At 45.5% G+C, this 57,671-nt stretch carries 43 protein-coding genes and 1 other annotated feature (1 of these 44 only partly in view); of the genes, 16 read left to right on the top strand and 27 right to left on the bottom strand.

What is annotated here, in order from left to right; translation table 11 throughout:
- Window positions 1–312: 312 nt before the first annotated feature.
- Window positions 313–690, top strand: coding sequence for an autonomous glycyl radical cofactor GrcA (gene grcA / locus CBX98_RS06420; protein WP_005381814.1), 378 nt, complete (start codon window positions 313–315; stop codon window positions 688–690).
- A gap of 94 nt (window positions 691–784) precedes the next feature.
- Here the strand turns inward: grcA and CBX98_RS06415 are convergent, their stop codons facing one another.
- The 5 genes from CBX98_RS06415 to thrL form a co-directional block, all read right to left on the bottom strand.
- Window positions 785–1,444: an NAD(P)H-dependent oxidoreductase gene (locus CBX98_RS06415; protein ID WP_109168793.1), complete on the bottom strand. Its 660-nt coding sequence runs from the start codon at window positions 1,442–1,444 to the stop codon at window positions 785–787.
- A 114-nt stretch (window positions 1,445–1,558) separates the two neighbouring features.
- Entirely contained in the window at window positions 1,559–2,839 is a 1,281-nt protein-coding gene (gene thrC / locus CBX98_RS06410; RefSeq protein ID WP_109168792.1) for a threonine synthase, read from the bottom strand.
- Window positions 2,836–3,792: a homoserine kinase gene (gene thrB, locus CBX98_RS06405; RefSeq protein WP_109168791.1), complete on the bottom strand. Its 957-nt coding sequence runs from the start codon at window positions 3,790–3,792 to the stop codon at window positions 2,836–2,838. The genes thrC and thrB overlap by 4 nt, the downstream gene beginning before the upstream one ends.
- Before the next feature lie 20 nt (window positions 3,793–3,812).
- Window positions 3,813–6,272 carry a bifunctional aspartate kinase/homoserine dehydrogenase I gene (gene thrA / locus CBX98_RS06400; protein ID WP_109168790.1) on the bottom strand — a complete coding sequence of 820 codons (2,460 nt, stop codon included), beginning with the start codon at window positions 6,270–6,272 and terminating at the stop codon, window positions 3,813–3,815.
- A 53-nt stretch (window positions 6,273–6,325) separates the two neighbouring features.
- Window positions 6,326–6,445 (bottom strand) — a sequence feature (Thr leader region).
- On the bottom strand, window positions 6,381–6,458 hold the full coding sequence (gene thrL, locus CBX98_RS06395; RefSeq protein ID WP_074192076.1) for a thr operon leader peptide: 78 nt from the start codon (window positions 6,456–6,458) through the stop codon (window positions 6,381–6,383). It overlaps the preceding feature by 65 nt.
- 426 nt (window positions 6,459–6,884) lie before the next feature.
- On the opposite strand from thrL, the gene CBX98_RS06390 reads away from it, so the two are divergent.
- Window positions 6,885–7,355 carry a ribonuclease regulator gene (locus CBX98_RS06390; RefSeq protein ID WP_065645163.1) on the top strand — a complete coding sequence of 157 codons (471 nt, stop codon included), beginning with the start codon at window positions 6,885–6,887 and terminating at the stop codon, window positions 7,353–7,355.
- Here the strand turns inward: CBX98_RS06390 and CBX98_RS06385 are convergent.
- Window positions 7,352–7,834: a putative 4-hydroxy-4-methyl-2-oxoglutarate aldolase gene (locus tag CBX98_RS06385; RefSeq protein WP_005396309.1), complete on the bottom strand. Its 483-nt coding sequence runs from the start codon at window positions 7,832–7,834 to the stop codon at window positions 7,352–7,354. The two genes, CBX98_RS06390 and CBX98_RS06385, sit on opposite strands and share 4 nt — an antisense overlap.
- 55 nt (window positions 7,835–7,889) lie before the next feature.
- On the bottom strand, window positions 7,890–8,297 hold the full coding sequence (locus CBX98_RS06380) for a DUF3293 domain-containing protein (RefSeq protein WP_031780532.1): 408 nt from the start codon (window positions 8,295–8,297) through the stop codon (window positions 7,890–7,892).
- A gap of 361 nt (window positions 8,298–8,658) precedes the next feature.
- Here CBX98_RS06380 and arcA point away from each other — a divergent pair, with 361 nt between their 5' ends.
- On the top strand, window positions 8,659–9,375 hold the full coding sequence (gene arcA, locus CBX98_RS06370) for a two-component system response regulator ArcA (RefSeq protein ID WP_005381824.1): 717 nt from the start codon (window positions 8,659–8,661) through the stop codon (window positions 9,373–9,375).
- 83 nt (window positions 9,376–9,458) lie between these two features.
- Here the strand turns inward: arcA and CBX98_RS06365 are convergent, their stop codons facing one another.
- The 4 genes from CBX98_RS06365 to CBX98_RS06350 all read right to left on the bottom strand — a co-directional run bounded on the left by CBX98_RS06365 (window position 9,459) and on the right by CBX98_RS06350 (window position 15,249).
- Window positions 9,459–9,908 (bottom strand): hypothetical protein, encoded by a 450-nt coding sequence (locus tag CBX98_RS06365; RefSeq protein WP_006742686.1) that lies wholly within the window; start codon window positions 9,906–9,908, stop codon window positions 9,459–9,461.
- A 1-nt stretch (window position 9,909) separates the two neighbouring features.
- Window positions 9,910–12,264, bottom strand: coding sequence for an aerobic respiration two-component sensor histidine kinase ArcB (gene arcB, locus CBX98_RS06360; RefSeq protein WP_046873978.1), 2,355 nt, complete (start codon window positions 12,262–12,264; stop codon window positions 9,910–9,912).
- Window positions 12,265–12,505: 241 nt separating this feature from the next.
- On the bottom strand, window positions 12,506–14,254 hold the full coding sequence (locus CBX98_RS06355; RefSeq protein WP_109168788.1) for a sensor domain-containing diguanylate cyclase: 1,749 nt from the start codon (window positions 14,252–14,254) through the stop codon (window positions 12,506–12,508).
- Window positions 14,255–14,289: 35 nt separating this feature from the next.
- Window positions 14,290–15,249 carry a TIGR01212 family radical SAM protein gene (locus CBX98_RS06350; RefSeq protein ID WP_046873980.1) on the bottom strand — a complete coding sequence of 320 codons (960 nt, stop codon included), beginning with the start codon at window positions 15,247–15,249 and terminating at the stop codon, window positions 14,290–14,292.
- Window positions 15,250–15,801: 552 nt separating this feature from the next.
- Between CBX98_RS06350 and gltB (CBX98_RS06345) the strand changes: the two genes are divergently transcribed.
- From gltB (CBX98_RS06345) to CBX98_RS06300, 10 genes are all read left to right on the top strand, one after another.
- The gene (gene gltB, locus CBX98_RS06345; protein WP_109168787.1) at window positions 15,802–20,352 is read left to right on the top strand and encodes a glutamate synthase large subunit; all 4,551 of its coding nucleotides are present in this window, start codon (window positions 15,802–15,804) and stop codon (window positions 20,350–20,352) included.
- A complete protein-coding gene (locus CBX98_RS06340; RefSeq protein ID WP_006742690.1) occupies window positions 20,352–21,821 on the top strand; it encodes a glutamate synthase subunit beta in 1,470 nt (489 codons plus the stop codon). The genes gltB (CBX98_RS06345) and CBX98_RS06340 overlap by 1 nt, the downstream gene beginning before the upstream one ends.
- Before the next feature lie 451 nt (window positions 21,822–22,272).
- Window positions 22,273–26,736, top strand: a complete 4,464-nt coding sequence (gene gltB / locus CBX98_RS06335; protein ID WP_109168786.1) for a glutamate synthase large subunit — start codon at window positions 22,273–22,275, stop codon at window positions 26,734–26,736.
- 20 nt (window positions 26,737–26,756) lie between these two features.
- Entirely contained in the window at window positions 26,757–28,169 is a 1,413-nt protein-coding gene (locus CBX98_RS06330; RefSeq protein WP_005396322.1) for an FAD-dependent oxidoreductase, read from the top strand.
- Window positions 28,170–28,260: 91 nt separating this feature from the next.
- The gene (locus CBX98_RS06325; RefSeq protein ID WP_031780533.1) at window positions 28,261–28,689 is read left to right on the top strand and encodes a DUF1499 domain-containing protein; all 429 of its coding nucleotides are present in this window, start codon (window positions 28,261–28,263) and stop codon (window positions 28,687–28,689) included.
- A gap of 63 nt (window positions 28,690–28,752) precedes the next feature.
- Window positions 28,753–29,448 (top strand): 5'-methylthioadenosine/S-adenosylhomocysteine nucleosidase, encoded by a 696-nt coding sequence (mtnN, locus tag CBX98_RS06320; RefSeq protein WP_005396324.1) that lies wholly within the window; start codon window positions 28,753–28,755, stop codon window positions 29,446–29,448.
- 11 nt (window positions 29,449–29,459) lie between these two features.
- Window positions 29,460–30,413, top strand: coding sequence for a cobalamin biosynthesis family protein (locus tag CBX98_RS06315; protein WP_109168785.1), 954 nt, complete (start codon window positions 29,460–29,462; stop codon window positions 30,411–30,413).
- Complete coding sequence (gene btuF / locus CBX98_RS06310) at window positions 30,413–31,237, top strand: vitamin B12 ABC transporter substrate-binding protein BtuF (protein WP_172605931.1); 825 nt, start codon at window positions 30,413–30,415, stop codon at window positions 31,235–31,237. The genes CBX98_RS06315 and btuF overlap by 1 nt, the downstream gene beginning before the upstream one ends.
- 69 nt (window positions 31,238–31,306) lie before the next feature.
- Window positions 31,307–31,927, top strand: coding sequence for a TRIC cation channel family protein (locus CBX98_RS06305; RefSeq protein WP_054867265.1), 621 nt, complete (start codon window positions 31,307–31,309; stop codon window positions 31,925–31,927).
- A gap of 129 nt (window positions 31,928–32,056) precedes the next feature.
- Complete coding sequence (locus CBX98_RS06300; protein ID WP_006742696.1) at window positions 32,057–32,911, top strand: LysR family transcriptional regulator; 855 nt, start codon at window positions 32,057–32,059, stop codon at window positions 32,909–32,911.
- Here the strand turns inward: CBX98_RS06300 and CBX98_RS06295 are convergent.
- Window positions 32,853–33,632, bottom strand: coding sequence for a TSUP family transporter (locus CBX98_RS06295; protein ID WP_005396424.1), 780 nt, complete (start codon window positions 33,630–33,632; stop codon window positions 32,853–32,855). The genes CBX98_RS06300 and CBX98_RS06295 overlap by 59 nt on opposite strands.
- Window positions 33,633–33,939: 307 nt before the next feature.
- Here CBX98_RS06295 and CBX98_RS06290 point away from each other — a divergent pair, with 307 nt between their 5' ends.
- Window positions 33,940–34,809, top strand: a complete 870-nt coding sequence (locus tag CBX98_RS06290) for a hypothetical protein (protein ID WP_104974495.1) — start codon at window positions 33,940–33,942, stop codon at window positions 34,807–34,809.
- Window positions 34,806–35,231 (top strand): hypothetical protein, encoded by a 426-nt coding sequence (locus CBX98_RS26210; protein WP_145473186.1) that lies wholly within the window; start codon window positions 34,806–34,808, stop codon window positions 35,229–35,231. The genes CBX98_RS06290 and CBX98_RS26210 overlap by 4 nt, the downstream gene beginning before the upstream one ends.
- A 323-nt stretch (window positions 35,232–35,554) precedes the next feature.
- Here CBX98_RS26210 and carB read toward each other — a convergent pair whose 3' ends face one another.
- The 5 genes from carB to secA form a co-directional block, all read right to left on the bottom strand.
- Complete coding sequence (carB, locus tag CBX98_RS06280; RefSeq protein WP_047009081.1) at window positions 35,555–38,788, bottom strand: carbamoyl-phosphate synthase large subunit; 3,234 nt, start codon at window positions 38,786–38,788, stop codon at window positions 35,555–35,557.
- Window positions 38,789–38,804: 16 nt separating this feature from the next.
- On the bottom strand, window positions 38,805–39,944 hold the full coding sequence (carA, locus tag CBX98_RS06275) for a glutamine-hydrolyzing carbamoyl-phosphate synthase small subunit (RefSeq protein WP_005396428.1): 1,140 nt from the start codon (window positions 39,942–39,944) through the stop codon (window positions 38,805–38,807).
- 480 nt (window positions 39,945–40,424) lie between these two features.
- A complete protein-coding gene (gene dapB / locus CBX98_RS06270) occupies window positions 40,425–41,234 on the bottom strand; it encodes a 4-hydroxy-tetrahydrodipicolinate reductase (protein WP_006742699.1) in 810 nt (269 codons plus the stop codon).
- A gap of 110 nt (window positions 41,235–41,344) precedes the next feature.
- On the bottom strand, window positions 41,345–41,743 hold the full coding sequence (gene mutT / locus CBX98_RS06265; RefSeq protein ID WP_005396433.1) for an 8-oxo-dGTP diphosphatase MutT: 399 nt from the start codon (window positions 41,741–41,743) through the stop codon (window positions 41,345–41,347).
- A gap of 166 nt (window positions 41,744–41,909) precedes the next feature.
- Complete coding sequence (secA, locus tag CBX98_RS06260; protein WP_005396435.1) at window positions 41,910–44,639, bottom strand: preprotein translocase subunit SecA; 2,730 nt, start codon at window positions 44,637–44,639, stop codon at window positions 41,910–41,912.
- Window positions 44,640–45,047: 408 nt separating this feature from the next.
- Between secA and CBX98_RS06255 the strand changes: the two genes are divergently transcribed.
- Entirely contained in the window at window positions 45,048–45,506 is a 459-nt protein-coding gene (locus tag CBX98_RS06255) for a DciA family protein (protein WP_005396436.1), read from the top strand.
- Window positions 45,507–45,620: 114 nt separating this feature from the next.
- On the opposite strand, the gene lpxC is transcribed toward CBX98_RS06255, so the two are convergent.
- The 10 genes from lpxC to murF all read right to left on the bottom strand — a co-directional run.
- Window positions 45,621–46,538, bottom strand: a complete 918-nt coding sequence (lpxC, locus tag CBX98_RS06250) for a UDP-3-O-acyl-N-acetylglucosamine deacetylase (RefSeq protein ID WP_025768410.1) — start codon at window positions 46,536–46,538, stop codon at window positions 45,621–45,623.
- A 101-nt stretch (window positions 46,539–46,639) separates the two neighbouring features.
- Window positions 46,640–47,878 (bottom strand): cell division protein FtsZ, encoded by a 1,239-nt coding sequence (gene ftsZ / locus CBX98_RS06245; protein ID WP_012842149.1) that lies wholly within the window; start codon window positions 47,876–47,878, stop codon window positions 46,640–46,642.
- A 30-nt stretch (window positions 47,879–47,908) separates the two neighbouring features.
- Entirely contained in the window at window positions 47,909–49,171 is a 1,263-nt protein-coding gene (gene ftsA, locus CBX98_RS06240; protein WP_012842150.1) for a cell division protein FtsA, read from the bottom strand.
- Window positions 49,164–49,946, bottom strand: coding sequence for a cell division protein FtsQ/DivIB (locus CBX98_RS06235; RefSeq protein WP_012842151.1), 783 nt, complete (start codon window positions 49,944–49,946; stop codon window positions 49,164–49,166). Before CBX98_RS06235 ends, ftsA begins: the two co-directional genes overlap by 8 nt.
- A 192-nt stretch (window positions 49,947–50,138) precedes the next feature.
- Window positions 50,139–51,596 (bottom strand): UDP-N-acetylmuramate--L-alanine ligase, encoded by a 1,458-nt coding sequence (murC, locus tag CBX98_RS06230; protein WP_005396442.1) that lies wholly within the window; start codon window positions 51,594–51,596, stop codon window positions 50,139–50,141.
- A gap of 22 nt (window positions 51,597–51,618) precedes the next feature.
- Window positions 51,619–52,686 (bottom strand): undecaprenyldiphospho-muramoylpentapeptide beta-N-acetylglucosaminyltransferase, encoded by a 1,068-nt coding sequence (murG, locus tag CBX98_RS06225; RefSeq protein ID WP_104971264.1) that lies wholly within the window; start codon window positions 52,684–52,686, stop codon window positions 51,619–51,621.
- Entirely contained in the window at window positions 52,673–53,869 is a 1,197-nt protein-coding gene (ftsW, locus tag CBX98_RS06220) for a cell division protein FtsW (RefSeq protein WP_005396444.1), read from the bottom strand. The genes murG and ftsW overlap by 14 nt, the downstream gene beginning before the upstream one ends.
- Window positions 53,870–53,887: 18 nt before the next feature.
- Complete coding sequence (gene murD / locus CBX98_RS06215; RefSeq protein WP_006743234.1) at window positions 53,888–55,201, bottom strand: UDP-N-acetylmuramoyl-L-alanine--D-glutamate ligase; 1,314 nt, start codon at window positions 55,199–55,201, stop codon at window positions 53,888–53,890.
- Between the two features lie 39 nt (window positions 55,202–55,240).
- Entirely contained in the window at window positions 55,241–56,323 is a 1,083-nt protein-coding gene (gene mraY, locus CBX98_RS06210; protein WP_005372931.1) for a phospho-N-acetylmuramoyl-pentapeptide-transferase, read from the bottom strand.
- Window positions 56,323–57,671: the 3' portion of a UDP-N-acetylmuramoyl-tripeptide--D-alanyl-D-alanine ligase gene (gene murF, locus CBX98_RS06205; RefSeq protein WP_109168782.1), read on the bottom strand. The gene runs 16 nt beyond the window's last position; 1,349 of the gene's 1,365 nt are visible here — the last part of the coding sequence; the start codon falls outside the window, past its right edge; its stop codon occupies window positions 56,323–56,325. Before murF ends, mraY begins: the two co-directional genes overlap by 1 nt.

Genomic DNA, 57,671 nt, shown 5'->3' with positions numbered 1-57,671 from the left:
CTTTCAGTATTGCTACCTAAATACAGATAGTTGCGTTAATCAGTTTAAACTTTAAGCTCAATTTGTAGTAAATTTACAACAAAATGAGTTATTAAATATTTTTTATATTATCAAATAAATTGTAATTAGTTTGTTTTCAAAGGTTTTATTGATTTAACTCAATAAAATCACCTTAATAAAAATAATGTTTTTGGTTGTTTTTTGACTTAAATCAATATTAAAATAGTGGATATTAGCTATATAATACTCAGCTCAACGAAAATTCGAAAATTAACACCAATAATCACCACGTAAGTGGTCTAGGAGATAGTGATGATCCAAGGTATCCAAATTACAAAAGCGGCAAACGACGACCTACTAAACTCTATCTGGCTATTAGATAGCGAAAAAAATGAAGCTCGTTGTGTTGCTGCAACTGCTGGCTACGAAGCAGACCAAGTTATCGCAATCAGCGATCTAGGTGAATACGAAAGCCGTGAAGTAGCAATCGAAACAGCTCCTCGCATCGAAGGTGGTCAACACCTAAACGTGAACGTGCTTAAACGCGAAACACTAGAAGATGCAGTTGCACACCCAGAGAAATACCCACAACTAACTATCCGTGTTTCTGGTTACGCAGTACGTTTCAACTCGCTGACTCCAGAACAGCAACGTGACGTAATCGCTCGTACTTTTACTGAGACTCTATAATTTCTCAGTAAACTAGCTCGCTAGAATTTAAAAAGCTTGGTCAGCAATGACCAAGCTTTTTTTGTTTTTCCATGCATCTAACCGTTCTGTTCCTTTACGGAGCATTTCTCTGTGACGGATCCTTCTTAAACACTTCAGCCAATGAGGCTGGGTCAAGCCTTTCTCTTTGTTGTGAAGCGCCTTCTGCCCACCAAATCAATTGATGTATGGTGCGATTCATATAGCTGTCCCACTGTGTCTGCTGTAATTCATCCGCAACGACACCCTGTTCGTCAAACACTTCTTGCGCTTTCGGAATGTGAATCATCGCCGAGACAGGTAAACATCCAAGTTCAGATAAGAAGGTACGCATCGACACTGCAGCTCGAACACCACCCCATTGTCCAGCAGAATAGGTCACGATAGCACTTGGCTTATAAGAAAACAGCGAACTACCAAAATGGTTAAGCATATTAGCCAAGGCAGGACTCATCGAATGGTTATATTCCGGACTGACCATCACGTACCCATCGGCACTTTTAATTTTGTCTGCCAGTTCTCTCAAGTGGGCTGGCACTTTAGCGCGATGGTAAGCAAACTCAGGCTTAAACACGTCGTCAAAGTCGTAGTTCAATGGGTCAATGATTTCGACGGTATGTTGCGAATACTGATTCTTAAACAACGTTTCACAAGCTCTACTCACTCGCATGCCCAAGCGGGCTGGTCGTGGCGGTGTGCTGTCCCTTACTGAGCCTAGAAAAATCAAAAAATGCATGCTTCTATTTCCATCTTTAAGTTCATTTCTCAATCATAAAGAGAGTAGAGACTTACCGACAATAAAAAAGGCGAATGATGCTCATTCACCTTTCGTCGTTCATCATTTTAATAATTACTGTACGCGGCGCAGCACTTGTTTCAATGCATCAAAGTCTGCGTCTAGCTCTTCCGATAGCAGTTCCATCGCCGCGTGCTTCGCTAGCGGTGCAGGAAGCTCGATGTCAGATTGCAAAATGTCATCCACCACTTCTTTGAACTTCGCTGGGTGCGCAGTACATAGGAAAAGACCGGTTTCACCTTCTTGCAGTTGCTCTTCAAGAACGCGGTAAGCAATCGCACCGTGCGGTTCACATAGGTAGCCCAATGAGTACAGGTCTTTCACAGATTGTGCGCTTTGCTCATCTGAAACCGCGCCTTTACCTAATGTCTCTAGGCCCCACTCTTTCACTCGGCAAAGCTCTTCGATACGCGGCCAGTTGTTCGGTTGACTCACGTCCATCGCGTTCGATGTCGTTGCAACCGTTGGTTTTGGCTCCCACTTACCTGTTTCTAGGTAGCGCGGAACCGTGTCATTAGCGTTAGTTGCAGCGATAAAGCGTTTGATCGGCAGACCCAGCGCTTTTGCCAGTAGACCAGCAGTTAGGTTACCAAAGTTACCACTTGGTACAGACACGACTAGGTTTTCACGCTCTTGTTTGCTCATTTGCGCTGCTGCTTCAAAGTAGTAACAGATTTGCGCCATCAAACGGCTGATGTTGATTGAGTTTGCAGAATTCAGACCGATCTCTTCACGCAGTGCGGAATCATCGAAAGCTTGCTTAACCAGAGCCTGGCACGCATCGAAGTCGCCATCGATCGCGACAGTGTGAATGTTCTTGCCTAGCGTACAGAATAGCTTCTCTTGCAGTGGGCTGATCTTGCCTTTCGGGTAAAGAATCACAACATTGATGTCTTCCATACCATAGAAAGCATGCGCAACGGCTGCGCCAGTATCGCCAGAAGTCGCAGTCAGAATGGTGATCTTGCCACCGTCCGATACCGCCGCAAGAGATTGCGCCATAAAGCGACCGCCAAAATCTTTAAATGCCAGCGTTGGACCATGGAAAAGCTCTAACGCGTAAACACCGTCTTTGACTTGATTGATTGGCGCAGGGAATTGGAACGCTGCGTCCACAAGCGCGTTGACTTGCTCTTCCGCCAGCTCATCACCGATAAACGCTGATAAAATCTTAGTGCTACGAGAAACAAAGTCTTCTGCCAGTAGCGCATCAACGTCTTCAAACTTTGGTAATTCCGATGGGAAAAATAGACCTTGGTTACGGCCTAACCCTTGGCGAACGGCTTGGCCAAAGGAAACTTGTTCATCATTTTCTTTTATATTGTAAAGCTTCATAGCTCACTTCCTGTTACTTTCGAACCCTGCTTATCTAGACGACAAACGTGGACGAATCCTTCTTCGTTTTGTACGTAGTTCTGTTCTAACCAGCGAGCAACTCGCTCAGCGACATCTTTCTCTTTGCAAATACTGAACAGTGTTGGACCACTGCCAGAAATACCGGTTGCTAACGCACCTGCTGATGCAGCGTATTGACGTGCATTCGCAAAGCCCGGAAGCAGTTTCTCACGATACGGTTCTGCGATCACGTCTTTGATCATTTTTGCAGCTAGCTCTGGCTGACCAGAATGACACGCATGAATAAAGCCCGCAAGGTGACGACCATGAGCGATGATATCTTGTCGGCGGTATTGAGATGGTAGGATCTCACGCGCTTCTGCTGTTGATACTTTGATTCCCGGATACGCCATGACCCAGTACCAATCATCAAAACAAGGCACTTCTTGACTGATGATACCAAGCTCTTCAAGCATCAACTGGACACCACCAAGGTAACACGGCGCGACGTTATCGTAGTGAATACCACCAGAGATTTTGCCTTCCATTTCCCCCATCAGTGCTAGCAGCTCAGTCTCATTCAGCGGTTGACCATGGAATCGGTTTAAGGCATCCAGCGCCGCAACGATAGAACATGCACTTGAGCCTAAACCTGAGCCTATTGGCATGTTCTTTTCTAGCGTCATTTCAAGTGGTTTTAGCTCAACACCTTTTTTATCTAGCTCGCGAGAAAACACCAACCAACAATCGTAAACGATGTTTTCTTTTGGCTCTGTAGGCAACTTAGAGACAAAATTACCCGCAGTTTTCAGACTGAACGGCTCAGTCCCTGCCTTAACTTGCACTCTGTCACCTAGCAAGGTCCCTTCCACTGGGGACACCGCCGCCCCCAACACATCAAAACCAACACTTACATTACCAATTGATGCTGGGGCATAAACCACTACATCCATATCACTTGAACTCATTCTTGTTATACCCCTAGTTTCCAACCTAAAGTACGCATCACGTCAGAGAATACACCCGCAGCAGTTACCTCAGTACCTGCACCATAGCCACGCAACACAAGTGGGATTGGCTGGTAGTAACGACTGTAAAATGCCAGTGCGTTTTCACCGTCTTTGATTTTATACATCGGATCGTTTTCATCCACCGCAGCGATGCTTACTGTGCACTTGCCTTCGTTAATTTCACCAACGTAACGCAGTACTTTGCCTTCTTCTGCTGCTTTAGCCGATAACTCTTTGAAGTAAGCGTCCGCTTCTGGGAGACGCGCCATAAACTCATCAACACTGCCTGAATCATCAAAACCTGGTGGTAGCGCTTGGTCAACAACAACGTCTTCAAGCTCTAGTGACATGCCCGCTTCACGAGCTAGGATCAACAACTTACGCGCGACATCCATACCAGACAGATCATCACGAGGATCTGGTTCAGTAAAGCCATTTTCTTTTGCGATATTCGTCGCTTCACTTAAGCTCATTCCTTCATCTAACTTACCGAAAATATAAGAAAGAGAACCGGAAAGAATACCGCTGAAGCGCTCCAGTTCATCGCCTGCAGAAATTAGGTTTTGCAGGTTTTCAATAACCGGTAGGCCTGCACCTACGGTTGTTTCATACATCAATTTACGACGGGAGCTACGAGCCACATCGCGAAGCTGATGGTAGTACGCCATGCTTGCTGTGTTTGCTTTTTTGTTTGGTGTTACAACATGAAAACCTGCCGCTAGGAAGTCGGCGTATTGTTTAGCAATGTCTTCACTGGAGGTACAATCAACCAATACTGGGTTGATAATATGATTGCGTTGTACCAAAGAAATCAGACGCGCTAGGCTGAACTCTTCTGTTGCTGCTGACATACGATCACGCCAGTGCTCGAGCGGTAAGCCTTCGCTATCAAGCAACAGACCTTTGCTGTTTGCTAAACCACAAACTCGAATCACAATGCCTTTCTCAGCCAGTTTGACTTGTTGGCGCTCGATCTGATCCACCAGCTCGCCACCCACACCACCAACACCAACAACGAACACATCGAGGAAGTGTTTCGAGTTGAATAGGTTTTCGTGACACGCTTTTATCGCTTCAGAAATTTTGTCTTCTGGAATAACGGCAGAAATCGCACGTTCTGATGAGCCTTGTGCTATCGCTACGATATTCACGTTCACTTCAGCTAGAGAAGAGAAGAAGCGAGAAGCCACACCACGCGATGTGCGCATACCGTCACCAACAAGCGTAATGATTGAAACATTATCAATAAACTCGACCGGTTCTAGTAAGCCATCTTTCAGTTCTAGCTCGAACGCATCTGCCAGCACTTGCTGCGCTTTCGCTTTATCTTCAGCCTCAATACAGAAGCTGATGCTGTATTCAGAAGAAGACTGAGTGATCAGAACAATAGATACACCAGCAGACGACATCGCACCGAATACACGACTCGCCATGCCTACCATGCCTTTCATACCAGGGCCTGATACGTTAACCATGGTTAGGTCGTTAAGTGTTGTAATACCTTTGATCGCAAGATTATCTTCACCAGTATCTTGGCCGATAAGAGTACCTGCACCTTGAGGGTTAAAGCTGTTTTTGATCAGACATGGAATATGGAATTGAGCAATAGGGGCGATGGTTTTCGGGTGCAGAACGGAAGCACCAAAATAAGAAAGCTCCATCGCTTCTTGGTAGCTTAGTGATTTAAGCAGGCGAGCATCTTCGACTAAACGTGGGTCACAGTTGTATACACCATCAACGTCGGTCCAGATTTCACAACAGTCTGCGCGTAAGCAAGCTGCAAGAACCGCTGCCGAGTAGTCAGAGCCATTCCGACCAAGCGTGACAAGCTCTCCTTTTTCGTTGCCAGCTGTAAAGCCCGGCATAATGTTCACATGACCCCGAGGAAGGGGTTTTTGACGGAAGTTTTGCGTTGAAATATCCACATCAACCATAGCTTCAAGATGATCACCTTGGGCATACAGATACTCGACAGGATCGATCAAGCTCGCTTGTTGTCCCTTCGCCTCCAAAACAGCTTTCATCAACTGAATGGAAACACGCTCACCTTTACTAATAATGCGCGCATTTACGTTGTTTGGGCACATACCTAATAGATTGATGCCGTGAACAAATTGACGTAATTGAGATAGCGAGGTTTTCACTTGGTTATCGAAAGCTGAACCATCAATATTGGGGAGTACTGCTTGGATTTGAGTGAAGAGCGTTTTAAACGATTCATCCAACTCTTTGATTTGCAGCTCTGCTTCACCATTGCGCAACGCGCCTTCAATGACCGCAACCAACTTATTTGTTGTTTTACCTGGGGCTGAAAGAACAACCGCCACTTCTTCTTGTTGAGCGTTGTTGGCAATGATGTCTGCCGCTCTTAAAAAGCGATCTGCATCAGCTAGTGATGAACCGCCAAACTTCAATACTCGCATCCCTTCCTCCGGTATATCTTCTCAAACTTGTCTAAATTCTGGATAAAAAAGCATAAAAAAAGGCCTGTATCTTGTTGGATACAGGCCTTTTTTGTGAATTTCTTTCGCTCAGCAGCCTGCCCCAACATGTGTCGTGTCGGTAATAATAATGGTCGTGGTCATTACTACTAGGCTGTTAGATGGCATAAATAAATATTCAACGTTAATTGTGTTTGCTTAACTCTACGTTTACCGAGTTTCCGATTCATAGTCAACAAAAAATTGTTTGTTTTTCAGTCTTACAGCGATTTCTGCTAAGCAATCTTATTGATATTTAAAGCTAATTAGATGTTATTACTCGTTAGGAAATCTGTCGCTTAATTTTTGTAGGGGGCTCATCCCATCGTCATCAGTCTCACTTTTTACTCCATAACTAGTCTGATCTTCGTCATAAAGCGTAAGATCAAATTATGAAAGGGAGTTGTTGACACTTAACAACAACTTAACTGTGACCTATGTTCACAGGATCGAATTATTTAGAAAATAGGTGAGCTAGCTTTCATATTCTATGCTTTAATAGTGAGAAGCTTTGGGCACATACTAATAAAAAAGTTGACACAAGGAGTGGTGAGCATGAAAAGAGGGCTTTTTCTGTTGCTGTTTTTTGTGCCTGGCGTTTGTCTAGCAAACGAGCTTCCGCCTCTTCCAGGCAAAACATCCCCTTCTCCTCATAAACTATTTATTTCCAGCGACAGCTATCAATCTGACAGTTTCGATGTTTGGAATATCGACACGGGTTATGCGTACGAACTCTTTGACTCAGTAGACGTTTACGTCGGTGCACGAGTCAACAACTCTCCAACCCAAAACCAGAGCGGTTTTTTGAGTGGGATCAGCTATCACTTCAATGATCGTGTCACACTAAAAAGTACGGTTCGCTCTTACAAGAATGAGACTGCGGAAGGTATTCGCCAAGAAGACAGCAGCCTCGCAGCTGAAGTCTCAAGTCGCGTAAAAATCACCGATAAACTGGATCTTCACGCGACTCTTGATTACCAAGATTGGCAACAAGGTATTGAGGTAGGTTTAGGCTTTCGTTTTTAGAAATCTAATTTTTGCTTTGAAATCAACACACCATTCCAATCAGCGTACACATAATGCTTCGGCTGCACGATTTGGTTTTGCATCGTTAAGGTCACATTGACCTCTCCCATACCTCGCTTCTCTGTCTTAAACGGATTGGTACCAAGTGCTTGCACACCAATGTCCATCTGAGATATTTGTGCTACGTCGCGTATTGCACCATAGACAATAATGCCTTCCCACCCATTTTCTATTCCGAGTATTGCTAATTGATCGCCAAGCAATGCTTTCTGACACGAACCATGTCCGTCAACAATCAATACTTTCCCCGTCCCATCTTCGCCCAGTACTTCACGTACTTTTGAGTTGTCGTGATAGCAACGCACTGTGACAATTTCTCCGTAAAAAGCGGTGCGTTGACCAAAGTTCTGCAGTGGCAAAGTAAGCAGGGTAACTTGGTCTTCAAATTGGTCACAAATATCGGGTGTAATGTCTCTCATATTTCCTCCATGAATTTTCTCACCCAAGCAGTGCTTCGGTGAGTAGTATCCTTTCCTATACGAGTCGAGGCTTAAGGGAGCCTAACTTATGCAACACTTTCGGCTGTGAGCACGCAATAAGGTAAAGTTGATCATCAATGACGTAGTAAATCGCGTTTTGTTGAAAGTCATTCGCCAATGCGACCGCCGCCTCTGGTGATAACTCGACGGCAAAGCTTTCCTCATACCATGTAAAAGAGCTGTCACCTACTGTGATAGGCGCGTAATTAACGTGCTGTAGTAGCGTTTCTAATGCTTGATTGCTTATGCAGTTCTCTTCTTTGGACCGCAAATTACTGTATGGGTTCCAAGCGGTTATCACAGCGTAGTTTGAAACGCACCACTCGGCCTCGAATCTGAAAAAAGATTCTGAATAAGCATTCCATAACGATGCGTCTATGTTCGTATTACTTTTTTCTATCATAAGTCTTAAACGATTAATAACAGTTACATTTCATCAATTGATATAAATCAACAAACTGAATGGAATTAACATTTGAGCATTGTTAGCATGCTGTTAACAATATAAAATCCGCTCCATATCTTAGGGTGTTTACGTTTCAGGCCCCACAGAAAGTAGGAAATGAAAGGTAAACAAGCCCTTTAGAATAAACGTCGCCATTGGATACTGGTGAGTTGGCAAAGTTCCATGGAGGGCGGATAACTGAAAGAAGTGTTTTTTTGATCAACTTGATTTATTATCAAAATCACATTACCTGTATGTTATATTTTTGCCTAGAATTTATTCTATTAGCACAATTTTGTCACAAATTTAGGTACCGCCAATGCAAACCCCGCAGATTCTTATCGTTGAAGATGAGCAAGTAACTCGTAACACTCTTAAGAGTATTTTTGAAGCAGAGGGATACGCTGTTTTTGAAGCCAGTGACGGTGAAGAGATGCACCAAGTGTTGTCTGACAACTCAGTCAACTTGGTTATTATGGACATTAATCTTCCAGGCAAGAATGGCCTTCTGTTAGCGCGTGAACTACGCGAACAAGCGAACATTGCTTTAATGTTCCTGACAGGCCGTGACAATGAAGTGGACAAGATCCTAGGTCTTGAGATTGGTGCAGATGACTACATCACTAAACCATTCAACCCACGTGAACTGACTATTCGTGCTCGCAACCTACTTAGCCGCTCAATGAGCTCTAACGCGGTGCAAGAAGAGAAACGCTCAGTAGAAAAGTATGAATTCAATGGTTGGGTACTGGACATCAACAGCCGCTCTCTAGTAAGCCCTGCTGGTGATAGCTACAAGCTCCCTCGCTCTGAGTTCCGAGCTCTACTTCACTTCTGTGAAAACCCAGGTAAGATTCAAACTCGTGCCGATCTTCTTAAGAAGATGACTGGCCGTGAACTTAAGCCGCATGACCGTACTGTAGACGTAACGATTCGTCGTATTCGTAAACACTTTGAGTCTGTTTCAGGCACTCCTGAAATCATCGCGACTATCCACGGCGAAGGTTACCGCTTCTGTGGCGATCTAGAAGACTAATTGAATCGCTAATACGCAAAGGGCTTGCTCATTGAGCAAGCCCTTTTATTTTGGGTTTAGCAATTAGCGGACAATCACTGAATCTAATAAACCTTGTTAATCTTCACGTACTTTTCCACTAACCAGCGCTGTTTACCTGCGTCGTCTAAAAGTACCGCGATATCAACCGACTTTTCTGTGTCCGCGTCTACCTGAGACGTGAAGGCTACTTCCCATTGGCTCTCACTATGAGTTCGAGTTTCTAAAGAGTCTTCATCCACCCACCACTCTTTTTCCCCTTGCTTGATGATAAGCGCTTCGGCAGTCAGGTTGGCTGGGAGTAACTGGTCTCCTTCAAGGTAAAGTGATCCTTGAATGCTTTGCTCTTGCACTTCCCCAACGGTCGGCATCAGGTTCACCCATAAGTTACTTTTGAGCTCGACATTCACCTGGTTAATCGTAATCTGACTGTTTTGTTGCCAGTTCACACTTGGAACGGAACTGCAGCCTGCCATCAATGCTATAACCAACGCCAACGGTGCGATTTTTTTCATGTTATTTCCTTTGTTCCAACCAACTTTTGAGGACTTGAATATCGTTTTGGTATTCATTTTTGATCTCTTCAACCCAGTCTGAAATGTTTTCCCACCATGCTGGCATATCGGGAGATTGCGCTTTCTGCGCCACACTTTGGATACGTTTGAGGCCAATCGAACCTGCAGCACCTTTAATTTTATGCGCTTCAGAAACAATCCCATCTTGATCTTTTGCCGTCATGTTTGAGTCTAAGACATCAATATAGTCTGGCATCATGTCTTCAAACATTTTTATGCTGTCGTAGACCGGCTTGGCACCAACAATGTCGACGTAAGACTCTAACATATCCATATCGAGCAAGTGTGTCTCAATCACAGGAGAAGGGGTCGGCTCTTCCACTGTTTCTGGAACGCTCTCAGGTTGCTCTTGCTGCTCTACCTGATGCGCGAAGAATTTATCAATTACAGACTGAATGGCGTTCACAGCAAGCGGTTTGCTGATGGCATCATCCATACCGTTATCTAAGTATTCACGACGATCTTTCATCACATTAGCTGTTAGGGCGACCAATGGAGGCAGATTGTTATAATGCTCACGATAATAATTTGCGACATCAAATCCCGTCATATCAGGCAGCTGAATATCCAACAACGCCAAGTCATATTTTTCTGGCACAAAGTTCACGAGCGCTTCTTGTCCCGTCATCGCCACGGTAACGGAGTGTCCTAAGCTCTCAAGCAACGATTTGGCCACGGTGACGTTAAGCTCAATGTCTTCAACCATAAAGATGTTGAGATGCACATTATCGCGTTTTGCATCAATGACAGGTTCTTCGAGTTCCACAATAGGAACGTGAATCGATACGGTAAAAGTACTACCAAAACCTTCTTCACTGGCGACAGTAATGTCACCATCCATCATATTGATCAGCTGTTTTGACACCGCCAAGCCTATACCAGTCCCGACAGCATGTAGGTTGTCTTTACCTGATTTCACTTGGTAATACATGGCGAAGATTTTATCGAGCTCATCTTCCGGTATACCAATACCTGTGTCTTCCACTTCCATAATAATGGTGGCAAAATCGTCTTCGACATCCGCACTCACCGTCATCACAACGCCACCTTCTTTGGTAAACTTCATTGCGTTGCTGACCAAGTTCCAAATTACCTGACGCAAACGGGTCGCATCCACTTCAATTGCTTTTGGTAAATCACTCAAACGTTCTAAGTCAAAACGCAGCCCTTTTTGCTCCGCCATCAAAGCAGAGATGCTTTCAATCTCAGCGACGAAGTCTTCGAAGTTAAGTGGCGCAGGTAATAGTTCTAGCTTGCGGCGATCAAACTTATCCATATCGATAATATCGTTGAAGATGTTACCTAGCGTAATCGCACTCACATTGATGGTCTGCATGTGTTTGCGCTGCTCTTCTGTCAACGGACTATCGAGAAGCATGCGACTTAAGCCCACAATGCCATTTAGTGGCGTTCGCAGTTCATGACTGATGGTTGAGATGAAAGTAGTTTTATCACGGCTTGCTTTCTCTAACGACTCTTCATGACGTTTACGTTCAGTGATATCACGGCCAAAACCTACCAAGCCAAGGTGACGACCATCTTTGCTGTAAAACGGCACTTTACGCAGTTCAAAGTAATGTTTGCGTCCATCAGGATACTCTAGCCACTGCTCGTAAGTGATGGCTTGATTATCGGCGAAGACCTTTTGGTCAGTATCAACGATGTGCTCAGCGATTTCTTTGCTATACACATCCCAAGGGCTTAATCCGACTAACTGGTGCTCTTTCTTGCCCGTTAGCTCTTCCATTGCCCGGTTACAACCGGAGAACACACCATCGGCATTGCGGTAGTAAATTAAGTCTGGCGAGGCATCAATAAATGAACGCAGTAGCGCAGTGCGTTCCGCAAGCTCTAACTGAGTACGCTCTCGTTGGAACACCTCGTTTTCGAGATCTTGCATCGCCTCTTCACGAGCTTCTTCTGCTTTAATGCGCTCTTCAATTTCTTGGTTGAGCTTTTCGATGTTTTGTTGCAGTTGATAATTCAGTTCTTGGTCTCGCGAGCGCATGTCTTTCAGTTTGGACACCAACTTGGTTAAACGCTGGCGAGACTCTTCTAGCTGATCAACAACAACAGAAAGAAAATAAACCGCCCAAGGTGTAATCAAGAGACCAAAAAACACCGAACGGACAATGTCGATATCGTCGACTCGCCCCTTGAGAGCTAAAGTAATCCCCACCTGCACCACAACGGCTAATGCCACCAGCGCAAGGGCCAGCAAAATCGAGAAACGAACAATCCCCAGTTTGACTAGCAAGTCGACATAATACTGGGCGAGATTTTTCATGGGTTTCATTAACTACTCCATGGTGCTGGCTAGATGTTGCCCTTCAATGATAAAAAACGAGCAGACATATTCGGCCTAACGCAATTTAGGTCTGTGTGATTAGTGAAAAATACGTAGTGCGAACTGCGCTTGCTAAACAAGATAAAAAGATAAGTTAACCAACGAACGCACAGGCTTCGGTAAGTTTAACGTGTTTAATACGGCGATTTAAACAATCAGCTATCAACTTAGAGCAAGCGGTCACAAAGCGTTAGCAAGAACTGGGGTGAATACAGGTGCGATTACGTCCATCAGCTTTGGCTTGGTATAGCGCACTGTCAGCCATGGCAATACCCATTTCCGGTTCATCACCATGTTGAGGAATATAAGAGACAAGACCGATACTGACCGTGAGACGTTCCGAAGCTTCTGAGCTGTCGTGCTCCATATCGAGTTGTCGAATTTGTTCATGAATACGCTGCGCTACATTGCTCGCGCCTTCCGTTGTGGTATTCGGCAGGATAAAACCAAACTCCTCACCACCATAACGCGCAACACAATCCGAAGAGCGATTGATGACTTTTGTGAATACGGTAGCAACACTGACCAATGCTTCATCACCTTGCTGATGGCCGTAACAATCGTTGTAATCTTTGAAAAAGTCGATGTCACACAACATGATAGTGAGCGGCAGCTTTTCGCGGGCATGGTGGTACCATAGTACCTGCAGTTGTTCATCGAAGCGGCGTCGGTTCGATACCTGAGTTAAGCTATCCATAAAGCTCAACTTTTCTAACTCTAAATTGGCTCTCTCCAACTTTTGTTCGGCAAGGTAACGTTCAGAAATATCACGCGCCATGATCAGCACACCATTCGTTCCTGAAGCTTTATCTTTAAAAGGCGATTTCACCACATCAAACCACGTACTTTTGCCATCACTGCTAACGACTTTATCTATGTATCGGACAGGCTCTGACTGACGCAATGCATCCAAATCACTAGCGGCTAAGCGAGCGTACATCTCTTCAGGAATGACATCTTGAAGGCGCTTACCGATCAAATCAGACACGTCTGAAATACCTAATGCATTAACGAACGGTTTATTACACGCTTGATAGACCATATTCTCATTGAAGATACCGATAGAGTCAGGGCTAGCGTCAAGAATAGTCTGTAAGATGGTATCCCTTTGCGCCAACGCAACTTCTGTATCTTTACGGCGCTCCATTTCATCTCTCAGGTTCTGCTGCATTTTGTGCCACTCGGTCACATCATGACTAATGGATAATGTACCGATCAGCTCACCACTCGGTGACACAAGGGAATTTTGATTCACTTCCAATAAGCAACTGCGACCTTGTGGATCCGTCGTCCACTTGCGCTCACTCTTTCTGCTAGCCTCACCCATGGAAACCTTTGATGCGCAGGCTTCTTCCCTTCGCCCTTCCCAAAATTGATCAAATGCTCGGTTCGTCGTTAATAAATTCCCTTGGCGATCTTGGGTACAAATTAACTCAGAGAGTGAGTCTAGTGCCGAACGAGCAATCGTTAATTGCGCAAGCTCTTGTTGCTGCTCTTGATGAGTGGATTGATATGGCTGCGCGTAGATGATCCAAACACGGTGATTGCGCAGCAAACTCTTTCTTCCTGACAACTCCACCTTGATAGATTCGCTTTCAGATAAGCGCCAATCAAATACCTGCTGGCTAAAATGACGACTAGAGACACTGTCTAGAAACGACTCAAGCGCACGAATATCGAATAAAGCGGGATACAAATATCCCGTGCCTAGAGAGCGAATACCTAATAATTGCATCGCAGCTTGGTTAGATAACAAGATCTGAGCATGGCCAGTATCCAGCACTATGACTGGATAGGGTGAATCCGTTACGAGTTGCTTAAGTGATGTTTGAAAGTGCAAATAGATCAGTGCTAACGCGCACACGCTAGCAATTAATAACAAGACGACATAGCCATAACCGCCTTGACCATCCCAAAGCCAATTGAGTAACTGATCCATCGTTTAAACCTTTAAAAAAAACTGGTTAAAATATATCAGTTATTTATTGAGCGATCTGCTATTAATTCCGGTTTAGTATAGATAAAAGCGTTTCCCGTTAGGCTTCCTTGAGCACCATGTTCACTGAGGGATCGACCAATTTCAGTCATCGCCAGCCAGCGGTTTTCACACCACAGTGGTGATAATAAGGTAGGTCTACGAGCTGCTGATGAAACCCGATGGTAAATCACGTCCGGTGGCGTCATACGAATAATCTCACTGGCAATTGCGACATACTCTTCTAGCTCTGGCGCCTCTAATCGTCCTGCACGCCACGCTTTCGCCATGGTGCTGCCTTCCACGATATGAAGACCATGTAACTTGATGCCATCAGTGCCCACAGCCAACACTTTTTTCAGCGTCTCAATGTTATCGTCGCGGCTTTCTTTCGGTAATCCCACAATTAAATGAGTACAGACTTTAATACCTAGCGCACGCGCACGCTTGGTGATTTCGGCATAACATTCGAAATCATGACCGCGATTGATGCGCTTAAGGGTGTCGTTATTAGCGGTTTGAAGCCCTAACTCTAGCCAAATTTCATAACCTTGCTTTACATAGTCAGACAGTAAATCTAATACGGCATCAGGCACGCAATCTGGACGAGTCCCGACACACAATCCCACAATATCAGCCGCTTTTAGTGCTTCTTCATACATATTTTTCAGCACTTGCACTTCCGCATAAGTACTGGTGTAAGCCTGAAAATAAGCGAGATACTTCTTCGCTCGATGAATTTCGCCCGCACGATCTTTCAACTGATCGTGAATACTCTTTATCTGTACTTCTTCATCCGCAAACGAAGCCACATTACAAAAAGTACATCCTCCCCGACCAATCGTGCCATCTCGGTTAGGGCAACTAAATCCACCGTGCAACGTTAGTTTATGGACTTTTTCACCGTATCGACGCTGAAGATCTTGGCCGATTGTATTGACCAACTCATGTAACTGCATAAATTCTCACCAACAATGAACCGTAATCAATCTCACTACGATCTGTGTAAATAAATTACATCCCTGCAAGAAAAAACACACAATACTAGTCAATTCAAACAAACATCATACGGCTCAAAATCAATAAACCTGCATAAATACAGATAAAAAACGTTCATGTTGCGTGAATGTTAAACTAAAAATGCATAATTAAACGAAAAAATTGGGTCACAACGTCGACTTTTTCATTGCATTCTGAAGTAACAAAATTGTAGGATACTTACACAACCCCGTTATTTTTGTGACTTTTATTACAAAGTACACTGCGGGATTTGTCGGTGTTATCCCACTCCTACCTATATAAATCACTAAATAGTGGCAATAAATAAAGGGATACCACCAAGGATTGTTTTTCTCGCAAAACTTTTCCTGCGAGATACGGAAAGGAATCAAGATCGGTCAACCTAGATCGGTGGCGATAATAAATATAAAGGACAAGACGTAATCAATGGTCTAGGTGGCATTTGCCTGCCTGGTGCTTTTGCGTCGACATTGAACTGGAAGGATGTATCTATGGTAGATAGAGAGCAAAATCCACAGGGTCTATATACTCCTGAATTGGAGCATGACGCGTGTGGTATCGGTTTTGTTGCTCACCTTAAAAACCGTAAATCTCATGAAGTAGTGACTCAAGCATTGGATATGCTAGCTCGCATGGAGCACCGTGGTGGTCAAGGTTGTGATCCATGCAGCGGTGATGGTGCGGGTATCTTGCTACAAAAACCTCATGAATTCCTATTAGAAGAGGCCGTTAAGCTCGGCATTAAACTGCCTTCATTTGAAAAGTATGGTGTGGGTGTCGTACTTTTCCCGAAAGACGAATACAAACGCGAGCAATGCCGTGACATTCTAGAACGCAACGCTCAGCGTCTAGACCTTGAAGTTATTGGCTACCGCGTATTGCCAACCGATAACTCAATGATCGGTGCCGACCCGCTAAGCACAGAACCTAAGTTTGAGCATGTGTTTATCTCTGGTGGTCCAGGTATCACACCTGAAGAGCTAGAGCGCAAACTGTACGTACTTCGTAACTACACTGTACGTGTTTGCCTAGAAAGCGTTTCGAACATTGGTGATGACTTCTACATTAACTCAATGTCTTACAAGACATTGGTGTACAAAGGTCAGTTAACGACCGAGCAAGTCCCTCAGTACTTCCTTGATCTGCAAAACCCGACCATGGTGACCGCACTGGCACTGGTACACTCTCGCTTCTCTACCAACACCTTCCCGAAATGGCGTCTTGCACAACCTTTCCGTTACATTGCCCACAACGGTGAAATCAATACAGTTCGAGGTAACTTGAACTGGATGAAAGCCCGTGAGGCGATCATTGAATCCGATCTATTTACCCAAGCTGAAATCGACATGCTGCTTCCTATTTGTCAGGAAGGCAGTTCGGATTCATCTAACTTTGACATGGCACTTGAGCTCCTAGTTCTTTCTGGTCGCAGCCTGCCACACGCATTGATGATGATGATCCCGGAAGCATGGCAAGAAAACAAAAACATGGATCCTAAGCGTCGCGCGTTCTATCAGTACCACGCGAACATCATGGAACCATGGGATGGTCCGGCTTCAGTATGTTTTACTGATGGTGTTCAAGTTGGTGCGACACTCGACCGTAACGGTCTGCGCCCTTCTCGCTACACAGTGACCAAAGATAACTTCCTAGTAATGGCATCAGAATCTGGTGTTGTGGATATTGAGCCAGAGAACGTTGAGTTCCGCGGTCGTCTACAACCGGGTCGCATCTTCGTTGCAGACCTAGAGCAAGGTCGCATCATCTCTGATGAAGAAGTGAAAGACACCATCGCAACAGCGCAGCCTTACGAAAAGTGGGTAGAAGAAAACCTACTGAGCTTGAAGAAGCTGCCAGATGCGAGCAACCAGTTCAGCCAACCTAAGCCAGAACATCTTCTACACCGCCAACAAGCGTTTGGCGTAAGTACTGAAGAAGTGAACGAAATCATCGTTCCAATGGCGAATGACGCAAAAGAACCATTGTCAGCAATGGGTGCCGACTGGCCTCTTGCAGTTCTATCTCATCAGTCTCAACATCTTTCAAACTACTTCAAGCAACTGTTCGCACAGGTAACTAACCCACCGATCGATCCGATCCGTGAGCGTATGGTTATGTCGCTGAACACTTACTTGGGTAAAGACCAAAACCTTCTGACTGAAACACCACTTCACTGTCAGAAAGTCGAATTGGAATCGCCTGTTCTGGCGAACTCTGAGCTTGAGAAACTGCGTGCTATTGACAACGAGCATCTTCAGGCGAAGACACTGGATATCGTATTCCAAGCCAGTGAAGACCAAGGCAAGCTTGAGCGCGCACTAAAACGCATCTGCCAATACGCAGAAGATGCGGTTATTGATGGTTACTCAATCATCCTGCTAACTGACCGTGCAGTGAACTCAAACCACGCGGCGATCCCAGCAATGCTGGCAGTTGGCGCAGTGCATCACCACTTGATCCGCAAAGGTCTACGTGCGAAGTGTGACATAGTGGTTGAAACTGGTGACGCGCGTGAAACGCACCACTTTGCAACGCTAATTGGTTACGGTGCCAACGCCGTTAACCCATACCTAGTGATTGAAACCATCATTGAGCTTCAGCGTACGAAGAAGCTGGACCCAGAAGCGAACCCTCGCGATCTGTTCAACAACTACCGTAAAGCGATCAATGGCGGTCTTCTGAAGATCTTCTCGAAGATGGGTATCTCAACCCTGCAGTCGTACCACGGTGCGCAAATCTTCGAAGCCTTAGGTATTCATAAGTCAGTGGTAGACAAGTACTTCACAGGTACAGTTTCTCGTATCCAAGGTCTCACCCTTGACGATATTGCTAAAGAAGTGCTCGTTCGTCACCGCATCGGTTACCCACAACGCGAAATCCCAATTCAAATGCTGGATGTGGGTGGTGTTTACCAATGGAAACAGCGTGGTGAGAAGCACCTATTCAACCCAGAAACCATCTCGCTACTGCAAGAGTCTACGCGCAACAAGAACTACGATCAGTTCAAGCAGTACGCGACAGCAGTCGATAAACAAGGTGACAACGCGGTAACTCTGCGTAGCCAGCTAGAATTCATTAAGAACCCAGCTGGTTCTATCTCTATCGACGAAGTCGAGCCAATTGAAAGCATCGTGAAACGCTTCGCGACAGGTGCAATGTCATTCGGTTCTATTTCTTACGAAGCACACTCCACATTGGCTGTTGCGATGAACCGCCTTGGCGCAAAATCGAACTCTGGTGAAGGTGGTGAAGACCCAATGCGTTTCGAGCGCAAAGAGAACGGCGATTGGGAACGCTCTGCAATCAAACAGGTAGCTTCGGGTCGTTTCGGCGTAACCTCTTACTACCTAACCAACGCTGATGAGCTACAAATCAAGATGGCTCAAGGTGCGAAACCAGGTGAAGGTGGTCAGCTACCAGGCGATAAAGTAGATGACTGGATCGGTGCTACACGTCACTCAACTCCGGGCGTCGGTCTTATCTCGCCACCACCACACCACGATATCTACTCAATCGAAGATTTGGCTCAGCTTATCTACGATTTGAAGAACGCGAACCGCGCGGGTCGTGTAAACGTGAAGCTGGTATCGGAAGCTGGCGTAGGTACGATCGCTTCCGGTGTAGCGAAAGCGAAAGCAGACGTTGTACTAATCGCAGGTTTCGACGGTGGTACTGGTGCATCCCCAATGTCTTCAATCCGTCATACTGGTCTTCCTTGGGAACTTGGTTTGGCAGAAACACACCAAACGCTACTAAAGAACGGTCTACGTAACCGTATCGTGGTTCAAGCGGATGGTCAGATGAAAACACCTCGCGACCTTGCAGTGGCAACACTACTTGGTGCAGAAGAATGGGGCGTGGCAACCGCAGCCTTGGTGGTTGAAGGTTGTATCATGATGCGTAAGTGCCATAAGAACACCTGTCCTGTTGGTATCGCGACTCAGAACAAGACGCTTCGCGAGCGCTTTGATGGCCGCGTAGAAGACGTCGTAACCTTCTTCCAATACATGGCACAAGGTCTACGTGAAATCATGGCTGAACTTGGCTTCCGCACTATCGATGAGATGGTCGGCCAAGGTCAGAAGCTGAAGATTCGCCAAGACGTTTCTCACTGGAAATACAAGAACCTAGATCTGTCTCCTGTTCTACACGTTGAACAGCCACGTGAGTCAGACGGTATCCATAACCAAACGCAACAGAACCACAATCTGGAATCGGTACTAGACCGTAAGCTGATTCAAGCGGCGATTCCTGCTCTCGAGAAAGGCGAGGCGGTGAATGCCGAATTCCCTATCGTCAACACTGACCGTTCTGCGGGCACCATGCTGTCGAACGAAATCTCGAAAGTGTACAAAGATGCCGGCCTACCTCAACCAATGAACGTGAAGTTCAAAGGTTCAGCGGGTCAGTCATTCGGTGCATTTCTCGCTAAAGGCGTGAAGTTCGAAGTGGAAGGCGATGCGAATGACTACTGGGGTAAAGGCTTATCTGGCGGTACGTTAGTACTTTACCCAGACGCAAAATCAAGCATTGTCGCGGAAGACAACATCGTGGTTGGTAACGTGTGTTTCTACGGTGCTACTTCGGGTGAGTCTTTCATTCGCGGTATGGCTGGTGAACGTTTCTGTGTTCGTAACTCAGGTGCGAAAGTAGTAGTAGAAGGCGTCGGTGACCACGGTTGTGAATACATGACGGGCGGTGCAGCAATTATCCTTGGTTCAACAGGTCGTAACTTTGCCGCAGGTATGAGTGGCGGCGTGGCTTACGTATGGGATAAATCAGGTGACTTTGAGTCAAAACTGAACCCAGAGCTAGTAGACCTAGATCCAATCGAGAAAGAAGACAGAGATCTATTACTCGACATGCTAACTAAGCATGTTCAATTCACAGGAAGTGAAGTCGCTCAGTCTTTCCTAGACAACTTTGAAGCAAGCCTAGCCTCTATGGTTAAGGTGATGCCGCGTGACTACAAAGCGGTGCTTCAAAAGCGTAAAGCTGAAGCGCAGTCTCAAGGAAACGAAACTCAAGCGGAGGCAGTATAATGGGTAAGCCTACTGGATTTTTAGAGCACGGTCGTGAACTACCACAGAAGATCGACCCCGCTGAACGCATCAAGAACAACAAAGAGTTCGTTCTGAACGAGGAGTTTGGTGACAAGATCAATACTCAAGCGTCTCGTTGTATGGATTGTGGTGTGCCGTTTTGTCATAACGGCTGCCCTATCGGTAACATCATCCCAGAGTTTAACGATGCGGTTTATCGTGATAGCTGGGAAGAAGCATGGAACATTCTAAGCTCAACCAATAACTTCCCAGAGTTTACTGGTCGTGTTTGCCCTGCTCCATGTGAAAGTGCTTGTGTACTTGGCATCAACCAAGACCCAATCACCATCTGTAACATCGAGAAAACCATCGTAGAAACGGCGTATCGTGAAGGGTACGCCAAGCCAAAAACGCCACGTTCTCGCACTGGTAAAACGATAGCGATCATTGGATCTGGACCAGCGGGTCTTGCGGCTGCTGAGCAGCTAAACAGCGCTGGTCATACTGTGACAGTATTCGAGCGAGACGAGAAGGTTGGTGGTCTGCTGCGTTTCGGTATTCCAGATTTTAAACTGAGCATGGAAGTCATTGATCGTAAGATCAATCTAATGGCAGAAGCTGGCGTTGAGTTTAAAGTAAACCAACACGTCGGTGTTGATGTAAATGCTCAGCAACTGCGTCAAGAGTTCGATGTGGTTCTACTGACGGGTGGCTCAACGGTTCCACGTGATTTGCCAGTTCCGGGTCGTGAGCTCAAAGGCGTTCACTTCGCAATGGAATTCCTAGGTCAAAACAACCGACGTGCAAATAACATGGACCTGAAAACGGAAGAGATTCACGCAAAAGGTAAACATGTGGTTGTCATTGGTGGTGGTGATACCGGTTCAGACTGTGTAGGTACGTCAAACCGTCACGGCGCAGCAAGCGTAACTCAAGTGGAAATCATGCCGATTCCACCAGAGAAGCGCCCAGCCAATATGCCTTGGCCTCAATACCCAATGATCCTACGTACTTCGACCTCTCATGAAGAAGGTGTCGATCGTCACTGGAACATCCTGACCAAAGAGTTCATCGGAAATGACAAAGGTGAAGTCACAGGCCTTCGTCTTGCTGATATCGTTTGGCAAGATGCAAAACCAGGCGAGCGCCCAAGTTTCAAAGAAGTAGAAGGCAGCGAGCGAGTGATCCCATGTGATATGGCATTCCTAGCAATGGGCTTCTTACACCCAGAACCTACAGGCGTGCTTGCTCAACTGGATATCGCGCTAGATGATCGCGGTAACGTAGCAACTCAAGGTTTTGCTACTAACCAAGAAGGCGTATTTGCTGCTGGTGATATGCGAACAGGCCAATCTTTGGTGGTTCGTTGTATCAACGAAGGTCGCGAATGTGCTCGTGCTATCGATGACTACCTAATGGATGGCACAAACCTAGAAGCAAAAGCAGATTCACTGATGCTTTCTGCTTAACGGAAGTATTCACGCTTCCCTCTTTCAATGCCATAAATAGCCATCAGCGATATCGATGGCTATTAGCAAAGAAAGAAAACAATTCCTTCCAATCTTTCTATTTTGACCAGCATTTTATGCTGGTCTTTTTTATTTCCCACAGAATCAAATGTTACTTTTTTGTAACAATCAATTTTCTATCTATTTGAAATCATTAAACTATTTTAGCTTATTAAATGGTAAATCGCATATTCACGTGATTATCCACTAATAACTTGACCTTTTTTACAATAAGCTATAGCTTGTGAAGTTGATGAAAATAAAACACTCAAAAAATGTTAAATATTTCACGGCTTTTATTGAATAAATATACATAAAACCATAAAAGATGACGCATATTCAGTCATCACTATCAACGTAAGCAGTGTTGATATATCTGTCGGGATGACGGATAAGCAAAGGGAGAATTGCAATGGCTCTTTATGATCCAAGTCTTGAGAAAGACAACTGTGGATTTGGCTTGATCGCGCATATGGAAGGCGAACAAAGCCACAAGCTGGTTCGTACAGCAATTTCTGCACTTGACCGAATGACCCACCGTGGTGGTATTGCCGCCGATGGTAAAACCGGTGATGGTTGTGGTCTTCTATTACAAAAGCCCGATTCCTATTTACGTCTTATTGCCGAAGAAAATGGTTTCAACCTTGGCAAGCAATACGCCGTAGGGATGATTTTCTTCAACCAAGATCCGGTCAAAGCTCAACTCGCTAAAGACATCGTCAACAGAGAACTTGCGCAAGAGACGCTAACAGTGGCCGGTTGGCGTGAAGTTCCAACCAATTCAGAAGTGCTCGGTCCAATTGCGGCTAACTCGCTTCCAAATATTCAGCAAGTCTTTATCTCTGCACCGGCTGGTTGGCGAGAGCGTGACATTGAACGCCGTCTCTACATCGCACGCCGTCGCATCGAGAAACAAATCACCGAAGATCCTGATTTCTACATCTGTAGCTTGTCGACTCAAGTTTTGGTGTATAAAGGCCTGTGCATGCCTGCGGACTTGCCTCGCTTCTACCTTGATCTTGCTGATCTACGCATGGAATCCGCTATCTGTCTGTTCCACCAGCGTTTTTCTACCAATACTCAACCGCGTTGGCCATTGGCTCAGCCGTTCCGCTATCTTGCTCATAACGGTGAGATCAACACCATTGAAGGTAACCGCCAATGGGCGCGCGCGCGCGCTTACAAGTTCTCGTCACCACTGCTGCCCGATCTTCAAACTGCAGCACCATTTGTGAACGAGACCGGTTCAGACTCCTCCAGCTTAGATAATATGCTGGATCTCTTCTTAGCTGGCGGCATGGATATCTTCCGTGCCATGCGTATGCTTGTGCCGCCTGCATGGCAAAACCACCCAGATATGGATCCGGATCTGCGGGCGTTTTACGATTTCAACTCCAAGCACATGGAACCATGGGATGGCCCAGCAGGTATCGTACTGTCCGATGGTCGTTATGCTGCTTGTAACCTAGACCGAAACGGTCTGCGTCCTGCGCGTTATGTAATTACCAAAGACAAGTTGATCACTCTGGCATCTGAGGTAGGGATTTGGAGTTACGCCCCAGATGAAGTTGCCGAAAAAGGGCGTGTAGGTCCGGGTGAATTGCTCGTCATCGACACTCGTAAAGGTAAGCTTTGGCAGTCTAGCGAGATCGATAATGATCTGAAATCTCGCCACCCTTATCGCGAATGGATGGAAAACAACGTTCGCAAACTCACACCATTTTCTCAGCTACCTGAGGATCAAGTAGGCGAGCGCAGCTTTGATGAAGACTTACTTAAGACTTATCAAAAGCAATTCGCGATGACGAACGAAGAAGTCGACCAAGTTCTGCGTGTACTCGGAGAAATGGGCCAAGAAGCCGTTGGTTCTATGGGTGACGATACTCCAATGGCAGTGCTCTCCTCAAAAGAGCGCTTGGTAACTGACTACTTCCGCCAGAAGTTCGCCCAGGTCACCAATCCACCGATCGATCCACTGCGTGAAAAACACGTGATGTCACTGGCGACCAGTATCGGTAAGGAAATGAATGTCTTCTGTGAAACCGATGGCCACGCGCATCGCGTAACATTTGATTCGCCTGTACTGCTTTATTCAGACATGCAGCAACTGCTCGAGCTTGGTGACGATCACTACCGTAATACCATTCTAGATATCAACTACGATCCACAAGAGAAAGATCTTAAACAAGCCATTAATGATCTCTGTGAGCAAGCAGAGCAAGTCGTACGTGAAGGCACGGTTTTAGTGGTACTTTCAGATCGCGCTTTGGTCAAAGGCAAGTTACCAATTCCAGCCGCAATGGCAGTCGGCGCCGTTCAAACTCGTTTGATTGATGCGAACCTACGTTGCGATGCCAACATTGTAGTCGAAACCGCAACTGCACGTGACCCACACCAATTTGCTGTCTTGCTTGGCTTTGGTGCTACTGCAGTTTACCCATACCTTGCTTATGAAGCGTTAGGTAAACTGATTGATGATAAGGCACTAGAGAAAGACTACCGCGATGTGATGCAAAACTACCAATACGGCATCAACAAAGGCCTGTACAAGATCATGTCGAAAATGGGGATTTCTACCATCGCCTCTTACCGCTGCTCACAACTGTTTGAAGCAGTTGGCTTGAACCAAGATGTGGTCGACCAGTGTTTTAAAGGCGTCACAACTCGTATTGAAGGCGCAAATTTTGACGACTTCCAGCAAGATCTTACAAACTTATCTCGCAAAGCATGGGCGAAACGTAAATCGATTGATCATGGCGGCTTGTTAAAGTATGTCCATGGAGGTGAGTATCATGCTTACAACCCGGATGTTGTCGGCACGCTGCAACAGGCCGTTAAATCTGGCGAAAGTAACGACTATCAGAGCTTTGCTAAGCAGGTAAACCAACGCCCTGTTGCCATGCTGCGTGACTTAATGTCGCTGAAAAAATCAGACTCACCGCTGCCACTAGAGCAAATAGAGCCGAAAACCGAACTGTTCAAACGCTTCGACTCTGCGGCCATGTCCATTGGCGCACTTAGCCCTGAAGCGCATGAAGCCCTCGCGACTGCGATGAACCGTCTTGGTGGCTATTCAAACTCCGGTGAAGGTGGTGAAGATCCTCGCCGTTTCGGCACTGAACGTAACTCACGTATCAAACAAATTGCTTCAGGCCGATTTGGTGTAACGCCTCATTATCTTACTAATGCAGATGTACTACAAATCAAGGTAGCGCAAGGAGCTAAACCGGGTGAAGGTGGTCAGCTACCGGGACACAAAGTCACCGCAGAAATCGCAAAACTGCGTTATTCGGTACAAGGTGTGACTCTCATCTCCCCTCCTCCGCACCACGATATTTATTCAATTGAAGATTTGGCCCAGCTGATCTTCGACCTTAAACAAGTCAACCCGAATGCGCTGGTTTCGGTAAAACTCGTCTCCGAGCCAGGTGTCGGCACCATCGCAACGGGCGTAGCCAAGGCTTACGCTGATCTTATTACCATTTCGGGTTACGACGGTGGTACCGCAGCAAGCCCATTAACTTCGGTAAAATACGCTGGTAGCCCTTGGGAGTTGGGGTTGGCAGAGACACAACAAGCACTGGTTGCTAATGGTCTGCGTCATAAGATCCGCCTACAGGTAGACGGTGGTCTAAAGACTGGTCTAGACGTGGTTAAGGCCGCGATTCTTGGTGCGGAAAGCTTCGGATTTGGTACCGCGCCAATGGTTGCTATGGGTTGTAAGTTCCTGCGAATTTGTCACCTCAATAACTGTGCAACAGGGGTTGCGACTCAAGACGAAACGCTGCGTAAAGAGTACTTCAAAGGCTTACCTGAAATGGTGATGAACTACTTCACCGGACTGGCAGAAGAAGTGCGCGAGCTGCTTTCTGAGCTAGGAGTTGAAAAACTGACGGACTTGATTGGTCGTACCGATTTACTTGAAGCAGTAGAAGGCTTTACCGCGAAGCAAACCAAATTGGATCTATCCAACATTCTAGAAGCTCCCGTCTCGCCTGAAGGTCATCCGCTGTTTTGGACAGAGCCAAACAAACCGTTTGATAAAGCTGAGCTCAATCAAAAGATCATTGATGATGCCATGCATGCGGTAGAAAACAGCCAATCAGCAAGTTTCTTCTACAATGTCATCAACACTGATCGTTCTGTGGGTGCTCGCTTATCTGGCGAAATAGCGAAGCGCTATGGCAACCAAGGATTGGCGGCTTCCCCTATCAAAATCTATCTTGACGGCACTGCCGGCCAGTCGTTTGGCGTTTGGAATGCGGGAGGCGTAGAGCTTTACCTCACAGGTGATGCGAATGACTACGTAGGGAAAGGGATGGCAGGCGGCAAGATCGCCATTAAACCTCACTTAGGTACAGCGTTCAAGTGTCATGAAGCCACCATTATTGGTAACACGTGTTTGTACGGCGCAACGGGCGGTAAACTGTTCGCGGCAGGTAAAGCGGGTGAGCGTTTTGGGGTACGTAACTCAGGTACGATTGCCGTCATTGAAGGTGCGGGAGATAACGCTTGTGAGTACATGACAGGCGGTATTGTTGCCATTCTAGGTGCAACAGGCGTGAACTTTGGTGCAGGTATGACCGGAGGCTTTGCCTATGTTCTGGATGAAAACCAAAGCTTTGAAGGTCGAGTCAATACTGAATCTGTCGAAGCCATTTCATTGTCCGATCTATACATCCACCAAGAGCATTTGCGCGGCCTGATTGCGGAACACCTTGAAGAAACAGGGTCGAGCCACGCAGAAAATATTTTGGCGAACTTTGATGAATGGATTCCAAAGTTCTATTTGGTGAAACCACAAGCGGCAGATCTTCGCACGCTACTTGGTCACCAGAGCCGCAGTGCCGCTGAGCTGCGCGTTCAAGCCCAGTAATCATGGAGGATGTTTGAATCATGAGTCAGAACGTTTATCAATTTATCGATGTTCAACGCGTAGATCCTGCGAAGAAGCCTATCAAAGTTCGTAAGATCGAGTTCGTTGAAATCTATGAACCGTTTACCAAACAACAAGCGACTGCGCAGGCGGATCGCTGCTTAGATTGCGGTAACCCATACTGTGAATGGAAGTGCCCAGTACACAACTACATCCCTCAATGGCTAAAACTGGCAAATGAGGGACGTATTCTTGAAGCGGTTGAACTATCGCATCAAACCAATAGCCTACCGGAGGTATGTGGGCGCGTTTGTCCTCAAGACCGTCTATGTGAAGGTTCATGCACGCTTAATGATGACTTTGGTGCCGTCACCATCGGTAATATAGAAAAGTACATTACCGACAAAGCCTTTGAAATGGGCTGGAAGCCAGATATGTCCAAGGTGGAGTGGACCGATAAAAAGGTCGCAATCATTGGAGCTGGCCCAGCAGGCTTGGCAGCCGCTGATATCCTAGTGCGCAATGGCGTTAAGCCAGTCGTGTTTGACCGCTACCCAGAAATCGGCGGACTACTGACTTTCGGTATCCCTTCGTTCAAGCTTGAAAAAGGCGTGATGGAAAACCGCCGCCGTGTGTTCACTGAAATGGGCGTCGAGTTCCGCATGAACGTGGAAGTCGGTAAAGATGTACAAATGCAAGATCTAATCGATGAGTACGATGCCATTTTCTTAGGCGTTGGCACCTATAAATACATGCGTGCAGGACTAGAAAATGAGGATGCGCCGGGTGTATATGACGCGCTGCCATTTTTAATTTCGAATACCTACAAAGTCATGGAGCTTGAGAACAACCAACCTTTTATCGACATGGCAGGAAAGAAAGTGGTCGTGCTTGGTGGTGGCGATACCGCAATGGACTGTGTACGAACCTCTATTCGCCAAGGAGCCTCCAATGTGATTTGTGCTTATCGTCGTGACGAAGCCAACATGCCTGGCTCTCGTCGCGAGGTCAAAAACGCGAAGGAAGAAGGCGTGAAGTTCATGTTTAACCTGCAACCACTCGGTGTGGAGGTCGACGCCTCAGGTAACGTATCGGGCGTTAAAGTGGTAAAAACCGCTTTAGGTGAGCCCGATGATGCAGGTCGTCGCAGACCAGAACCAGTGGAAGGCAGTGAACATGTATTGCCTGCGGATGCCGTGATCATGGCATTTGGTTTCCAGCCACACAAAATGGACTGGTTGGAACCGTATGGTGTCGATTTAGACCAATGGGGACGTATCAAGGCACCAGTTGAGCAAGCGTTCATGTACCAAACCAGCAATGCGAAAATCTTCGCTGGCGGTGATGCGGTCCGTGGCTCAGACCTCGTCGTAACCGCCATTGATGAAGGGCGAAAAGCGGCAGAAGGCATTCTTGATTACCTAGAAGTCTAATCACAGCTAACATCACAAAAAGGATCCTATTATTGGATCCTTTTTCTTTTGTATCCATATAATTAGAAGCAAAATTATAAGAGTAAATACAATGAAAAAAGCCGCTCTCCTTTCCATCGCTTTACTCAGCCTTACAGCCTGCAGCCAAGGAGTCACCAGTATGCCAGATCGTTCTCAATCACCTTGTGGTGACAAACCAAATTGCGTTTCAACTCAGGACTCAAGAGACAAGTTTCAATTAGCACCTTTTTTGCTCACTGAGTCCGCAACGTTAGATGCCATTGAGCAAGCCGCGCTTCAACTTCCTGGCGCCAAAACCGCGGTAAAAGAGGGTGATTACCTTCGGATAGAATGCACATCTAAAATCATGCGCTTCGTGGATGACCTCGAATTAAAAGTAGCAGGAGACAAACTGATTGTTCGCTCAGAGTCACGTGTGGGCTATTCTGACTTTGGCGTAAACAGAAAGCGCGCCGAACAATTACGAGAAAAGCTCACTCAAGCTAAGCTCATCAAATAGAAAACTGCTCACGGGGAGTGCTATACTCTCGGCCAACTAAAATATTTACCGAAAGAGAGTGTTATGAAAGTTGGTATCATCGGTGCGATGGAACAAGAAGTGACCATCCTGAAAGAAGCAATCACAAACTGCAAAACCGTAAATAAAGCAGGTTGTACGTTTTTCTCTGGTCAAATTAATGATGTAGAAGTAGTCGTACTACAATCAGGTATCGGTAAAGTTGCAGCTGCAGTAGGCACTACCATTCTTCTTGATGAATACCAGCCAGATGTTGTGATTAACACAGGCTCTGCTGGTGGCTTCGATTCAAGCCTAAATCTAGGTGATGTTGTTATCTCAACAGAAGTTCGTCATCACGATGCAGACGTGACCGCTTTTGGTTATGAAATTGGCCAAATGGCTGGCCAGCCTGCTGCATTCAAAGCGGATGAAAAGCTAATGGATTTAGCAGAAAAGGCACTAGCGCAAATGGAAAACACTCATGCAGTTCGCGGCCTGATCTGTACTGGTGATGCATTTGTTTGCACCGCTGAACGCCAAGAGTTTATTCGTAAGCACTTCCCATCCGTTATCGCGGTAGAAATGGAAGCATCTGCTATCGCTCAAACTTGTCACCAATTCAACACGCCGTTTGTTGTTGTGCGCGCAATCTCTGATGTCGCTGATAAAGAGTCACCAATGAGCTTTGATGAGTTCCTACCGCTAGCAGCAAAAAGCTCTTCTGAAATGGTATTCAAAATGCTGGAACTCATTAAGTAAACGACTCATTCATGGAAGATGTTTTTCAGTCATTTTATGCCAACGGTGCGCTCCTTATTATGTGGGGCGCACTGCTCTTTCACCTTATTTTACCAATCCCCCGTTCATCGCATCCCATCACTTTATGGCGAAAGTTAGCTGAGAACCTCGCCAACAAAGTAAACAATAATCATAGTTACTCACAGAGCCTGACCTCCGGCAGTCTTGCATTGGGCTTGATGCTATTGCCTTGCTTGATCTTGCTGATTGCCGTGGAGCCATTCGTTTGGCAAGTGCCTTTATACGAACTAGTGCTATTGATCATTGCTTTGGACTGGCGCAACAGCGAAGCCTTAACGAAACAACTCGTCACAAGTATGTCGAGAGAAGACAAAGCTCAGTGCCGACAATTACTAAGACCATACCTTAATCGCGATACTGACAGCCTCTCGATCATCGGCATAGGTAAAGCAAGCTCAGAAGCTGTGATTATGGGATACAGCCGCAACGTAATCGGTGTGTTATTTTGGTACGCACTAGCAGGTGGTATTGGTGCGTTAATGTATCGACTAGCCACAGAGTTAGCTCGAGTTTGGTCCCCTAGCCGACGCCAATATTTGCCCTTTGGTAAACCTGCCGTTCAGCTGGTTGCCGCTCTGGATATTATTCCACTTCGTCTCTTTGCCATACTTTTAGCTGTAGGAAAGAACGTAAGCAATGTGCTTTCTGGTGTACAGCAACAAGCGAAGTCTTGGCCACTACCCGGGCCCGCCTGGGTGTTGTGTACCATCGGACACAAACTACAACTCTCTTTATGCGGCCCTGCTATCTATCAAGGTATACGTGCGGAACGCGCAAAAATCGGTGGACGAATCGCCCCATCGGCTATTCACCTTTCACAAATACATACGCTGCTCGTTTGGCGAGTCTTCGTTTGGATAGCTATCCAAAGTCTGCTTTTAGGAATGATTTATCAAGGATTATGATGAATAAACTATGCTTCGCATTAACGCTGTTTGTTTCGACAGCGACCTTCGCCCAAACACCAGCGCAACGCATTGTAAGTTTAGCTCCGCATGCCACTGAAATTGCCTTTGCGGCAGGGCTAGGAGACAAGCTTGTTGCTGTCAGCGAAATGAGTGATTATCCAGAGCAGGCAAAGCAGCTGGAAAGAGTCTCTAATTACCAAGGAATTAAATTAGAGCGCATTATTGCTCTTCAACCGGATTTAGTCATTGCTTGGCCGGCAGGAAACCCGGCAAAAGAGCTGGAGAAAATTAAACAGTTCGGCATTCCTATCTATTATTCCACTACAGGCTCACTGGAAGATATCGCCAATAATATCGAGCAACTAAGCCAATACAGCGAAACCCCGCAAATAGGACAAAAGGCCGCTGAAGATTTTAGAGCGCAACTGAATACACTAAAAGAGAAGTACAACACGCACGAGAAAGTTCGTTACTTTTATCAGTTGAGTGAAAAGCCTATCATCACTGTCGCCGGGAAGAACTGGCCAAGTGAAGTCTTTACTTTTTGCGGTGGTGAAAACATTTTCGCAGCATCCAGCGCGCCTTATCCTCAGGTCAGCATCGAGCAGGTCATCACTCGCCAACCAGAGGTTATTTTTACTTCTCGTCACGCAATGAGTAATGATGGTATGTGGGCAGAGTGGAGCAATGAGCTTCCCGCACTTAGAAATAAACACATCTGGTCTCTAAACTCAGATTGGATTAACCGCCCAACCCCACGCACACTAAATGCGATCACAGAAGTGTGTGAGCACTTTAAAAGCGTTCGTCAAAAACGCTAACGATTTCGTGGCAAATACCGTACAATTTCCGCCCATTTTTTCTCACACTATATAAAGGTACTAAGTAACATGGACTCCATGCTGCTTTATATGATCGATTTGTTCGGTACCGCTGTTTTCGCTATCTCTGGCGTATTACTGGCGGGCCGTTTAAAAATGGATCCATTCGGCGTTATCGTTCTCGGCAGTGTGACTGCTATTGGTGGCGGAACAATCCGAGACATGGCGCTAGGTGCCACTCCTGTATTTTGGATAACAGATACTACGTACTTATGGGTGATATTTGTTACGTGTCTACTAACCATGCTCGTTGTACGCAGACCAAAACGGCTGTCATGGTGGGTATTACCCGTCTGTGATGCGATCGGCCTTGCAGTATTTGTAGGAATAGGTGTAGAGAAAGCCCTCGCTTACAACGCGTCTGGGATGGTCGCCGTGATCATGGGAGTCATTACTGGTTGTGGTGGTGGTATTATACGTGATGTGCTGGCTCGCGAAGTTCCTATGGTATTAAGAAGCGAAGTCTACGCTACGGCATGTATTATTGGCGGCATCTTCCATACGATGGCGGTAAACATGGGTTATGACCACTCAACGGCTTTACTCGCTGGTGTAATCTCAACGCTCATTATACGTCTCGGTGCTATTCGTTGGCATCTATCCCTGCCAACTTTCGCAATTAATCGTTAAACACAAATTACATGATTCGGTCATGGAGTCGACTGAGTGTCGGCTCCTCTCATTTATACTCATTTGATTCGCCAATTCTTGTACAATTCGCTAAATTATTTCAACCATTCCTAACTTTCATTAATTATTATGTTGCTTGAAGGTATTGAGACGTTACTTGTCCTCAGTAAAGAAAAAACCATGAGCCGTACGGGCAGCCAACTCTATATTAGTCAATCTGCGGTGAGTAAGCGCATTTCGAATCTAGAGAAGAAGTTAGGAAAAAAATTGATTGAGCCAAGTGGTCGGCACATAAAGCTGACCTCCGATGGCCTTGCGCTCATCAACACGATCGAGCCAACGTTCAATGAGTTAAGAGGTCAGATCTATGATCAGCAAGAAATAGAAGATACTTCTTTGATCAAGATAGACTGCTCTGAAACCTTAGTCGCTGGATACCTTAGTGTGATCATGGCAGAACGCTTTGCCCATGACCAGTACATACGAATATCGACCAATCATACACCACGCATTATTGAGAACGTCAAATCAGGTAAAGCGACACTGGGATTCTGTGCTGGTTATTTACCGCCTCATCATGGATTAATGAGCCTTCACCTCGCTGATGAACCTTTTTCAATCGTCAGTAGATACCCACTTTCGCAACTACCAAAAGCCATTTTGACCAATGACTTAACCAATCCTGCCAACACTTACCAACAAGCTATTTTGTCAAAATACGGAATTGAGCCTTTGATGGAAATGGATTCATACACTGCGGCAGCACAACTGGCTTTGGGCGGAATGGCTCCCGCTTTAATTCCTAAATCTATCCTGAAGACACTTAATATCACACCCAAATTCTGCTATGACTTTGAAGAACTAGGACAGTTAATTCGACCAATACATATCTGCTTGCGCCACAGCACATATCGCAGCAAACGAGTTAAAGCACTGACAAAATCCATTGCTGATGTTGTTGCCAAAGAAGTTTCGTTGCCATGAGCATCGACATCACAATAACTAGAGGACGAATCCATTTTTGCCCTTTACTTACCACGACCTTCGCCCCTAACTGAGCACCAAGAAAACCGCCAACAGCCATGGTTAAGCCAAGCTTCCACACTGGCAACCCGGCTAAGATAAAAAAGAGTAGTGCCGCTATGTTTGACGTGAAATTGAGGATTTTTGTTCTAGCAGTGGCTTCGACCAAAGAAAAGTGACCCAGTGCAACAAAACAAACAGTAAAAATAGATCCAGTCCCAGGGCCAAAAAAGCCATCATAGAAACCGATCCCCCCACCAATGCATAGCGCAAACATCGCTTCAGATAACTTTGGTTCTCCATCGATTTTTCGCGTACTTGGCGCGAGTAAAAAATAGAGGGAAATGGCTATCAAAAGAACAGGGATCAAACTGGTGAGTACGCTAGCATCAATAAACTGCACAGCCTCGGCACCGATCGCTGCACCGATAAAAGTACAGAGTATCGCGAAACGCATTTCCTTTAGGCTGACAATACCGTTACGCACGAAATACCAGCTAGCAGAGAAACTGCCAAACGAACTTTGTAACTTGTTGGTCGCTAGAGCTTGAGTCGGACTCAACCCCGCTGCCAAAAGCGCAGGGAGCGTAATGAGCCCTCCCCCACCAGCCATCGCATCAATAAAGCCTGCGGCAGTCGCAACAAAAAATAGGGCCAACAAAATCTCAACCGTGATTTCCACTACACATCCTTTTTATTTAAAGAGGCATCAAAGAGGAAAAACGGTAGCACTTATTCACAAAACCACCAATGGAAAGTCAAGACACCAATCTATTCCTAATTTTCATAGAATTAATGCATAAACTTGATTCCAAACTTTTATATAAAATTTAGTTGTTAGGAAGAATTGAATCACTGTCACAAATCGATTCCTAATAATGAGATCAAACGCTTACCTTTAAATATAAAACTAGACGAATATAAAAAATCTGTTCAGCATGTAGAGTTTACATTGTCAGCGTTCGAAGTCCGATATCTGAGGAAAATACATGACTAGCAACTACCCTTTATCACGACATCAATCCTCAAAAAGTACTGGTAGTATAAGCACCTACCCACTTTATAAATCAAATAATCAACATCGAGATAAAGAAACCATTATCTTATCTATCGAGAGTTTTGATATCGTTGTCAAGAACAAAGTAAAAGACAAAGCGAAAATAGAACGTTGGAAAAACATAAAGGGAATGTTTGAAAATTCAGCAAACTATTATGCTACAGGACAGGACTTAGTTTTTATAACCAACTTATCAAACTATTTGTACGGAAATAATAGCTCTGTTATCGTCAAAAATTATTCTGGAGCTCCACATATCATACTCACAGGCTCCCCTGCTATGCACTCAAAGCTTTCTGGATTAGGAAAGTTTCTTCCCACACCAACTGTGGCAAAGTTCGCTGTTGGACCAGAAGGGGCATTACAATCCATTAGAAGTGGGGGCATAATAACAATTATCTTAATATCCACATACAGAGTGATTGACTTTTTCCTCAATGACCGTCAAACCTTAGCCAAACTATTTGGTACTTTAGCTAGTGATATAATCACTATCGGGTTATCGTCAGCTGCAGCAGCTATATTTGTAAACTTTGCCGCAGCAGTGGGTGGCAGTGTTGTAACTTTAAGCGCTGGCCCATTATTAGGGGCTATTTTGATAAGCTCGGCTGTAGGTCTTTTATTGAATAGAGAAAATGATAAACGAGGTTTAACACAGAAGTTAATAACCTCTATAGATATTTACTTAAAGCAAAGAGATATAGAAGCAAAGAAAAGAGCAAAAGAAGAATATAATGAGATTCAACGTAAGACTCAAAGTATGATCTTCTCTCAAGAAATACAGCGAGGTTTGTTACGGTGAAAAAAGAGAGTTACGACCGAACGCAAGTATTTTTTTATTTAATAGTTTTATTAGTATCCGCAATATCACTGTTAATATGTGGTTTTGATGGATTGTCAGATTTTTATATTAAAATCTATAATAATGAAAGTTATTCATCTTTTGATCAGGCTGATATTTTGATCATAGGCTCTAGTTTGATCTTATTTGAATGCTCTAGAATGTCTGTAAAAACATTAAAATCAAATAAATTCCTAACTAAAAGTGAGTTTAAAAATTCTAGTAAGGTATTTCTAATCATATCGGTGACTAGTTTTTTTCTTCTTTATCCTTCACTAATAGCGGCAGATATTTTTGCAAAAAGTAACGGATACTCTCTTGATACTGAAGAATCAACTTATAACTTAGTCTTAGAAAAAAGAATATACCGAATAGCTCCATAGTTAGTATGTTTTTAAGCTCAACACTGCTTATTTTAACTTTTGCTAATTACCTATCTGTTTAAAGAATTATGCTCGGCTTAATCCCTCAGGCCTACAGGGTCAACTTTGTTGTAGCAAGTGGTAGTACTATTTCTTCATCTTTGGGAATATTGCTTGCCATAATTAGCTTGATGATCTTCAAAAGCAAAGCATACCAATCGTTCCTAGCACACTTTAATGCTCTTCATTTTAGAAAAACCTCAATATAAAAAAGCCCGCTCAAATGAGCGGGCAATGAGGTTGTCATGTAAGCCCTGATTAACGAGCTTACTGATTTTTATCTGTTACGCGTCTAGACTCGCTTTCACTTTAGCGTGTAACTCTTGAACCGAAGTTACTGACGCTTTTGCGTCTGCAGTGTGAGACATACATGTAGCGAACGCTGCGTTCAGTGTCGTTGTGTAGTTCACTTTCTCTGCCAGTGCGCCGCGACGTAGAACTTTCGAATCTTCAATCGCTTGACGACCAGCTGCCGTGTTTACGATGTAGGTGTATTCGTTGTTCTTGATGCGGTCAAGAATGTGTGGACGACCTTCGTGTACTTTGTTTACCAAACGTGGGTTAATACCCGCTTCGCCCAGAATTACAGCAGTACCGTGTGTCGCATCCAACTGGTAACCCAGTTTCACTAGCTTAGAAGCTAGGTCAACAACACGCTCTTTATCGCCTTCACGTACAGACAGTAGCGCACGACCACCTTCAGGGTAAACTGCACCACAACCTAGCTCTGCTTTCGCGTAAGCTTCTGCGAACGTTGCACCAACACCCATTACTTCACCTGTTGAGCGCATTTCTGGGCCCAATAGCGGATCAACGCCAGGGAACTTGTTGAACGGCAGAACCACTTCTTTCACTGAGTAGTAAGGAGGGATAATCTCTTTAGTAAAGCCTTGTGACTCTAGAGATTGACCCGCCATTACACGTGCAGCGATTTTCGCTAGAGGTGCACCTGTCGCTTTCGATACGAATGGTACCGTACGAGCAGCACGAGGGTTCACTTCGATTAGGTAAACGTCGTTGTCTTTCACAGCAAACTGCGTGTTCATCAAACCGCGTACACCGAGTTCGAACGCCAGCTTCTCAACTTGCTCACGCATCTTGTCTTGAATTTCCTGACTTAGCGTGTATGCAGGCAGTGAACATGCAGAGTCACCAGAGTGAACACCGGCTTGTTCGATGTGTTCCATGATACCGCCGATAACGACGCGTTCACCGTCACAGATAGCATCAATATCAACTTCGGTTGCATCATCCAAGAAACGGTCTAGTAGAACTGGAGACTCGTTCGATACGCTTACTGCTTCATTGAAGTAGCGACGCAGGTCTTGCTCGTCGTATACGATTTCCATCGCACGACCACCGAGTACATAAGATGGACGAACAACTAATGGGAAGCCAATTTCTTTCGACTTCTCAACCGCTTGCTCCATCGTTGTTACTGTCGCGTTTTCTGGCTGAAGTAGACCTAAACGGTCAACAGCGGCTTGGAAGCGTTCACGGTCTTCCGCACGGTCTATAGCATCTGGGCTCGTACCAATGATTGGAACACCAGCCGCTTCTAGAGCACGAGCCAGTTTAAGTGGCGTTTGACCACCGTACTGAACAATTACACCTTTTGGTTTTTCAACGCGAGCGATAGACAGTACATCTTCCAGAGTTACTGGTTCGAAGTACAGACGATCAGACGTATCGTAGTCAGTAGATACCGTTTCTGGGTTACAGTTAACCATAATGGTTTCGTAACCGTCTTCACGCAGCGCAAGTGATGCGTGTACACAACAGTAGTCGAATTCAATGCCTTGGCCGATACGGTTTGGACCACCACCAAGAACCATGATCTTGTCTTTGTCTGTTGGGTTGGCTTCACACTCTTCATCGTAAGATGAGTACATGTAAGCCGTGTCAGAAGAAAACTCTGCGGCACACGTATCCACACGTTTGTAAACCGGGTGAATATCAAACTGCTCACGAGCACGGCGAATTTCACTTTCAGCGACACCAAGCAGTTTAGACAAGCGCGCATCAGAGAAGCCTTTACGTTTCATCTGGCGAAGCACTTCTTTGGTCAAACCTGCGTAGCCGCCCGCCTTGACTTGCTCTTCGAGTTTTACGATTTCTTCGATTTGAACCAGGAACCAACGGTCAATTTGAGTCAAGTTGAACACGCCGTCAACTGACATGCCAGCTCGGAATGCATCGGCGATGTACCAGATACGCTCAGCGCCTGCTTCTTTAAGTTCGTGACGAATCTTAGTCAGTGCATCTGGTGCTTCTAAATCGACCATCTCGTCAAAACCAGTTGCGCCAACTTCTAGGCCACGAAGTGCTTTGTGAAGAGATTCTTGTTGGTTACGACCAATTGCCATTACCTCACCAACCGATTTCATCTGAGTAGTCAGACGGTCGTTTGCGCCAGCAAATTTCTCGAAGTTAAAGCGAGGAATCTTAGTTACGACGTAGTCGATAGTTGGTTCGAATGATGCTGGTGTTGCACCGCCCGTGATGTCGTTTTGTAGTTCGTCCAGAGTAAAGCCAACAGCAAGCTTCGCGGCAATCTTAGCGATTGGGAAACCTGTTGCTTTTGACGCTAACGCAGAAGAGCGAGATACACGTGGGTTCATCTCGATGATAACCATACGGCCATCTTTCGGGTTGATACCAAACTGTACGTTTGAACCACCTGTTTCAACACCAATTTCACGTAGAACGGCTAGCGATGCATTACGCATTAGCTGGTATTCTTTGTCAGTCAGTGTCTGTGCTGGTGCTACTGTGATTGAGTCACCCGTGTGGATACCCATTGGATCAAAGTTTTCGATTGAACATACGATGATACAGTTGTCCGCTTTGTCACGAACGACTTCCATTTCGTACTCTTTCCAACCGATTAGTGACTCATCGATAAGAAGTTCGTTGGTCGGAGATAAGTCCAGACCGCGACGACAGATTTCTTCGAACTCTTCTTTGTTGTACGCGATACCACCACCAGTGCCACCCATGGTGAACGATGGACGAATGATACAAGGGAAGCCAACCATATCTAAAACTTTGTAAGCTTCTTCCATGCTCTTCGCTGTATCTGCGCGAGGACACTCAAGGCCGATAGACTTCATCGCTTTATCAAAACGAGAACGGTCTTCCGCTTTGTCGATTGCATCTGCAGTTGCGCCGATCATCTCTACGCCGAATTCTTCTAGTACGCCGTGTTTCTCTAAGTCTAACGCACAGTTAAGTGCAGTCTGGCCACCCATGGTTGGCAAAACTGCATCTGGACGCTCTTTTTCAATGATCTTGCGTACCACTTCCCATTGGATTGGCTCGATGTAAGTCGCATCAGCCATCTCTGGGTCTGTCATGATCGTTGCTGGGTTCGAGTTAACCAGAATAACTCGGTAGCCTTCTTCACGAAGTGCTTTACAGGCTTGTGCGCCAGAGTAGTCAAACTCACATGCCTGACCGATAACAATCGGACCAGCACCAAGAATTAGAATACTTTGAATGTCAGTACGTTTTGGCATTATCTACTACTCCGAATTAAGCGCTGTGTTTTTTGATTAGTTCGATAAAGTGGTCAAATAGCGGTGCCGCGTCATGTGGACCTGGGCTCGCTTCTGGGTGACCTTGGAAGCTAAATGCTGGCTTGTCTGTGCGGTGAATACCTTGCAAAGAGCCATCAAATAACGATACGTGAGTAGCACGTAAGTTTTCCGGTAACGTTGCTTCATCTGCCGCAAAGCCGTGGTTTTGCGAAGTGATCATAACAACGTTACGGTCTAAATCTTTTACTGGGTGGTTTGCACCATGGTGACCAAACTTCATTTTCACGGTTTGTGCACCTGACGCTAACGCAAGGATTTGGTGACCTAAACAGATACCGAAGATAGGTAAGCCTTTTTCTAGGAACACTTTTGTCGCTTCAATCGCGTAAGTACATGGTTCTGGATCACCAGGGCCATTTGATAGGAAAACACCGTCCGGGTTCATCGCAAGCACTTCTTCCGCTGACGTTTCAGCAGGAACAACCGTTAAGCGGCAACCGCGGTCAACCAACATTCGCAGGATGTTGCGTTTTGCGCCGAAGTCGTAAGCAACGACGTGGTATGGCAGCTCGCTGTCATCTTTCGCCTCTGGAAGTCCACCTTCAAGCGTCCACGAACCTTGTTTCCATTGATACGCTTCTTTCGTTGTAACTTCTTTCGCAAGGTCCATTCCTTTTAAGCCTGGGAATTCTTTTGCTTTCGCTAGAGCCAAAGCTTCATCTAGGTTATTACCCGCAACAATACAACCGTTTTGAGCACCTTTTTCACGCAAGATACGAGTGAGCTTTCGCGTATCAATATCAGCGATGCCAACGATATTTTGAGACTTAAGGTAATCAGAGAGGGATTGTTCATTACGGAAGTTAGAAGCGATAAGAGGAAGGTCGCGAATCACAAGGCCTTGTGCATGAATGGAAGAGGATTCTTCATCTTCGGAAGTGGTTCCGGTATTGCCAATGTGAGGATAAGTAAGGGTGACGATTTGCTGAGAATAGGAAGGATCAGTGAGGATTTCTTGATACCCCGTCATCGAGGTATTAAAAACGACTTCACCAACGGAAATACCATCTGCCCCTATGGACACTCCGTGGAACACTGTCCCATCTTCTAGGACTAACAGTGCTAATTTACCCAAGACAACCTCCAGAATAAAAATGCAAAAAAAATAAATCAAACTGCAAACATGCCTTCCTTTACCTATAAAATCTACATAAATAGGTATTTCAGACAAATTGGCGGTATTCTAAAGTTGGACTGGAAACCTGTCAACCTACAATCAAAAATAAATTATCAATTTCTAGCGAGTAAGGTCATTTCGAATCAGTAAGGCTCAAAAAGACAACTTTTGAATGCTATTACATAGGGAGGGATAGAGGTTTAATGAATTTTACAAATTTGAACTTTTTAGGGATCACAAAAAATTATGGGTTTTTAACGCAAACGTTCACTAAGACAAAAACAGGAACACTTTTAACGGTTACACCCAAAAACAAAGCCAAAACAGACAAAAACATAACAAAAGTAAGTGCTAAAATCTTATCTATCAGAATCATTTTATTTACAAATAATTCTATAGATATAAAAAGCCGGCTAGCGCCGGCGAATAATTATGTATTTAGAGTTCATTCAATCCCAAAACATCTGTCATGGTATAAAAGCCCGCAGGTTTAGCACTCAACCAAACGGCAGCCTTTACGGCCCCATTAGCAAACGTCATGCGATCAGTCGCTTTGTGCGTTATTTCCACTCGTTCCCCGATATCAGCAAACATAGCTGTATGCTCACCGACGATATCGCCAGCGCGAATCGTAGCAAAGCCGATCTCATCTTTTGTTCTTTCACCAGTAATGCCTTCTCGGGCATAGACAGCTACATCATTCAGCTTATTACCCATCGCACCAGCAATAGCTTCTCCCATTCCGATAGCGGTACCAGAGGGGGCATCAACTTTATGGCGATGGTGTGCTTCAACAATCTCGATATCACAGTAATCCCCCATCACTTTGGCCGCTTTCTCAAGAAGCTTAAAGACAAGGTTTACGCCTACAGAATAATTTGGCGCCATCACAACAGGCACTTGCTTGGCTGCTTCATCGATAAGATCACGCTCTGCATCGCTGAAGCCAGTCGTCCCAATCACAATGCTCTTACCGTATTTCTTACACAACTCGAGATTCGCTAATGTGCTTACTGGAGCGGTGAAATCGATGATTACATCAAAATTATCGACGTCTTTAGCAAGATCATCCGTTAAGAGCACATCGAATTTACCTTCACCACAAAGCTCACCGATATCGACGCCGACAAGTGAAGACTCAGGTCGTTCTGATCCCGCGCTCACTGTCGCTTCAGGATTAAGGTGTGAAGCTTTAACCAAATTGCGGCCCATTCGGCCAGCTGCTCCTGCGATTGCAATACGAACCATTGCGCTTTCTCTCCTTCTCTGGATAACGAGGTTTGCTCTCGTTCTCTCGTTTCGCTTAATCTGTTTAAACTAACAACATACCGTGGTTACCACAAGCAAGTTCATCGAGCTTAAGCAAACTCTTTTACAACACGCTCCAAGATAGGTACGTTCGCTTCAGGAAAGGTGTAGTCGCCCAATTCGCTGATTTCAACCCAGCATCCTTCTTGACCTTCTCGACCGTAAGGCTCATTACTGAATTGAGATACTGTAATAAAATCAAACTTGAGTGATTTGTCTGGATAGTCGTATTCCAAATGTTCAAAAGGGGCTTGCTCAATAACTTCAATTCCTACTTCTTCTTCGAGTTCTCTTGTAATAGCAAGCTCAATGCTTTCTCCCGGCTCGACTTTGCCACCCGGAAACTCCCAAAACCCGCCTTTGTGCTTATCATCAGGACGCTTTGTAATAAAGATCTTTGATTTGTCTTGGTTAAAAATAATTGCCGCGACTATGTGAATTCTTTTCATGGGGATTCCTAACTCTCAAGACCGTTGTACTTTTCTATTGTGACAACGAGCTTCTACATCTCAAAAACTTGCTGACCTATCAAACTTATGGAATTTGATAGCCAAAGAATTTACTTAAAAAAAGAGTCGCCTAAGCGACTCTTTGATAAATAATCCGACTAACAGATTAGTCGATTTTGCCGTGGCACTGTTTGTACTTCTTGCCACTGCCACAAGGGCAAGGTTCATTACGACCTACTTTACGTTCATCACGTACCATTGGTTGATTTGAACCTTCTTCAGATTCTTCGCCTTCAGAAAGCGGATTTTGTGCTGCAGCGTGTTGCGCTTGCGCACGACGAGCGGCTTCTTCAGCTTGCGCACGACGCTGTTCTTCCATACGTTCAACTTCTTCTTGTTGCTGAACGCGAACACGAGATAGAACAGTAATAACGTCTGTTTTCAGCGCTTCTAGTAGACCCTCAAACAGTTCAAACGACTCACGTTTGTATTCTTGTTTTGGGTTCTTCTGTGCGTAACCGCGTAAATGGATACCTTGACGCAAGTGATCCATCGCAGCCAAATGCTCTTTCCAAAGCGTATCCAGAGTCTGAAGCATGACCGATTTTTCGAAGTTGCGAAGCACTTGTGCACCCACCACTTCCTCTTTCTCTTTGTACACTTCAACGGCTAGGTTGATGATCTTTTCACGTAATGCTTCTTCGTAAAGCTTGTCGTCTTCTTCAAGCCATTGCTTCACTGGCGCATCAAGATCGAAGTCCGCTTTCAAGCGCTCTTGTAGACCTTCAACATCCCACATATCTTCTAGTGACTGTGGTGGAATGTACTCATCAATAACCGCTGTTAGCACATCTTCACGGTTTTGCTCGATCATGCCGCTGATGTCTTCAACGTTCATTAACTCGTCACGCAGTTCGTAGACAACCTTACGTTGATCGTTCGCTACATCATCGTATTCAAGCAGCTGCTTACGGATATCAAAGTTACGACCTTCCACTTTGCGCTGTGCTTTTTCAATTGAGCGAGAAAGCATTTTCGATTCAATAGCTTCACCTTCTTCCATACCACTTTGAATAAGGCTCGCCATACGATCAGAAGTGAAAATACGTAGCAAAGAGTCTTCCATAGATAGGTAGAAGCGCGATGAACCCGCATCACCTTGACGACCGGAACGACCACGTAGCTGGTTATCAATACGGCGAGATTCGTGGCGCTCAGTACCGATGATATGTAGACCACCAGCTTCTAGCACTTGGTCATGCACCACTTTCCACTCTGCTTTAATCGCATCGATTTGCTCTTGAGTTGGGTTCTCTAAAGCTTCAACTTTTGATTGCCAGCTACCGCCAAGCACAATGTCCGTACCACGACCGGCCATGTTGGTCGCGATAGTTACCGCACCAGGCATGCCCGCTTCAGCAACAATTTCCGCTTCTTTCTCATGGAATTTCGCGTTCAATACGTTGTGTTTGATCTTAGCCTTCTTCAATGCGTTAGAAAGAAGTTCTGACTTTTCAATCGACACAGTACCAACAAGCGTTGGCTGCCCTTTGGCAACACGCTCTTTAATATCTTCAATGATTGCCGCAAACTTCTCTGCTTCAGTACGGTAAACCACATCTGGCATATCGTTACGAATCATCGGCTTGTTGGTTGGGATAACCACCGTTTCCAAACCATAGATAGACTGGAATTCGAACGCTTCAGTATCCGCTGTACCTGTCATACCTGACAGTTTTTCGTATAAACGGAAGTAGTTCTGGAAGGTAATAGAAGCCAAAGTTTGGTTTTCGTTTTGGATCTTAACGCCTTCTTTCGCTTCTACTGCTTGGTGAAGACCTTCAGACCAACGACGACCTGGCATTGTACGACCAGTGTGTTCATCAACGATGACCACTTCACCTTCATCAGTAACAATGTAATCAACGTTACGCTCGAATAACACATGAGCACGCAAAGCAGCATTCACGTGATGCAACATGCTGATGTTAGCCGGAGAGTAAAGTGTATCACCTTCCTCCATCAGACCGTTTTTCACCAACAGTTCTTCAACGTATTCTTGACCTGTTTCTGTTAGGTATACTTGCTTTGATTTTTCATCAACAGTGTAGTGACCATCACCACGGTATTCTTCAGAGTCTTCTTTATCTTGCTTTTTCAGATGCGGGATCAAAAGGTTGATTCGAGTGTATAGCTCAGAGCTATCTTCAGCAGGACCAGAAATGATCAAAGGAGTACGAGCTTCATCAATTAGGATTGAGTCCACCTCATCGACAACAGCAAAGAAGCGATCACGCTGTACACGGTCTTCGCTACGGAAAGCCATATTGTCACGAAGGTAGTCAAAACCAAATTCATTGTTGGTTCCGTATAGAATGTCAGCTTGGTACGCTTCTTTTTTCTCTTGAGGAGGCATGTTTGGCACGTTTACGCCAACGGTCATACCTAAAAATTCAAATAGAGGGCGGTTCGTCTCAGCATCACGTTTAGCTAGATAATCGTTCACTGTTACGATGTGAACACCTTTACCAGCAAGAGCATTTAAGTAAGCTGGAAGCGTTGCAGTCAGCGTTTTACCTTCACCTGTACGCATCTCCGCAATTTGACCCGCATTTAGAACCATACCACCGATAAGCTGAACGTCGAAGTGACGCATGCCGTAGACACGCTTAGATGCCTCACGAACCGTAGCAAAAGCTTCAGGAAGTAGTTTATCAAGAGTTTCACCTTTCTCTAGGCGCTCACGGAACTCAACCGTCTTTGCTTTTAACTCTTCATCACTTAGAGCTTCGAATGTTGGCTCGTAGTTATTAATTTCTTTTACAATTTTTCTAAGGCGGCGCAGTGTTCGGTCGTTGCGACTGCCAATCACTTTTGTCAGTAGCTTAGTTATCATTTTTCGTGAATCTCTCTTTAATCAGACCGTTCCCGATCTACTCATAATGCCTTCAGTCTCTGCCAGTTTGGAACTAAGAATACTGAGATAAATCATTTATCAAAGATATTGAGTTCAAACATCCATATTTCAAGGCTAAGTTTCGAAACAATGTGGCTTAGTGTAAGGATTTTTCATCGATACAACCATAAATAGACGTATTTGTTTGAAGCACTCTGAAGTTTTTACTTAAAGTGGTGACTGATTAGACGATATTGCATACCACAATATGTGTAATTTATTCAGAGCAGACTTTGCTTTTTACCTTGCTACATTGTAAAACTGAAGCGAAAGACGTTAATGTAAACTATACCTTGATAGAAAGCTGCTCTAGAATAGCTGATATCTCAACAAAATTAGATTTTACCTATGCGTGATCACCGTCCAACCTCGACTGAAGATGTTATTGCTGAATCACAGTTCAAGCAGATTCAAGAACATGCTGGAGAAATCTTACAGCTTAACCAAGCTTTGCAAGAGATCTTACCCAAAGGGACGGCCGATCATTGCCGGGTGGCGAATGTTCGTAACGGCCACCTATTGATCGATGTTTCTAGTGCCGCGATCAAAATGAAGATCGATTACGATCGCCTCATGATCCTAAATAAACTTCGTACTCAAGGCTTTGCCAAACTGATGAGCGTTGAAGTGAGGATCAATCCATCATTATACCGAAATCGTTTCGAACAAGACGACAGACCTAAACGTCCACCATTAACAGAATCTGCAGCAAAGTCATTGATGACGATTGCCGACATGGCACCGCCTAAAATTCAAGAGCGTTTAAAGCGATTGGCCGATATGGCAGAAAAGAAAGACCGTAAGTAACCGTTATTTCAATATGCTGAAAAGCTCGAATGCTATTAATAAGCCCAAGATTAAAGCCAAATAGCAAAAAACCAGGCATGAGCCTGGTTTTTTATTAATTTTAATGCCGAGTATTTACGCAAGCACCATATTTGGTTCAGCGAATGCTACTGGTGAGCCCACTTCTTCTTCGAATGTAGTCCACTCCCACGCTTCCTGATCAGCAAGAACAGCTCGCAGAAGTTGGTTGTTCAAACCGTGACCCGATTTAAAGGCGCGAAATTCACCGATGATTGGGTGACCACACATGTAAAGATCACCAATCGCATCCAACACTTTGTGAGTCACAAACTCATTTTCAAAGCGTAGACCTTCTTCGTTAAGAATACGGTAATCATCCAATACGATAGCATTGTCGAAACTACCACCCAAAACTAGGTTTTGAGACTGTAGATATTCGATATCACGCATAAAGCCAAACGTACGTGCACGAGAAATTTCACGAACGAAGCCTTTTGAGGAGAAATCAAACAGCAAGCGCTGCTCGTCTGACTCAATTGCAGGGTGATTAAATTCAATTTCGAAGTCCATGCGGAAGCCGTTAAATGGTACAAACTCTGCCCATTTATCGCCATCTTCAAAACGAACTGGCTTTTTAATACGGATGAAACGTTTTGGCGCATTTTGCGTTTCGATACCTGCTTGTTGTAGCAAGTATACAAATGGGCTAGCACTACCATCCATAATTGGAATTTCAGGTGCGTCTACTTCGACAATAATGTTGTCGATGCCCATACCAGCAAGTGCCGCATTCAAGTGCTCTACAGTTGAAATACGCACACCTTCGTCGTTTACCAAAGCAGTACATAGCATGGTGTCACGAACAGAAGCTGGATCAGCTGGAAAATCTACAGGTGGGTTTACATCTGTACGACGGTAAATGATACCTGTATTTGCAGCAGCCGGGCGCAGAGTAAGCGTGACTTTACGACCAGAGTGGAGGCCCACACCAGTTGTTTTCACTATTTCTTTCAGAGTACGTTGTCTGATCATCTGCTTGCCTCTCAAAAATTTGCTACAAAACACGGCCGTCTGTAACGTCGACCGTGAATGCTACCATAATTTTGAGCCATGTCAAATTTATGGATTAAAGATTAATCAGCCTGACGACGCAAAAATGCCGGGATATCTAAATAACCACTTTCCTTCTCTTGCTTCGGAGCCGCAGAGCTTTGGCTCGACGATGCTGGAGAAGAAGAAACTGTATTTGTAGGCTGAGGAGTTACCTGTGGCTTCTCTTGCACTTGATTATTTTGCAAGGTTTGTGCCGGTTTCTCTTCAGCTTGCGTTGCCGCCGCTTGCTGTTGTGGTTGAGCCTGCGGCGTCGGAGCCACTTTCGCTTTACCACCCGCAACTAGCGTGATATCTGGTTTTTTCTCATTGCCAATACCTGTCGCTACAACTGTTACGCGGATTTCGTCCGTCATATCTGGGTCTAGAGAAGTACCGATAACAACAGTTGCATTGTCAGAAGCAAATGCTTTCACTGTATTACCAACCGTCTCAAACTCGTCAAGACGCATATCCAGACCTGCAGTAATATTGACAAGAACACCACGAGCGCCCGCTAGATCGATGTCTTCCAGAAGTGGGCTAGAAATTGCCATTTCAGCCGCTTCTTCAGCACGATCTTCGCCTTTAGCAATACCGCTGCCCATCATCGCGTGACCCATTTCAGACATTACTGTTCTTACGTCCGCAAAGTCGACGTTGATCATGCCAGGGCGAGTAATTAGCTCTGCAATGCCTTGAACTGCGTTCTTAAGAACGTCGTTCGCACTTGCAAAAGCTTCTAGTAGCGTGACACCACGGCCAAGTACTTTAAGCAGCTTTTCGTTTGGAATCGTAATCAAAGAGTCAACGTGCTTAGACAGCTCATCGATACCTTGCTCAGCGAACGCCAAACGCTTTTTGCCTTCAAAGCTGAACGGTTTTGTCACTACCGCGACAGTTAGAATGCCAAGCTCTTTAGCTACTTCAGCAATAACAGGTGCTGCACCAGTACCTGTACCGCCACCCATACCAGCTGCGATAAACACCATATCGGCGCCAGTTAGGGAATCTTTAATTCTATCTCTGTCTTCGAGAGCTGCGTCACGGCCAACCTGTGGATTAGCACCTGCACCCAGACCTTTGGTGATATCGCCACCGATCTGAATAACATTGCCAACGCTTGTCTTACGAAGTGCTTGCGCATCAGTGTTGACGCTGATGAATTCCACACCTTCGATGGATTCACGCACCATGTGTTCAACGGCGTTACCACCGCCGCCACCAACCCCAACGACCTTGATTACTGCATCGTCAGACATTTCCATCATCGGTTCAAACATGTGTTGTCTCCGTTTATCCTGCAACTCAGGTTAAAACTCTTTTTGTATCCAGTTACGCAATTTATCGAAAAAGCCAGTAACAGATGAGCGTTTAGGTTCATTATAATCGCTATCGTCGCTAGACTGCATGTCTCTTGCGTAATGAAGTAATCCAACTGCCGTAGAATGGTACGGCTCTTTTACATAGTCAGTTAATCCGCTGACTTCGAGCGGTTTGCCGACCCTTACTTGATTGCGGAATACGCGTTCCGCACATTCTATCACTCCATCCATTTGCGCAGCACCGCCGGTGAGTACAACTCCCGCAGCTAGATGGTGCTTTATACCCTCTTCGCGCAATTTCGCTTGTACAGAGTCAATAGTTTGGTTAACCAGTCCCATAAGCTCAGAGTAGCGTGGCTCAATCACTTCTGACAACGTTTGACGTTGCAGACTACGTGATGGTCGCCCACCTACGCTTGGTACATTAACCGTGTCATCCTTACTGACCAGTTCACTCAAAGCACAGCCATATTTAACTTTTATTTCTTCAGCATCGCTCACTGGCGTACCAAAAGCAAAAGCAATATCGCTGGTTACAGCATTTCCTGCGTACGAAAATACTTCTGTGTGACGTAACGCACCGCCAGTCCAGATGGCCACATCCATCGTGCCGGCGCCAATATCCACCACACAAACTCCAAGCTCTCTTTCATCCTCGGTGATTACTGCATTACTTGCAGCAAGCCCAGAAAATACGAGTTGCTCTACTTTAAGGCCGCATCGTTCTACCGCCTTAATAATATTGCGTGCCATGTCATTATGGCATGAGATAAGGTGGACACTTACTTCCATTCTTACCCCAGATAAACCAAGCGGATTTTTGATTCCCTCTTGGTAATCAATGGTGAACTCTTGCGGAATCACATGAAGGATTCGCTGTTCATCACCGATTTTAATCGATTTTGCGGTATGGATAGCGCGATCCATGTCTTCTTGAGACACTTCTTCATCTGAAATCGTGCCCATACCTTTTTCAATTCGGCTTGCGATATGCTTACCAGACAACGAAATGAAGACTCGGCTGATCTGGCACTCGGCCATCAATTCAGCTTGATCAATTGCACGTTGTACTGATTTTACAACCGACTCCAAGTCATTCACGCCACCTTTATCCATGCCACGTGAAGGGCTACTACCTGCGCCAATAATATTAATTTGACCGTCTGGTAGAACCTCACCCACTAGAGCCGATACGGTTGCAGTGCCTATATCAAGACCAACAATAATGTTGTCATCAGCGGCCTTAGTCATCTGTACTCTCTTCTAACTCTTGTTCAGGAAACCAACCAACTGCGGCTCCTGTATCGTACCTAAGATCGATATAACTGATTCTTTGCGTGTCACTGCCAAGCTTGTTATAGAGCTTAAAAAATCGCTCTATACGCTCAAGAAGAGACTCTTTACCGAGCTCTAATCGAATACCGTTATCAAGGATGATTTGCCAAGCTCGTCGCTCGTTTAATACCAGAGACGATATCGCTAAACCCAATTGCTGAAACTTAGGACTCAAATCACGGTAAGTCTGTAAGACTTCTGGTCCGCTATCTTTGGGTCCGTACAGTTTCACTTTTTCTTCTTGTAACAGAGCCACATCGCCATCAAAAACAAACCCGTTTTTATCTAACAGTTCGTTGCCATTCCAAATGGCTTCAGGTTGATGCTCTGTCAAAAAAACTTTTACTGTATCCGGCCACTGCTTTCGGATTGCGGCATGCGCCACCCACGGCAGAGCTTCGACACTTTGCTGTAATACATCAATATCCTGAGACATAAATGTACCGATGTGATCTATTCGACTAAATGCAGCCTGCACATCGTCAGCTTGGACATACTCCAGTTTTCCCTGAAGTACTATTTTGGAGAGAGGTAACCTTTGGTCATCCCACATCCAACTGATCGCCGAGTACAAAACAGAACTAATTAAGGTCACAACCACAACGAAAAATAACGCACCCAAGATTTTCTCTTGGCGACCACGGTTATTATCCGTGTTTGGTCGCTCGTCATTCAGTGCAATATTCAACAACGTCTTCGTTTCCTGACTTTTGTCGTGTACTTTTTACCCACATAATTACGCAGAGGTAAAAGTCTTGACTTTAACCTTGGGATTATACTGAGCTCTTGTAAACTATCAAACACTGATAGCAATAAATCACAATGATATTGACGCAAAATCGAGATCTGAGTCTTTATCTGTCCTTCGCGCCAACAATCTATGTTAACCAAGCATCTTGTTTATATTTAATTCAAGACCTGCCAGTTGTTTCGCCACTTTACCAACATCACCCGCACCTTGCGTTAAGATTAGGTCGCCGTCTTGTATAACGTTAGCTAAAACTGAAGGTAATTGCTCGATTTCTGGAACAAAAATCGGATCTACCTTACCTCGGCTGCGAATTGTGCGACACAATGAACGTCCATCAGCTCCTGCAATTGGCTTTTCACCTGCGGCATAAACATCCAACATGATTAATACATCAACTTGCTCTAGAACATTCGCAAAGTCATCGTATAGATCACGAGTACGGCTATAACGGTGTGGTTGGAAAATCATAACGAGACGTTTATCTTGCCAACCGCTTCGCGCAGCATTAATGGTCACATCAACTTCTGTTGGGTGGTGTCCGTAATCATCCACTAACATGGCATGACCATTACCGGTATCAAACTCGCCAAGGTGATCAAAACGTCGTCCCGTGCCTTGCGTTCCAGCCATTGCTTTTAGAATTGCATCGTCTTCAATGTCATCTTCGGTAGCCACTGCAATCGCAGCCGACGCATTAAGTGCATTGTGACGACCTGGAATGTTCAGAGTGATATCTAGGTTGGCACGCCCTTTACGTACTACCGTAAATTTGCCTTGCTGACCTTCTTGACGATAGTTTTCAATGCGTACGTCAGCATCTGCGGAGAAACCGTAAGTAATCACTTGACGACTAATACGTGGGATTAACTCTCGAACCACAGGATCATCAATACAAACAATAGCTTGGCCGTAGAACGGTAGATTGTGTAGAAAATCAATGAAGGTTTGCTTTAACGTTTCAAAGTCACCCCCATAAGTATCCATATGATCGGCTTCAATATTAGTGACGATACTTACCATTGGTTGCAGGTGCAGGAATGACGCGTCGCTCTCATCCGCCTCAGCAATTAGAATACGACTCGAGCCTAAACGAGCATTTGTACCAGCGCTTTTCACCAAGCCGCCGTTTACAAACGTTGGATCAAGGCCTGCTTCAGAATAGATTTGTGTCACGAGTGCCGTCGTCGTCGTTTTACCGTGCGTGCCCGCAACGGCAATACCATGACGGAAGCGCATCAACTCAGCGAGCATCTCAGCACGACGTACAATAGGGATACGTAACTCCCGTGCAGCCATCACTTCTGGGTTTTCTTCGTTGATAGCGGTTGAAACCACAACCACACTGGCTTTTTCAACATTGCTAGCTTGGTGCCCGATAAATACCGTCGCACCTTTTGATACTAAACGCTCTGTCACAGGGTTTTCTGATAGGTCAGAACCCGTGATTTGATAGCCTTCATTCAACAGCACTTCTGCAATGCCGCTCATGCCCGCACCACCAATACCGATGAAGTGGATGGATTTCACGCGGCGCATCTCTGGCACCATGGCGCGAATCTGAGCTAAGTCTTGTGTATGTTGGATTGTCATCAATTCTATTCTCAATAATTCGTTAACGCTTTTCGGTCAAAGCGACAATGGCTTGTGCGACAACTCGGTCGGCATTCAATTTAGCAGCGCCACGCGCTTGCTCAGCCATCGTAAGTAAAGCTTGGCGATCCAATTGTTGGATCTGCTGAGTCAAAGACTCAACGGTTAAATCTGGTTGTTCAATCATTTTCGCTGCGCCGCATTCTACTAGATGATCGGCATTCAGTGCTTGTTGGCGATCTTTATGCATAAAGGGAATAAAGATCGCACCAACGCCAGCAGCAGAAACTTCAGAAACGGTTAACGCCCCTGAACGACAAACTAAAAGGTCAGCCCATGCATAAGCTTCTGCTACGTCGTCAATGAACTCTGTGACCTCTGCATTTACCACACCATTAGCTTGGTATGCTGCGTTCACTTCTTCGGCGGAACCTTTGCCCGCTTGATGACGAATACAGTAATCACCGCCCAACTTTGCCATCACTTCTGGCACAGTTTGGTTAAGAATGCGTGCACCTTGGCTACCGCCCATCACCAAAATACGAATTGGGCCTTGGCGATCTTGCATTCGCTCTGCAGGTGCTTCTAATCTTGTTAGGTCTTCACGCACAGGGTTACCAACTACCTCAGCAGCAGGGAACGCGCCAGGAAAGGCCTGAAAGACTTTCTTAGCAATTTTTGATAGCCATTGGTTTGTCAAACCCGCAACCGCGTTTTGTTCGTGCAGAACAACAGGAATACCGCTCAACCAAGCCGCAATACCACCGGGACCACTCACATAACCACCCATACCTAACACGGCATCGGGCTTCCAATGCTTCATGTGCGCCCGAGCTTGCATGATGGCATTAATAATTTGAAATGGAGCTGCAAGCAGACGCTTTACGCCTTGACCTCGTAACCCTTTCACTTTGATAAAATCGATTTCAATGCCATGTTTTGGCACCAAATCCGCTTCCATTCGATCCGCCGTGCCTAACCAACGGATCTCCCAGCCTTGCTCTTGCAGCTGTTTTGCTACAGCTAACCCTGGGAATACGTGACCGCCAGTACCACCAGCCATCACCATCAAACGTTTATTTTGTTTCATTAGTTTGTTGTTCTGATTGTTGTTGCTCGCGTTTCAAGCGGCATTCGTAATCGATACGCAGTAATATGGACACTGCGACGGACATAATAATCAGACTGGAACCACCATAACTGATTAGCGGGAGTGTTAAACCTTTGGTTGGTACGATACCGGCTGCAGCACCAACGTTAACCAAGGTCTGGAACGCAAACCAAATACCGATACCGAAAGCCAGATAACCGCCGAACATTTCGCCTTCTTCAAACGCACGCTTGCCTATGTAAACCGCTTTTAACACTAAGCTAAAAATCAACATTAAGACCAACACAACGCCAACAAAACCGAGCTCTTCAGCAAGTACGGCAAACACAAAGTCGGTATGCGCTTCCGGTAGATATTCCAGTTTTTGAATTGAATTACCGAGACCTTGACCGAACCATTCACCACGACCAAACGCCATCAAAGACTGAGTCAACTGATAGCCACTGCCAAATGGGTCTTCCCACGGGTCAAGGAAGGAGGTTACTCGTCGCATACGGTATGGTTCGACTAAAATCAAACCTACCACAGCGCCGATACCTGCCACCATCAACGCGAGAAACTGAGTCAGTTTTGCGCCTGCGATAAACAGCATGCCAAACAGTGTTACTAGCATCACGACGACCGTACCCAAGTCTGGCTGACCAAGCAGTAATACTGCGAAGAAAGCAAACACCATGATTGGCTTCATAAAGCCACCAAAGAAGGTTTGTCGTACTTCGTCTTGTTTTCGAACTAAGTAACCAGACATGAAGATAAACAGCGATAGCTTCGCGACCTCTGCTGGCTGAAGGTTAAACAGCCCAAGAGGTATCCAACGAGACGCACCATTGACCGACTTACCCGCCAAGAGCACGATGATCAGCAGTGCGAAAGAAGCCCAAAGTAAGTAATGGCTCTTCTTAAACCACTCTTGCAAAGGCACTTGCAAAATAACAGCGGAGGTTCCTAACGCCAGCACGAGAAACGTCGCATGACGAAACATAAAGTGGAACGGCTGTTCCGTTAATCGAGAGCTGATTGGAAATGATGCAGAGGTTACCATGACCAAACCAGTCAACATCAAACCCAGTGCAATCCACACTAACTGACGATCAAACATCGCCTCTGGGGCTGGATGCTTGAGCCAATTACCAATACTGCGTTTAACGTTACCTAAACCCACGAAGTGTGTAACCTTTAATTATGCATATTTCTGAGCAAGAGCAGCGAAAGCATCACCTCTTGCCATAAAGTTGTCGAATTGATCAAAGCTAGCACATGCAGGAGACAGCATCACCATATCACCTGGTTTTAACTGCGAAGATACTTGTTGAATCACATCTTCCATGGTGTCGAAACGTATTGCAGATTCATGCAGTGGCATAAAGTCATCGCCATCAGCGCCAAAGCAGCACAGTTGCAAGTTAAGCGTCGCGAAGATCGGTTTTAATGGCGAGAAGTCAGCACCTTTGCCAACACCACCAACGAGTAAGTAGAGCTTACCTGTCGACTCCAAACCAGATAGCGCAGCCATAGTGCTCGCAATATTAGTTGCTTTAGAGTCATTCACCCATTTTACGCCTTGATTATCCGCAACCACCTGGCATCGGTGTGTCAGTCCCGTGTAATTTTTAAGTGCATTCAATGCGTTGTGATAATCAACGCCCGCAGCCTTTAAGAGCGCTAAAACGACCAATGCATTGGATAAGTTGTGTTTACCAACCAACTTAAGCTCATCACTTGCGACGACTCGTTGACCGTGATCGAGCAGCCAAGTACGGTTGCCATCCACCTCGAGACCAAAGTCCTGATTGTCGCTGCCAAATGTCACCAATGGCATCTCTGCATCTGGGAAGGTTTCTTGATCATCACGGTTCACTACCGCAAGAGCAGCGTGGTCAAAAATACGCAACTTAGCTTGTCGATAGTCAGACATGCCTTGATAACGGTCCATATGATCTTCAGAAAGATTCAGAAACGCAGCGGCTTTGAGCTTTAAGCTTGACGTCGTTTCTAACTGGAAGCTCGAAAGTTCAAGCACATACAGGTCTGCGTCTTGTTCTAACAAATCCAGTGCAGGAACACCAATGTTACCACCAACGCCCACATCCAAACCTGCAGCCTTAACCATCACACCTGTGAGGTCGGTGACTGTGCTCTTACCGTTTGAGCCCGTAATCGCAATCACTGGTTTCTGCACCGCCCAGGCGAATAACTCAATATCACCAACTACTGTCGTGCCTTTTGCTAATACGGCTTGGATCTCTGGTGTCGCTAGCGCAATACCAGGGTTGGTCACGATAAGATCAGCGTCAGAAAGCCAGTCTGTATTCCAACCACCACTATGCAGTTGAACATCTTCCGGCAAACGCTCTGCACCCGGAGGGTTTACGCGAGTATCAATGACTTTGACCACAAGCTGTGGCTGATTTTTTCTTAGGTGTTTAACGACAGAGAGCCCGGTAATACCGAGCCCTACGACGACAACACTATGTATGTTTTGCCAACGTTCCATATTTGATCACACTGTAAATCTTGTTCTTGGAAAGTGCGATTAACGCACTTTCAATGTCGCAAGACCAATCAGAACAAGAACCATAGAAATAATCCAGAAACGCACGATTACGCGAGGTTCTGGCCAACCTTTCAATTCGTAGTGGTGGTGAATAGGTGCCATACGGAAGATCCGCTGACCACGCAGTTTGTATGAACCCACCTGTAGAATTACCGACAGCGTTTCCATCACAAACACACCGCCCATGATCACCAACACCAACTCTTGACGAACGAGAACAGCAATAGTGCCTAACGCGCCGCCAAGCGCTAGTGAGCCGACATCACCCATGAACACTTGTGCTGGGTACGTGTTAAACCACAAGAAACCAAGGCCTGCACCGACGATTGCTGTACATACGACAACCAACTCAGAAGCATGTGGTAGGTATGGAATATGAAGGTATTCAGAGAAGTTAACGTTACCCGTCGCCCATGCAATAACCGCGAAGCCTGCAGCAACAAGAACCGTTGGCATGATTGCCAAACCGTCTAGACCATCGGTCAGGTTAACCGCGTTACTCGTACCGACAATCACAAAGTAAGTCAGGATAATGTACATCAAACCAAGTTGCGGCATGATGTCTTTAAAGAATGGCACCACGAGCTGAGTGGCTGCAGTGTCTTTACCGTAAGCGTACAATGCAAAAGCCACGACAAACGCGATCAACGATTGCCAGAAGTACTTCCAACGCGCGATCAAACCATCGGTATTTTTGCGCACCACTTTACGATAATCATCAACAAATCCGACTGCACCGTAGCCAAGCAAGACCGTCAATACCGCCCATACATATGGGTTGGATAAGTCAGTCCAAAGCAAGATTGTGATTGAGATGGCCGCTAAGATCATGATACCGCCCATCGTTGGAGTACCACGCTTACTAAAGTGAGATTCAGGACCTTCGTTACGTACTACCTGACCAATTTGCAGCATTTGCAAACGCTTGATCATGATTGGTCCCATCCATAATGACAGACCCAGAGCGGTTAATACGCTTAGAATTGCTCGAAAAGACAAGTATTCAAACAATCGGAAAAAAGACAGGTATGGCTGTAGCAGCTCGGCAAGCCAAATAATCATTAATAATACTCCTTCAAAGCAGCAGCGACTTCAAACATACGTGCACCGTTCGCTCCTTTCACCAAAATCGTATGGTTTTCAGGAACGGCTTGGTCTAGATGCTGCTTGATGTATTCAATCATCTCTTGGTGCGTCTCAAAATGAATGCCTTGGCAAAGCTCACTGATCACCTTGGCGTCTGCACCATATGTGAGAACATGTTCAAATTTTTGTGGGGCAGCATGTTCCCCGACTTGACGATGAAGTGCAAGACTTTCCTCGCCCAATTCCGCCATATTACCTAAAATCAGCCAGCGCTGACCTGGGAAAGCAGCCAATAAGTCAACCGCCGCTTTCATGGCTGGCACGCTTGCGTTGTAGCTGTCATCAATCAATTTGATTTTTTCGCTCAGCGCTTCAACCTCGACGCGACCTTTCACTTTGTTTAAATGTTTAAGGCCAGCGCGAACCTCTTCTAATGTGGCGCCCATTTGTAACGCAATAATAGAAGCAGCGATTGCATTCGCCACGTTGTGTTGACCTATAATACCCAGAGACAGTTCAATTTCTTGTGAGCTTGCTGCGATATGTAGGTTAAAGCTGGCCTCTCCCGCGGCATTCATCACGATATTTGATGCATAGTAATCAGCCGCAGAATTACTTTGTGAGAAGGTGATAACTTCCTTATCCGCCAGCACGCTTTCCCACTTTGTTTCGCCATTGCTGTCTAAATTGACAATCGCAATACTACCTGCAGCAAGACCTTGGTAAATTTCACCTTTGGCTTGTTTCACGCCATCAATAGAACCAAAGCCTTCAAGGTGCGCAGCGGCTACATTATTCACTAACGCGATATCTGGTTTTACTAACTGCGTTGTGTAAGCAATTTCACCGATATGATTAGCACCAAGCTCAATCACGGCATAGTCGTCATCCTGCTGTGAGCGCAATAACGTCAACGGAACACCAATATCATTATTGAAGTTACCTGCAGTAAACAGCACTTTGCCTTTCAATTGCAGAATGCTCGCGACCATTTCTTTGACGGTCGTTTTACCACAACTGCCTGTGATAGCAACGGTAGGTGTTTGGCAAGTTTGATGCACCCAAGAGGCTAACTCACCCAGTGCCATTTTGGTGTCCGACACCACGACTTGTGGCACATTCACATCTAGACGTTTTTGTACGAGTAAAGCACCAGCGCCTGCATCCACCGCTTGTTGGCAAAAGTTGTGCGCATCAAAGCGCTCACCCACCAGCGCAACAAATAAAGCACAGTTGTCAATCGCTCGTGTATCAGTAGAAACCGCGTCGATAAGTAGATCATCGCCGAATAGCTCACCGCGAGTGATGTTGGCAATTTGAGATA

Origin of the sequence: Vibrio sp. T9, from assembly GCF_003123985.1 — a bacterium.
In the GTDB taxonomy this organism is placed as follows: domain Bacteria; phylum Pseudomonadota; class Gammaproteobacteria; order Enterobacterales; family Vibrionaceae; genus Vibrio; species Vibrio diabolicus.
This window is presented reverse-complemented; position numbering and strand designations above follow the sequence as displayed.

Excerpts from the sequence above, each read along its gene's own strand:
- grcA (WP_005381814.1), top strand. The coding sequence starts at position 313 with ATGATCCAAGGTATCCAAATTACAAAAGCGGCAAACGACGACCTACTA.
- CBX98_RS06415 (WP_109168793.1), bottom strand. The coding sequence starts at position 1,444 with ATGCATTTTTTGATTTTTCTAGGCTCAGTAAGGGACAGCACACCGCCA.
- thrC (WP_109168792.1), bottom strand. The coding sequence starts at position 2,839 with ATGAAGCTTTACAATATAAAAGAAAATGATGAACAAGTTTCCTTTGGC.
- thrB (WP_109168791.1), bottom strand. The coding sequence starts at position 3,792 with ATGGATGTAGTGGTTTATGCCCCAGCATCAATTGGTAATGTAAGTGTT.
- thrA (WP_109168790.1), bottom strand. The coding sequence starts at position 6,272 with ATGCGAGTATTGAAGTTTGGCGGTTCATCACTAGCTGATGCAGATCGC.
- thrL (WP_074192076.1), bottom strand. The coding sequence starts at position 6,458 with ATGCCATCTAACAGCCTAGTAGTAATGACCACGACCATTATTATTACC.
- CBX98_RS06390 (WP_065645163.1), top strand. The coding sequence starts at position 6,885 with ATGAAAAGAGGGCTTTTTCTGTTGCTGTTTTTTGTGCCTGGCGTTTGT.
- CBX98_RS06385 (WP_005396309.1), bottom strand. The coding sequence starts at position 7,834 with ATGAGAGACATTACACCCGATATTTGTGACCAATTTGAAGACCAAGTT.
- CBX98_RS06380 (WP_031780532.1), bottom strand. The coding sequence starts at position 8,297 with ATGATAGAAAAAAGTAATACGAACATAGACGCATCGTTATGGAATGCT.
- arcA (WP_005381824.1), top strand. The coding sequence starts at position 8,659 with ATGCAAACCCCGCAGATTCTTATCGTTGAAGATGAGCAAGTAACTCGT.
- CBX98_RS06365 (WP_006742686.1), bottom strand. The coding sequence starts at position 9,908 with ATGAAAAAAATCGCACCGTTGGCGTTGGTTATAGCATTGATGGCAGGC.
- arcB (WP_046873978.1), bottom strand. The coding sequence starts at position 12,264 with ATGAAACCCATGAAAAATCTCGCCCAGTATTATGTCGACTTGCTAGTC.
- CBX98_RS06355 (WP_109168788.1), bottom strand. The coding sequence starts at position 14,254 with ATGGATCAGTTACTCAATTGGCTTTGGGATGGTCAAGGCGGTTATGGC.
- CBX98_RS06350 (WP_046873980.1), bottom strand. The coding sequence starts at position 15,249 with ATGCAGTTACATGAGTTGGTCAATACAATCGGCCAAGATCTTCAGCGT.
- gltB (WP_109168787.1), top strand. The coding sequence starts at position 15,802 with ATGGTAGATAGAGAGCAAAATCCACAGGGTCTATATACTCCTGAATTG.
- CBX98_RS06340 (WP_006742690.1), top strand. The coding sequence starts at position 20,352 with ATGGGTAAGCCTACTGGATTTTTAGAGCACGGTCGTGAACTACCACAG.
- gltB (WP_109168786.1), top strand. The coding sequence starts at position 22,273 with ATGGCTCTTTATGATCCAAGTCTTGAGAAAGACAACTGTGGATTTGGC.
- CBX98_RS06330 (WP_005396322.1), top strand. The coding sequence starts at position 26,757 with ATGAGTCAGAACGTTTATCAATTTATCGATGTTCAACGCGTAGATCCT.
- CBX98_RS06325 (WP_031780533.1), top strand. The coding sequence starts at position 28,261 with ATGAAAAAAGCCGCTCTCCTTTCCATCGCTTTACTCAGCCTTACAGCC.
- mtnN (WP_005396324.1), top strand. The coding sequence starts at position 28,753 with ATGAAAGTTGGTATCATCGGTGCGATGGAACAAGAAGTGACCATCCTG.
- CBX98_RS06315 (WP_109168785.1), top strand. The coding sequence starts at position 29,460 with ATGGAAGATGTTTTTCAGTCATTTTATGCCAACGGTGCGCTCCTTATT.
- btuF (WP_172605931.1), top strand. The coding sequence starts at position 30,413 with ATGAATAAACTATGCTTCGCATTAACGCTGTTTGTTTCGACAGCGACC.
- CBX98_RS06305 (WP_054867265.1), top strand. The coding sequence starts at position 31,307 with ATGGACTCCATGCTGCTTTATATGATCGATTTGTTCGGTACCGCTGTT.
- CBX98_RS06300 (WP_006742696.1), top strand. The coding sequence starts at position 32,057 with ATGTTGCTTGAAGGTATTGAGACGTTACTTGTCCTCAGTAAAGAAAAA.
- CBX98_RS06290 (WP_104974495.1), top strand. The coding sequence starts at position 33,940 with ATGACTAGCAACTACCCTTTATCACGACATCAATCCTCAAAAAGTACT.
- carB (WP_047009081.1), bottom strand. The coding sequence starts at position 38,788 with ATGCCAAAACGTACTGACATTCAAAGTATTCTAATTCTTGGTGCTGGT.
- dapB (WP_006742699.1), bottom strand. The coding sequence starts at position 41,234 with ATGGTTCGTATTGCAATCGCAGGAGCAGCTGGCCGAATGGGCCGCAAT.
- mutT (WP_005396433.1), bottom strand. The coding sequence starts at position 41,743 with ATGAAAAGAATTCACATAGTCGCGGCAATTATTTTTAACCAAGACAAA.
- secA (WP_005396435.1), bottom strand. The coding sequence starts at position 44,639 with ATGATAACTAAGCTACTGACAAAAGTGATTGGCAGTCGCAACGACCGA.
- CBX98_RS06255 (WP_005396436.1), top strand. The coding sequence starts at position 45,048 with ATGCGTGATCACCGTCCAACCTCGACTGAAGATGTTATTGCTGAATCA.
- lpxC (WP_025768410.1), bottom strand. The coding sequence starts at position 46,538 with ATGATCAGACAACGTACTCTGAAAGAAATAGTGAAAACAACTGGTGTG.
- ftsZ (WP_012842149.1), bottom strand. The coding sequence starts at position 47,878 with ATGTTTGAACCGATGATGGAAATGTCTGACGATGCAGTAATCAAGGTC.
- ftsA (WP_012842150.1), bottom strand. The coding sequence starts at position 49,171 with ATGACTAAGGCCGCTGATGACAACATTATTGTTGGTCTTGATATAGGC.
- murC (WP_005396442.1), bottom strand. The coding sequence starts at position 51,596 with ATGACAATCCAACATACACAAGACTTAGCTCAGATTCGCGCCATGGTG.
- murG (WP_104971264.1), bottom strand. The coding sequence starts at position 52,686 with ATGAAACAAAATAAACGTTTGATGGTGATGGCTGGTGGTACTGGCGGT.
- murD (WP_006743234.1), bottom strand. The coding sequence starts at position 55,201 with ATGGAACGTTGGCAAAACATACATAGTGTTGTCGTCGTAGGGCTCGGT.
- mraY (WP_005372931.1), bottom strand. The coding sequence starts at position 56,323 with ATGATTATTTGGCTTGCCGAGCTGCTACAGCCATACCTGTCTTTTTTC.